The organism is Lactobacillus sp. 23-2 (assembly GCF_044902225.1).
GTDB lineage: Bacteria > Bacillota > Bacilli > Lactobacillales > Lactobacillaceae > Lactobacillus > Lactobacillus absianus.
In genome coordinates, this window is record NZ_JAOQBX010000002.1 from 57672 (window position 1) to 114974 (window position 57303).

52 protein-coding genes (2 of these 52 running past the window's edge) are annotated in these 57303 nt (G+C 53.2%); 18 read left to right on the top strand and 34 right to left on the bottom strand.

Annotated features, from left to right (window positions below; translation table 11 throughout):
* On the bottom strand, positions 1-805 hold the 5' portion of the coding sequence (gene nagA / locus OCH80_RS01210; RefSeq protein WP_404537246.1) for an N-acetylglucosamine-6-phosphate deacetylase. It extends 344 nt beyond the left edge of the window; the window shows 805 of its 1149 coding nt (coding positions 1-805); its start codon is at positions 803-805; the stop codon falls past the left edge of the window.
* A 360-nt stretch (positions 806-1165) separates the two neighbouring features.
* On the opposite strand from nagA, the gene OCH80_RS01215 reads away from it, so the two are divergent.
* The gene (locus OCH80_RS01215) at positions 1166-4180 is read left to right on the top strand and encodes a TIM-barrel domain-containing protein (protein WP_404537248.1); all 3015 of its coding nucleotides are present in this window, start codon (positions 1166-1168) and stop codon (positions 4178-4180) included.
* A 77-nt stretch (positions 4181-4257) separates the two neighbouring features.
* On the opposite strand, the gene OCH80_RS01220 is transcribed toward OCH80_RS01215, so the two are convergent.
* From OCH80_RS01220 to OCH80_RS01235, 4 genes are all read right to left on the bottom strand, one after another.
* On the bottom strand, positions 4258-4623 hold the full coding sequence (locus OCH80_RS01220) for a hypothetical protein (protein WP_404537250.1): 366 nt from the start codon (positions 4621-4623) through the stop codon (positions 4258-4260).
* 229 nt (positions 4624-4852) lie between these two features.
* Positions 4853-5710 (bottom strand): sugar ABC transporter permease, encoded by an 858-nt coding sequence (locus tag OCH80_RS01225; protein WP_154548302.1) that lies wholly within the window; start codon positions 5708-5710, stop codon positions 4853-4855.
* Positions 5711-5712: 2 nt separating this feature from the next.
* The gene (locus tag OCH80_RS01230) at positions 5713-7071 is read right to left on the bottom strand and encodes a carbohydrate ABC transporter permease (protein WP_404537252.1); all 1359 of its coding nucleotides are present in this window, start codon (positions 7069-7071) and stop codon (positions 5713-5715) included.
* Between the two features lie 86 nt (positions 7072-7157).
* Positions 7158-8333 (bottom strand): extracellular solute-binding protein, encoded by a 1176-nt coding sequence (locus tag OCH80_RS01235; protein WP_404537393.1) that lies wholly within the window; start codon positions 8331-8333, stop codon positions 7158-7160.
* Between OCH80_RS01235 and OCH80_RS01240 the strand changes: the two genes are divergently transcribed.
* Positions 8269-8403: a hypothetical protein gene (locus OCH80_RS01240; RefSeq protein ID WP_404537397.1), complete on the top strand. Its 135-nt coding sequence runs from the start codon at positions 8269-8271 to the stop codon at positions 8401-8403. The two genes, OCH80_RS01235 and OCH80_RS01240, sit on opposite strands and share 65 nt — an antisense overlap.
* Positions 8404-8484: 81 nt before the next feature.
* On the opposite strand, the gene OCH80_RS01245 is transcribed toward OCH80_RS01240, so the two are convergent.
* From OCH80_RS01245 to OCH80_RS01300, 12 genes are all read right to left on the bottom strand, one after another.
* Positions 8485-9591: an ABC transporter ATP-binding protein gene (locus OCH80_RS01245; protein WP_404537254.1), complete on the bottom strand. Its 1107-nt coding sequence runs from the start codon at positions 9589-9591 to the stop codon at positions 8485-8487.
* A gap of 26 nt (positions 9592-9617) precedes the next feature.
* A complete protein-coding gene (gene pgmB / locus OCH80_RS01250) occupies positions 9618-10286 on the bottom strand; it encodes a beta-phosphoglucomutase (protein ID WP_206987991.1) in 669 nt (222 codons plus the stop codon).
* Positions 10271-12541: a glycoside hydrolase family 65 protein gene (locus OCH80_RS01255; protein ID WP_404537256.1), complete on the bottom strand. Its 2271-nt coding sequence runs from the start codon at positions 12539-12541 to the stop codon at positions 10271-10273. The genes pgmB and OCH80_RS01255 overlap by 16 nt, the downstream gene beginning before the upstream one ends.
* A gap of 96 nt (positions 12542-12637) precedes the next feature.
* Entirely contained in the window at positions 12638-14341 is a 1704-nt protein-coding gene (locus OCH80_RS01260) for a glycoside hydrolase family 13 protein (RefSeq protein WP_404537258.1), read from the bottom strand.
* A 67-nt stretch (positions 14342-14408) separates the two neighbouring features.
* Complete coding sequence (locus OCH80_RS01265; RefSeq protein ID WP_404537260.1) at positions 14409-16073, bottom strand: alpha-glucosidase; 1665 nt, start codon at positions 16071-16073, stop codon at positions 14409-14411.
* A gap of 203 nt (positions 16074-16276) precedes the next feature.
* Complete coding sequence (locus OCH80_RS01270) at positions 16277-17236, bottom strand: LacI family DNA-binding transcriptional regulator (RefSeq protein ID WP_404537262.1); 960 nt, start codon at positions 17234-17236, stop codon at positions 16277-16279.
* Positions 17237-17263: 27 nt separating this feature from the next.
* A complete protein-coding gene (locus tag OCH80_RS01275; RefSeq protein WP_404537264.1) occupies positions 17264-18892 on the bottom strand; it encodes an alpha-glucosidase in 1629 nt (542 codons plus the stop codon).
* 170 nt (positions 18893-19062) lie between these two features.
* On the bottom strand, positions 19063-19968 hold the full coding sequence (locus OCH80_RS01280; RefSeq protein ID WP_404537266.1) for an alpha/beta hydrolase: 906 nt from the start codon (positions 19966-19968) through the stop codon (positions 19063-19065).
* Positions 19934-20737, bottom strand: a complete 804-nt coding sequence (locus OCH80_RS01285) for a YibE/F family protein (RefSeq protein ID WP_404537268.1) — start codon at positions 20735-20737, stop codon at positions 19934-19936. Before OCH80_RS01285 ends, OCH80_RS01280 begins: the two co-directional genes overlap by 35 nt.
* Positions 20734-21873, bottom strand: a complete 1140-nt coding sequence (locus OCH80_RS01290) for a YibE/F family protein (protein WP_404537270.1) — start codon at positions 21871-21873, stop codon at positions 20734-20736. Before OCH80_RS01290 ends, OCH80_RS01285 begins: the two co-directional genes overlap by 4 nt.
* Positions 21874-22006: 133 nt before the next feature.
* Complete coding sequence (locus tag OCH80_RS01295; protein ID WP_404537272.1) at positions 22007-22645, bottom strand: MerR family transcriptional regulator; 639 nt, start codon at positions 22643-22645, stop codon at positions 22007-22009.
* A 30-nt stretch (positions 22646-22675) separates the two neighbouring features.
* On the bottom strand, positions 22676-23764 hold the full coding sequence (locus OCH80_RS01300) for a D-alanine--D-alanine ligase family protein (protein ID WP_302187834.1): 1089 nt from the start codon (positions 23762-23764) through the stop codon (positions 22676-22678).
* A gap of 164 nt (positions 23765-23928) precedes the next feature.
* Between OCH80_RS01300 and OCH80_RS01305 the strand changes: the two genes are divergently transcribed.
* Together OCH80_RS01305 and OCH80_RS01310 are read left to right on the top strand one after the other, a co-directional pair.
* Positions 23929-25260, top strand: a complete 1332-nt coding sequence (locus OCH80_RS01305) for a CAP domain-containing protein (protein WP_404537274.1) — start codon at positions 23929-23931, stop codon at positions 25258-25260.
* A 38-nt stretch (positions 25261-25298) separates the two neighbouring features.
* Positions 25299-25952, top strand: coding sequence for a Crp/Fnr family transcriptional regulator (locus OCH80_RS01310; RefSeq protein ID WP_154548271.1), 654 nt, complete (start codon positions 25299-25301; stop codon positions 25950-25952).
* 146 nt (positions 25953-26098) lie between these two features.
* On the opposite strand, the gene OCH80_RS01315 is transcribed toward OCH80_RS01310, so the two are convergent.
* From OCH80_RS01315 to OCH80_RS01335, 5 genes are all read right to left on the bottom strand, one after another.
* On the bottom strand, positions 26099-26941 hold the full coding sequence (locus OCH80_RS01315) for a hypothetical protein (protein ID WP_404537276.1): 843 nt from the start codon (positions 26939-26941) through the stop codon (positions 26099-26101).
* 12 nt (positions 26942-26953) lie between these two features.
* A complete protein-coding gene (locus OCH80_RS01320) occupies positions 26954-27634 on the bottom strand; it encodes a TetR/AcrR family transcriptional regulator (protein WP_404537278.1) in 681 nt (226 codons plus the stop codon).
* A 153-nt stretch (positions 27635-27787) separates the two neighbouring features.
* Positions 27788-28789 (bottom strand): ribose-phosphate pyrophosphokinase, encoded by a 1002-nt coding sequence (locus tag OCH80_RS01325; protein ID WP_154548265.1) that lies wholly within the window; start codon positions 28787-28789, stop codon positions 27788-27790.
* 95 nt (positions 28790-28884) lie between these two features.
* Positions 28885-29544, bottom strand: a complete 660-nt coding sequence (locus OCH80_RS01330) for an alpha/beta fold hydrolase (RefSeq protein WP_154548263.1) — start codon at positions 29542-29544, stop codon at positions 28885-28887.
* Entirely contained in the window at positions 29528-30382 is an 855-nt protein-coding gene (locus OCH80_RS01335; protein ID WP_404537281.1) for a glycosyltransferase family 2 protein, read from the bottom strand. The genes OCH80_RS01330 and OCH80_RS01335 overlap by 17 nt, the downstream gene beginning before the upstream one ends.
* A gap of 208 nt (positions 30383-30590) precedes the next feature.
* Here OCH80_RS01335 and OCH80_RS01340 point away from each other — a divergent pair, with 208 nt between their 5' ends.
* Positions 30591-31547, top strand: coding sequence for a DUF1002 domain-containing protein (locus OCH80_RS01340; RefSeq protein ID WP_404537283.1), 957 nt, complete (start codon positions 30591-30593; stop codon positions 31545-31547).
* 184 nt (positions 31548-31731) lie between these two features.
* Here OCH80_RS01340 and OCH80_RS01345 read toward each other — a convergent pair whose 3' ends face one another.
* Positions 31732-32532, bottom strand: a complete 801-nt coding sequence (locus OCH80_RS01345; protein ID WP_404537285.1) for a ribonuclease H family protein — start codon at positions 32530-32532, stop codon at positions 31732-31734.
* 111 nt (positions 32533-32643) lie between these two features.
* Between OCH80_RS01345 and OCH80_RS01350 the strand changes: the two genes are divergently transcribed.
* The 4 genes from OCH80_RS01350 (at position 32644) to OCH80_RS01365 (ending at position 37870) form a co-directional block, all read left to right on the top strand.
* Positions 32644-33573: an alpha/beta hydrolase gene (locus OCH80_RS01350; protein ID WP_404537287.1), complete on the top strand. Its 930-nt coding sequence runs from the start codon at positions 32644-32646 to the stop codon at positions 33571-33573.
* A gap of 72 nt (positions 33574-33645) precedes the next feature.
* Complete coding sequence (gene cls / locus OCH80_RS01355; RefSeq protein ID WP_154548253.1) at positions 33646-35109, top strand: cardiolipin synthase; 1464 nt, start codon at positions 33646-33648, stop codon at positions 35107-35109.
* 236 nt (positions 35110-35345) lie between these two features.
* Positions 35346-36203: a GRP family sugar transporter gene (locus OCH80_RS01360; RefSeq protein WP_154548251.1), complete on the top strand. Its 858-nt coding sequence runs from the start codon at positions 35346-35348 to the stop codon at positions 36201-36203.
* A gap of 212 nt (positions 36204-36415) precedes the next feature.
* Complete coding sequence (locus tag OCH80_RS01365; protein WP_404537289.1) at positions 36416-37870, top strand: APC family permease; 1455 nt, start codon at positions 36416-36418, stop codon at positions 37868-37870.
* A 98-nt stretch (positions 37871-37968) separates the two neighbouring features.
* On the opposite strand, the gene OCH80_RS01370 is transcribed toward OCH80_RS01365, so the two are convergent.
* Positions 37969-38454 carry a hypothetical protein gene (locus tag OCH80_RS01370; RefSeq protein WP_154548838.1) on the bottom strand — a complete coding sequence of 162 codons (486 nt, stop codon included), beginning with the start codon at positions 38452-38454 and terminating at the stop codon, positions 37969-37971.
* Positions 38455-38552: 98 nt separating this feature from the next.
* Between OCH80_RS01370 and OCH80_RS01375 the strand changes: the two genes are divergently transcribed.
* Positions 38553-39251, top strand: a complete 699-nt coding sequence (locus OCH80_RS01375) for an NAD-dependent protein deacylase (protein WP_404537291.1) — start codon at positions 38553-38555, stop codon at positions 39249-39251.
* Here OCH80_RS01375 and OCH80_RS01380 read toward each other — a convergent pair.
* Positions 39248-39622, bottom strand: a complete 375-nt coding sequence (locus tag OCH80_RS01380) for a DUF488 domain-containing protein (RefSeq protein ID WP_404537293.1) — start codon at positions 39620-39622, stop codon at positions 39248-39250. The two genes, OCH80_RS01375 and OCH80_RS01380, sit on opposite strands and share 4 nt — an antisense overlap.
* A gap of 107 nt (positions 39623-39729) precedes the next feature.
* On the opposite strand from OCH80_RS01380, the gene OCH80_RS01385 reads away from it, so the two are divergent.
* The 3 genes from OCH80_RS01385 (at position 39730) to OCH80_RS01395 (ending at position 43097) form a co-directional block, all read left to right on the top strand.
* Positions 39730-40359 (top strand): DNA-3-methyladenine glycosylase, encoded by a 630-nt coding sequence (locus OCH80_RS01385; RefSeq protein ID WP_404537295.1) that lies wholly within the window; start codon positions 39730-39732, stop codon positions 40357-40359.
* A gap of 397 nt (positions 40360-40756) precedes the next feature.
* Positions 40757-42334: an ABC transporter substrate-binding protein/permease gene (locus OCH80_RS01390; protein WP_404537297.1), complete on the top strand. Its 1578-nt coding sequence runs from the start codon at positions 40757-40759 to the stop codon at positions 42332-42334.
* Between the two features lies 1 nt (position 42335).
* The gene (locus OCH80_RS01395; RefSeq protein ID WP_209007164.1) at positions 42336-43097 is read left to right on the top strand and encodes an ATP-binding cassette domain-containing protein; all 762 of its coding nucleotides are present in this window, start codon (positions 42336-42338) and stop codon (positions 43095-43097) included.
* A gap of 86 nt (positions 43098-43183) precedes the next feature.
* Here OCH80_RS01395 and OCH80_RS01400 read toward each other — a convergent pair whose 3' ends face one another.
* Positions 43184-46006, bottom strand: a complete 2823-nt coding sequence (locus OCH80_RS01400; RefSeq protein ID WP_404537299.1) for an EAL domain-containing protein — start codon at positions 46004-46006, stop codon at positions 43184-43186.
* Between the two features lie 208 nt (positions 46007-46214).
* Between OCH80_RS01400 and OCH80_RS01405 the strand changes: the two genes are divergently transcribed.
* Both OCH80_RS01405 and OCH80_RS01410 read left to right on the top strand, forming a co-directional pair.
* On the top strand, positions 46215-46694 hold the full coding sequence (locus tag OCH80_RS01405; protein ID WP_154548852.1) for an S-ribosylhomocysteine lyase: 480 nt from the start codon (positions 46215-46217) through the stop codon (positions 46692-46694).
* Positions 46695-46974: 280 nt separating this feature from the next.
* Positions 46975-47145 carry a hypothetical protein gene (locus OCH80_RS01410; protein ID WP_206988032.1) on the top strand — a complete coding sequence of 57 codons (171 nt, stop codon included), beginning with the start codon at positions 46975-46977 and terminating at the stop codon, positions 47143-47145.
* A 55-nt stretch (positions 47146-47200) separates the two neighbouring features.
* Here the strand turns inward: OCH80_RS01410 and OCH80_RS01415 are convergent, their stop codons facing one another.
* The 6 genes from OCH80_RS01415 to OCH80_RS01440 form a co-directional block, all read right to left on the bottom strand.
* Positions 47201-47464, bottom strand: a complete 264-nt coding sequence (locus OCH80_RS01415) for a hypothetical protein (RefSeq protein WP_154548856.1) — start codon at positions 47462-47464, stop codon at positions 47201-47203.
* Between the two features lie 164 nt (positions 47465-47628).
* Positions 47629-49233, bottom strand: a complete 1605-nt coding sequence (locus OCH80_RS01420) for a LysM peptidoglycan-binding domain-containing protein (RefSeq protein WP_404537302.1) — start codon at positions 49231-49233, stop codon at positions 47629-47631.
* Between the two features lie 337 nt (positions 49234-49570).
* Complete coding sequence (locus OCH80_RS01425) at positions 49571-50686, bottom strand: LysM peptidoglycan-binding domain-containing protein (protein ID WP_404537304.1); 1116 nt, start codon at positions 50684-50686, stop codon at positions 49571-49573.
* 249 nt (positions 50687-50935) lie between these two features.
* Positions 50936-51853, bottom strand: coding sequence for an HNH endonuclease (locus OCH80_RS01430; RefSeq protein WP_404537306.1), 918 nt, complete (start codon positions 51851-51853; stop codon positions 50936-50938).
* Positions 51854-51942: 89 nt separating this feature from the next.
* Positions 51943-52077 (bottom strand): hypothetical protein, encoded by a 135-nt coding sequence (locus OCH80_RS01435; protein WP_154548864.1) that lies wholly within the window; start codon positions 52075-52077, stop codon positions 51943-51945.
* A gap of 46 nt (positions 52078-52123) precedes the next feature.
* Positions 52124-52495 (bottom strand): hypothetical protein, encoded by a 372-nt coding sequence (locus OCH80_RS01440; protein ID WP_404537308.1) that lies wholly within the window; start codon positions 52493-52495, stop codon positions 52124-52126.
* Positions 52496-53007: 512 nt separating this feature from the next.
* Here OCH80_RS01440 and OCH80_RS01445 point away from each other — a divergent pair.
* From OCH80_RS01445 to htpX, 3 genes are all read left to right on the top strand, one after another.
* On the top strand, positions 53008-54153 hold the full coding sequence (locus tag OCH80_RS01445; RefSeq protein ID WP_404537310.1) for an SLC13 family permease: 1146 nt from the start codon (positions 53008-53010) through the stop codon (positions 54151-54153).
* A gap of 144 nt (positions 54154-54297) precedes the next feature.
* The gene (locus OCH80_RS01450; RefSeq protein WP_154548870.1) at positions 54298-54855 is read left to right on the top strand and encodes a LemA family protein; all 558 of its coding nucleotides are present in this window, start codon (positions 54298-54300) and stop codon (positions 54853-54855) included.
* A 33-nt stretch (positions 54856-54888) separates the two neighbouring features.
* Positions 54889-55791 (top strand): zinc metalloprotease HtpX, encoded by a 903-nt coding sequence (gene htpX, locus OCH80_RS01455; RefSeq protein ID WP_404537312.1) that lies wholly within the window; start codon positions 54889-54891, stop codon positions 55789-55791.
* 189 nt (positions 55792-55980) lie between these two features.
* Here the strand turns inward: htpX and OCH80_RS01460 are convergent, their stop codons facing one another.
* Positions 55981-56931, bottom strand: a complete 951-nt coding sequence (locus OCH80_RS01460; RefSeq protein ID WP_404537314.1) for a helix-turn-helix domain-containing protein — start codon at positions 56929-56931, stop codon at positions 55981-55983.
* Between the two features lie 64 nt (positions 56932-56995).
* A protein-coding gene (locus tag OCH80_RS01465; protein WP_404537316.1) for an MFS transporter crosses the window boundary here: on the bottom strand, positions 56996-57303 show its 3' portion. Its footprint extends 1171 nt past the window's final position; the window shows 308 of its 1479 coding nt (coding positions 1172-1479); the start codon falls outside the window, past its right edge — the gene reads right to left on this strand; it ends in the stop codon at positions 56996-56998.

The window sequence follows — 57303 nt, forward strand, 5'->3', positions numbered from 1 at the left end:
AAACGATATGGTCCTTGCCTTTAGCCGCCAGCAAGGCCTTGATGGCGCTAGGCGTGACGTGGTGACCATCAGCAATCAGTTCGTTGTCCATGTTCTCCAGAGCCATGGCCGCGTTGGCGATGTTTGGCCGGTTGTGGGAGAAGTCCGGCATCCCGTTAAAGGTGTGGGTAAAAATCGTTGCCCCAGCTTGAGCAGCCGCCTTAGTCTGGTCGTAGCTGGCACTAGAGTGGCCCAGGGCTACCTTGACTCCCCGGCTGACAGCATAGCTTACGAAGGCTGGCGTTCCTGGACGTTCTGGGGCAAGAGAAATTTTCTTCAGCATCCCCTTTGACGCTTCCAGCCACTTGTCCAGTTCTGCCGGGCTTGGGTCCATCATGTATTTTGGATTTTCCGCCCCCGCGTGTTCTTCCGTGAAAAATGGGCCTTCAAAATGGATCCCCTGAATCTTAGCTCCGCTTTCTTCTCCCTGGTGAGCAGCCAGCATTCGGCAAACCTCAGTCAATTGTTCACTGGACGCGGTCACCGTCGTTGGCAGCCAGCTGGTTACCCCGGCGCTCAACAGGGCTTCAGACAGGCGGTTGATCCCCTCCCAGTCGCTCTTCATCACGTCTTCTTTAACAGAGCCGTGGATGTGGGTGTCGACATAGCCCGGTGCCACGCTAAAGCCAGTGTAGTCCACCGCGTCCGGCACTTGGCTGCCTTCTGGCAGGTAGGCCCCGAATTTACCATCAACAATCTCTAAATAGCCACCTTTTTCCCGGCCATTTGGCAGGTAAAACTGATCAGCATGAATGTAATAGCGCATTTTTTCTCCTTAGTAAAACAATCTTTTCCTTCTATTATTCTTAACTCTGTAAGCCTTTTAGTCAATGCTTTGCTAAAAAATGAGCAAAAATAAAACTGCCCGTTTCAGGCAGTTAAAGATCAGCTATTGGATTCTTTGAAGAAAAAGCCCTGCGACCGGACCAGGTCTTCAGCAACTCTCTTCTGCTCATCCGTCAAATTGTAAAAGCATTAGCTTATATTAATTAAAAGAAACATATTTAAGTTTCCGTTCCAATCTGCTTGCTTTCGGCACCCAAACTGGCATTGGCTATTTTTTCCAATTTACCGCCTTTTTGGCTATAATTAGATTAGATATTTCATGATATAAAGGAAAAGAATTATGACTGCAGACCTGCAAAATTCAAGACATCAATTAGGGCGACTGGTTGGCGTCAATAAGCGCGAAAATTATTATGAGCTTCACTACGCGACCGGCGAAATTGCCCGCGTTTACCTGATCGCCAACGGCATCTTCCGCTACTGGTTGGATCCAAGTCAAGAATTTGCCGAGACTGACGACATGCTTGTCCACGGGATTCAGCCCGACCCGCAATGCTTTGCCCGGGCTACGGCCCACGCGACCAGCGACATGTTCATCATTAACGCTGGCAGCTGCAAGTTGATTTTCCAGCAGAAGACGTCTCTCTTCAGCATTTTTGACGAAACGGTCCACCGGACCCGGCTAGCCCAGGCGGCCCCGCTGGAACTGAGCGGCAAGCATGCCATCGAAGTGCTCAAGCAGAATCAAAATGAATATTATTACGGTGGCGGGGTACAAAATGGCCACTTCTGCCACAAGGGCGACAAGCTGCTGGTCAAGACCGATGGGATCACTGGAAAAGACGGCGTCTTAGCCGGCGTGCCTTTCTTCTGGACCAACGCGGGCTTTGGGGAATTGCGCAACACCAAGTCCAAGGGGATCTATGACTTCAGCGCCAGTCATGGGCAAGCTGCCCTCCTGCGCCACCGGTCGCCGGTCTTTGACGCTTTTTACATCATTGGCAATTCTCCGCAAGAAATTCTGAACAAGTACTATTCTTTGACGGGCAAGCCACTGATGCTGCCAAAATATGCCCTGGGACTTGGTCACCTCGGCAACTTCATCGACCCAGTCTGGACAGCTGCTAAAGGCAAGAAGCACGACGCGATCCGCTTTGAGGACAACAGCTACTACTCCCGCGGCGATGCTGATGGAAAAGAGCTGACCTACCACGCTTCCCTCAACGGGGAAGACAAGTACCAGTTCTCCGCCAGAGCCATGATCGACCGCTATCATCGCTGGGGTTTCCCACTGGACTGGCTGATTCCCAACTATGAAGCCAAGCAGAAGGCTGACCATGACAGCTATGCCACTTTTGCCAGCTATGCCAAGGAACAAGGCGTTCACCCTGGCTTTTGGACTGAAGACGACCTGACTCCGCCTAACCATAGCGAAAGCTTGGCCATCGACAATCCAGAAGCTGACCTGAATGAAGCCCGGGAAAACCTGGTCAAGGAAAACCCCAAGCAAAAGCCCCTGGTCCTGGTCAGAGACAGCCTGCGCCCCTTCCAAAGCGGGGCCGTGCTGGCTTACGGCGACATTGGCGGCGACTGGACGGCCATCAAGACCCAAGTAGCCACCCTTTTGGGGGCTGGCCTGTCTGGCCTGCCCTTCTTAGGCGCGGCCGTTAATGGCAAGATTGGCGGCGACAATGCCCAAATGGCCATCCGCGATCTGGAATGGAAGGTCTTTACCCCCCTGCTCTTCGTCATGGATGACCAAAGCCGCTTCAGCAAGACCCCATTTGCCTATAACAATAAGGTAAGCAAAATCATGCAGGCTTACCTGCGCCTGAGAAAGCGGCTCTTGCCTTACCTCTATAACCTGGCCAGACAAGCTCAGGACGGCGAAAGCCTGGTCCGGCCCCTCTTCATGGAATTCCCGCACGAGCAGATCTGCTATGGATCCAGCTTTGGCGATGAATTCATGCTGGGGCCGCAAATCCTGGTTGCCCCAATCGTCAGCGGCAAGGCTGACAGCCAAGGGGTCTCCGTCCGCGACCACATCTACCTGCCAGACAAGCAGACGATCTGGATCGACCTCTTCACGGGCGAACGCCTGATGGGCGGCCGGGTCTACAACCGGCGCAAGTACCCGCTCTGGCAGCTGCCGGTCTTCGTCCGCGGCGGATCCATTTTTAACCTGGGCGACCGCAACTTCGTCTTCTACCCGCAAGGCGACTCCACTTACGTCTCCTACAATGACGATGACCTGCAAGACTACCGCCACAACTGGGCCACGACGACCATCCGCACCCACTTGGCGGAAAGCAGCCTGAAGATCATCATTGAGCCAACTACCGGCTATTACCCAGACCTGGCCATCAAGCAGGGGGCCACGCTCAAGGTCTTCTGCGACCACCACCCGGAGGAAATCCGCCTCAGCGTTGACGGTGAAAGCAGCAAGCTGGAAGAATACGGCACCCTTGAAACTTTGGCCAGAGCCAAGGAAGGCTACTACTACGACAACAAGTTCTCTTGGATGCCGGAATTCACCGACCTTGGCGCTGGTCCGCGCAAGGCCCTGATCATCAAGCTGGCTGAACGCGACATCAAGCAGTCCAAGATCGAGCTCAGCATCAGCAACTTCCACTTTGCCAACGAGCAGCTGGTCCACCAGATCACTGACGCGGCCCTGCGCCTGCCCGGCCGCTTTGAGCTGGACTCCAGCAAGACCAGCGCCCATTCGCTGACGGTCAAGTGGAACCAAAGAACGCCAATGGTGCAGATCGAAGTAAACGGCCTGCTCTACACTGGCATCCCTGGCAACATCTTCACCTTCACTGACCTGGCCGCCAACAAGGACTACAAGTTGCGCCTGCGCTATGAGTCCGGCTACAAGGTTTCTGAGTGGTCCGACTTCATCCAGGCCAAGACCAAGCGGGACCCAAGCGACTACATCATTACTGGCGTGAAGGCCGCCGCCAGTGCTGCCAGCCGCCCGGGACACCCGGTCAAGTACCTCTTGGACAAGCGCGAGGCTACCGACTGGCAGACCGCCCAAACGCCGACGGCCGAAGAACCGGTCACCTTGACCTTCGCCTTCCCGCAGCAGGTGGAGCTGAGCAAGCTGATCTATGTTCCAAGAGCCTTGGACAAGGAGGGACGGCCGCTGAAGATGCGGGTTGAAGTCTCTACCGATGGCCTGACCTTCAATCCATACGGCGGCGACTATGAGTTCAACGCCGACTGCAAGAACAAGGTCATCGGCCTGCGCGGCGTCAGTGCCCAAGCCATCCGCCTGTCAGTCCTGGAAGCGACGGGGACGGGCCTTGGCGCAAGCAGCATCGACTTTTACCGGCCAATCCAAAATTAAGCCAAAAACCGGAAGCATCAGCACGATGCTTCCGGTTTTATTTTTCCAAAATTTGCATTTTCGGCTTGCATTTTATTTTACGCGGATGCTGACCGGTGCTTACAAACCAGCTTGTCATTCACGTGATCCGCGTACAAGGCCAAAAGCGGGTAGATCAGGTACCAAATAAACACTGCCCAAGCGTGCGGAGCCCAAATCCAGCCAATGATGACGGTGACTTCCAAAAGGCCAGCGCAGACCCAGGTAACCCGCTCATTGATCTTAGTGACTGGCAAAGTGCTTAAAGCCAGACACAGGATCAGCTTGCAGCTCATGTTGATCAAGGGGATGGCTACCAAGTCCGGCGGGCCGCCGGCCAGAAAAATAATTTGAATCAGCACCCTCATGGCCAAGCCAATCCCGGCCAGTAAATTGACGAAATGAATGATTTCCGCCTTTTTCATTTTTCTACCTCTATACTATTTCTTTCTCGATTTTTCTTTTACCAAACTTTTTTGACAAATATACACTATCTGTAATACTTAGATTTAGTATATTGCTTTTTCCGATTTCTGGCCAATCTTTTCTTTCCTTATTATTTATTTTCGTTTTTATGCTTTATGAGTACAGCAAAAATCGCTTTGGAAGAATCCAAAGCGATTTCTTTGTGCTGAGAAGGCGAATGATAAAAGTTTAACCCTTGTCCGCACCAGCGGTAATCCCACTGACGTAGAACTTCTGCATGATGATAAAGAGGATCGTGATTGGGATGGCAATGATGACACACCCAGCCACGAATTGTGCAAAGTAGGTCGTCGCGCTGCCTTTTGCTGAGGAAAGCATGTTGTACAAACCATAAGCAATGGTGTAGGTCTTGGCATTCCCGGAGGTAGAAAGGATAATCCCGGAGAAGATGAAGTCGACCCATGGAGCCATGAAAGTGGTCAAAGCCGTGTAAACGATCATTGGCTTGGAAAGTGGCAAACCAATCTGGGTGAAGACCTGCCATTTAGTCGCGCCGTCCAATTCAGCGGCTTCGTCAAGCGACCGGGGAATGGTGTCGAAGAAGCCCTTGGCAACGTAGAAGCCTAAGCCCGCGCCACCAACGTAAACCAGGATCAAGCCGCCCAGGTTCAGCATATTGAAGCCCTTCAGGATGTAGTAGAGGGCGATCATTGACATGAAGCCCGGGAACATCCCCAAGACCAAGGCGATTTGCAGGAATGGCTTCCGGAATTTGAAGCGAAGCCGTGAAAGCACGTAAGCTACGGAGATTTGAATAAAGGTTGACAAAGTTGCGGAAATAATCGCGACGATCAAGGTATTGATGATCCAGTTCAAATATGGATATTCAGGGTTGGTAAAGATCCCAATGTAGTTCGCGAAAGTCCATTTTTCAGGGAAGAAAGTTGAGATAAACCCAGTATCGTTATAGGAGAAACTGGCCAAAACGATCCACACGATTGGGATCAGCCACAGAATTGCCAAAATCGTCAGCAAGAGATATCTGAAGAAAAGCGATAGCTTTCTTTGATGTGCGTAAGATTTCAATTCTAACCCTCCTTAAAGGCAGTCGTGTGCCGGTAAGCGATCAAGGAGACTGTTGCACTCAAGATGAAGATCAAGATGCCCAGAACCGCTGATGCGTTGTAGCGCTGCTGCTGACCGAAGGTCAAGTTGTACAGCCAGTTGACCAGCAAGTCGGTTGAACCAGCACCGTTGTAGTTGTTGTTCATTGGCTTACCGCCAGTCAGCAGGAAGATAACGTTGAAGTTGTTGATGTTCCCGATAAACTGCTGGATCAGGGATGGACCCATCACGAACAGGATCTGCGGGAAAGTAATGTTGTGGAAGACCTGGAAGGCATTGGCCCCGTCGATCTTCGCCGCTTCAATTTGGTCTTGCGGCAGGTTCTGAATAATGGCCATGGAAACCAGCATGGAAACTGGAATCCCGATCCACATGTTGACGATGATGACCGTCAAGCGGGCCATCCATGGGGAAGCTTCGTTGTCGATGAAGTGAATTGGCGAACTGATCCAGCCCCAATGTTGGAGCAGGGTGTTCAGTGGGCCTTGCGCGTCCAGGAATTGGGCGATCAGCAGCAAGGAAACGAATTGTGGGATGGCGTAAGCGATAACGAAGATCGTCCGCCAAATCTTCTTGTGCTTGATCCCCTTGGATTCAATCAAGAGCGCCAAGAGAACGCCGCCCAGGAAGGTGGTTGCCGTCGCGGCAACGGCCCAGATCAGGGTCCAGCCCAGAACTGGGAAGAAAGTACCTGACAAGTCACCGCTCAAGACATTGCCAAAGGCCTTGAAGCCGATCCATGAGAAGCCGATTGGGTGCTGGCGGTCATAGTTGGTGAAGGCCAGCAGGGTCATGAAGACCGTTGGCAAAACCGTAAAGAGGATGATCCCCAGAATAGGAATGAACATCAAGGTCGCGTGCAGGCGCTGGTCAAGCAGGCTGTGCAGCTCTTCCTTGTTGCTTGCCAGCCGCTTGCCTTCCCGCTTGAGCACGTAGTTGTAGCGTACTGACCGCAAGTTGATGACATAGAGGTAGATAAAGCCGATCACCAGGAAGACGGCCAGGACCCCGAAAAGCAGGATCAAGACTGAGTTGTCTGGCTGCTTGGTGATATAAACCCCTTGACTGGAGTCAAAGACGACCTTCTTGGTCTTAACCGCGCCTAAGCTTGGCAATTGGCCCAGGGCATGCAGACCGCTGGTGAACAGCCATACAAAGAAGACGATTTCCGTTGCCAGCAGACTGATCCCCTTTGCCCATTGCTTGTGCTTGAGGGCACTAGCCCCCATCACGAAGAAGGACAGTTTGTCAGCAGCATCCCCCTTGGACCACACCTCTCGATACGTGGCTGCAGGAGGAATGTGTCCTTTTCTCTTAAACATTTTTTATACTCTCCTTCTCAACCATTGGATTGATGATTGCTGTAAAAATTGACTAAAAACGCTAACTAAAACTAATTCAAGCTAACTTACTTCTTAGAAATCTTCTTGTCAAACTTAGCAAGCTGAGCCTTGTATTGTGAAGCCTTGATCTTGCCGTCGTAAGCACCGCTGATCAAAGGAGCTGCACCATCCCAGAAGGTTGCCATTTGTGGCAGCTTTGGCTGCAGAACTGAGTTGCCGCTCTTAGACATTTCGATTACGGCTTCAGCAACTGGGTCGCTCTTAACCGCGCTTGAGGCAACCGCGCTCTTCAAAACTGGGATTTGACCAGCTTCCTTGTGGGCGATCAGTTGTGACTTCTTGTCGGTGATGTAGGCAGCCAATTCTGAAGCGGCCTTAGCGTCAGAGGTGTGTGAGTTGACAGCGAAGCCTTCGATCCCCAAGAATGCTTCGAGTTGGGCCTTCTTGCCACCGACAGTTACCATTGGGTACTTGGCAACGCCGAAGTTCTTGCCCAAGATCTTCTTGATGTTGGCAGCGTTCCAAGGACCATCCATGATAGCGTCAGCGTTGCCCTTCTTCAATTGGTTCAAAGCGTTGGAAGTCTGCATTACGCCCTTGTTGCTCTTTTGCTTGGCAATCCAGGTCAAAGCGTTGACACCATTTTGGCTGTTGAAGGTTGAGCCCTTAAGGTCTTCGCCGTTGTCGCCGTAAAGCTTGGTACCGGCTGAGAAGAAGATTGGCCACATGGTGTAGGCGTTGGTAAAGTCAGTGGCAACCACGCCCTTAGAGGTCAAAGTGTTCCAGTCCTTGACGTCATTAGCTGACAGCTTGGACTTGTTGTAGTAGATCGTGTCGGCTTGTTGAGCGTATGGGTAAGCGTAGACCTTGCCCTTCCAAGTTACGCCCTTGTAGGCTTGGGCAACGTAGTCGCTCTTGATCTTCTTGGTATCGCTTGGTGACAGTGGGTTGATGTAGCCCGCGTTGGCCATTTGCCCCAATTGGTCGTTAGGAACTTCGAAGACGTCCGCAGCCTTGGACGCGTCTTTGCCGACGTCAGTCTTGGCGTTGGCTGAGCCGTTAGGACTTTGGGTAACCTTAACGGAAATGTTTGGATACTTCTTGTGGAAGTCCTTCACGATTGACTTGTAGTAGCCGACTTGTTCGGTGTCAACCCACAAAGTCAATGAAGCCTTCTTGTTAGAATTATTTGATGAACTGCTGCTGCTGCTGCTCCCATTTGAGCAAGCTGATAAACTCAACGCAGCCAATACTGCGGCACTGCTCATGGCAGCTTTCTTCCATAAACTCATTTTTTTCCTCCTAAAATAACATCTGTTAGTTTTCATACCGCCTGCGGCCTTTGCCGCAAGTCTTGGTAAGCTTGATTAAATTAGTTTCCAGCAATTCTTCTTAATTGCTGATCGTTACGTGCGTGTCCTTGTCGAAGAAGTGGGCACTGTTCAGGTTGAAGCCCGCCTTGACGTTGTCGCCAGGGTGGTGGAAGTCGCGGGCGTTTACCACGCCGACGAATTCAGTTCCATCGACGTTCATGTAAAGCTGGCTTGTAGCCCCCAGCAATTCCGAAACGACGACTTCCGCGTCAACCGTTGATTCTGGCCAAGTGTCCAGGAAGGCTTGTTCCATGTGGATGTCTTCAGGACGCAAGCCCATCACCAGCTTCTTGTCCTTGTAGCCCTTCTCGTTCAATTCCTTGGCCCGGCCTTCTGGCAGATGCATCTTCACGCCCTTGCCATCGGAAATGTAGGTCCCGTCAAAGGAAATATCGAAGAAGTTCATTTGCGGTGACCCGATGAAGCCAGCCACGAATTGGTTGACAGGCTTGTTATAGACTTCCTTTGGCGTCCCGATCTGCTGGATCCGCCCGTTGTTCATGACGACGATCCGGCTGGCCAAAGTCATGGCTTCGGTTTGGTCGTGAGTAACGTAAATCGTGGTCGTCTTCAGCTTTTGGTGAATCTTGGCGATCTCCGCTCTCATGGAGACCCGCAGCTTGGCGTCCAAGTTGGACAGCGGTTCGTCCATCAGGAAGATTGGCGCGTCACGTACGATCGCTCTCCCTAAGGCAACCCGCTGTCTTTGACCACCAGACAGGTCGGCTGGCCGCCGTTCTAGCAGGTGGGCTAACCCCAGGGATTGGGCCGCGCTCTTGACCCGCTTGTCGATTTCGCCCTTGTCATAGTGACGCAACTTCAGGCTGAAGGCCATGTTGTCGTAAACGGACATGTGCGGGTACAGGGCGTAGTTCTGGAAGACCATGGCGATGTTCCGGTCACGTGGGCCAACATCGTTCATGACTTTGCCGTCGATGGCCAAGGTCCCCTTGGAAATGTCTTCCAAGCCAGCGATCATCCGCAGGGTCGTGGACTTGCCGCAGCCAGATGGCCCAACAAAGACGATGAATTCTTGATCGTCGATGTGGAGGTCAAAGTCAGACACGGAGTAGTCGGTGGCATTTGGGTATTTCTTATAGATGTGATTTAAGTCAATTTTTACCATTGCTCTTCTACCTAGTCCTCTTCTGTCTATTTTTCAGTCTTTTCAAACACTTTTTCGATTTCGCTCAATTCAAGGGCGCTCGTGGAGCCAACCACGTAGTCCGCTCCCTTGAGCACGACCGGATCCCCGATTCCGACCGCGAATTGGCCAGCAGCCTTGATTGACTGGATGCCAGCTGGCGCGTCTTCAAAGGAAATTACCTCGTCAGCCTTCAAGCCTAGCAGCTCTTGGGCCTTGACGTAGATTTCCGGGTCCGGCTTCCCATGCTTCAAGGTCGCTGGGTCAACCCGGGCTTCGAAGGCATCCTCCAAGCCCAGCTGATGCAGAATCAGCGGCGCGTTCTTGGAGGCTGAGGCCAGGGCCAGCTTCAAGCCTTGCTGCTTGGCTTCGGCAAGAAGCTTGTCCATGTTTGGCAAAATGTCTGCCCGGGTCATCTGCTTGACCGCGTTCACGTAAGCCGCGTTCTTCTTGGCGGCCAGGGCTTCCTTCTCTGCTTCCGTGTATTGGTCTTGCTTGTGGCCAAATTCCAGAATCAGCTCCAGGGAGTCCATTCTTGATCTGCCGCGGAGCTTATCGCCAAACTCTTCCGGAAGATCAATGCCAATGCTCTTGGCCAGGTCTTGCCAAGCTTTCAAGTGGTAGACGGCTGAGTCGGTGATTACCCCGTCCAGGTCAAAGATTAATCCTTTAAGCATTTAGTCTGTCCTTCTTTCAATGCAACTTCTTGATCCCAAACCTTGACCGTCAGGTCAGCACCTGACAGAAGGCTGATCTTGACCTCGTCGGCAACTTCCACGGCCAGGATGCGACCCCGGTAGTTGATCTTGAAGCTGTAGCGCGTCCAGCCCTTTGGCAGGAATGGCGCAAAGCTTACGCCGTCTTCGTTGTAGCGCATGCCGGCAAAGCCTTGCACGATGGCCAGCCAGCTGCCGGACATTGAAGTGATGTGCAGGCCGTCGCTGGTGTCGTTGTTGTAGTTGTCCAAGTCCAGGCGGGCTGTCCGCTTGTACAGGTCCATGGCCTTTTCCTGCTTGCCCAGTTCCGCGGCCAGGATGGCGTGGATTGAAGCACTCAGGGAGCTTTCGTGAACCGTCATTGGTTCGTAGAAGTCGAAGTTCTTTTCCTTTTGTTCCTTGGTGTAGCGGTCATTCAAGAAGTAGATCCCTTGCAAAACGTCGGCTTGCTTGATGAATGGGGAACGCAGGATCTTGTCCCATGACCAGTGCTGGTTCAACGGCAATTGGTCGGCAGGGATGCTGGAGACTGGACGCAGGTCCTTGTCCAGGTAGGTATCGTTTTGCACGAAGATGCCTAATTCCTTGTCTTCTGGGAGGTACATGCGGTCAACGATGTCTTGCCACTTGGCCAGTTCATCGTCGCTTACCTGCAGGCGCTTCTTAGCCGCTTCATCAGCCAGTGGCCAACGTTCCAGGGTGTAGCTGAGCAGCCATCTGGCCATCGTGTTGGTAAACCAGTTGTTGTTGACGTTGTTTTCGTACTCGTTAGGACCGGTTACACCGTGGATCATGTACTTGCCCTTGCGCTTGGAGAAGTGGACCCGGTCAGCCCAGAAGCGGGCGGTCGATACCAAGACGTCCATCCCTTCGTCCTTGACGTAGGAGTCATCGCCCGTGTAACGGGTGTATTGGTAGATGGCAAATGGAATGTCCGCGTTTCTGTGGATTTCTTCGAAGGTGATTTCCCATTCGTTGTGGCATTCAATCCCGTTGAAGGTCACCATTGGGAACAGGGCCCCCTTCAAGCCTTGCTGGCGGGCGTTGTGGAAGGCGCCTGGCAATTGCTCGTGCCGGTATTCCAGCAAAGCGTGGGTGACTTCCTTAGGCGCAACGGCCAAGTACATTGGGATAATGAAGGCTTCCGTGTCCCAGTAAGTGGCACCGCCGTACTTTTCACCGGTGAAGCCCTTTGGCCCGATGTTCAAGCGAGGGTCTTGGCCATAGTAGGTCATGAACAATTGCAAGATGTTGAAGCGGATCCCTTGTTGGGCATCTGGGTCGCCGTCAATGGCAACGTCACAGGATTCCCAGCGCTTGGTCCAAACTGCCTCGTGGTCAGCCAGGTTTTGGTCAAATGACTTAGCCTGCAGCTGGTCCATCAGCTTTTGCGCTTCGGCTGCCTGCTCCGCGTCAGCCACGTCCCGGCTGGTAACGACGATGACGTCCTTTTCCAGTTCGAAGCTTTCGCCTTCGCCCAAATTATAGGTGAAGCTTTCGCTCAATTGCCCTGCGGCCGTCTTGACCGTGCCTTCGACCTTTTCGTTGTTTTCCCGCATTGATTCCTTAAGGAGGACGGTGAATTGTGGGGTGCCGAAGTTGTTGGCCTTGGTCCGCAGCTGAATGCTTCTAGCGTCGGCGTCTTCGCCTAAGGCATCCCAGAAGCCTTCTTCATAGTTGGAGTCTTCATTGTAGACCCGGCCGTTCAAACCGCTAGCTACCGTAATTTTGGCGCTGCCGCTTAAAACGGTGGCCTTGACCTTGATCAAGGCTGCCTGGCGGATGACCACGCTCAAGAAGCGGGTAAACTCAAACTTGACGCGAACATCGCCGCCTTCATAGATGAAGGAGCGGGTCAGCAGGCCTTGGTGCATGTCCAGGGTAAGCTCGAAGTCGCTGATCTTGTTGACGGCCAGGTCCAGCTTGGTGCCGTTGATCGTGATGCCCAAGTCAATGAAGCTTGGCGCGTTCAAGGTCTTGCCGAAGTAGTCCGGGTAGCCGTTCTTCCACCAGCCGACCCGAGTCTTGTCTGGGAACCAGACGCCCGCGTAGTAGGTGCCTTTCAGGCTGTCGCCGCTGTAGCCTTCTTCAAAGTTGCCGCGCAAACCCATATATTCGTTGCCGATTGAGGTCATGCTTTCTTGCAGCCGCTTGTCTTCTTTATTGAAGGTGTGGCTGGTTAATTTCCAGGGATCGATTTCAAAAATGCGTTTCATGTTTCTTTTTTCCTCGCTCAATTGATTCTGACTCAATTATGCCGTTACTTGCAAACGCTAACAAGGACTGATTTGATGTTACCGTTAACAGCTTTTTTACATCATTTCAATCACGTAGCCTTTTGGCGCTAATTTCCCGTCAGCGTACTTTTGGCTCAAAGCCGCGTCAGCCTTGACTTCCACCGGCTGGTCAGTCGTGTTGAACCAAGCTTCGACTTTTTCAGCGCCGGCGCGCTTGACGTGGACCAAACCGTTTTCAGCGACTTCCAAAAGGGTCGTCCCCTGGCTCAGTGTCTTGGCGTGGGCCAAGCGGAACTTGATCAGGCGGCTGACGGCCTCCCAAACGGGGCTGCCTGCCTTGGACCAATCCATTGGCTTGCGGCAGTCCGGATCAGCACCGCCGCTCATCCCCATTTCGGTCCCATAGTAGATGCATGGAGTCCCGGTTTGGAGGAAGGTGAAGGCCAAAGCCTGCAGGGCCTTGTCTTCATCTTCGCCGGCAACGGTCTTGATTCTTGGCGTATCGTGCGAGTCCAGAACGTTCAGCATGACTGAATTGGTCTGGTCCCGGTACAAGAAGAGCTGGTCGGTCAGCAGCTCGGTCATGGTCTTGGCGTCTTGCGTCCCCTTCAGGAAGTGGTCGGAAATCAAGCCGGTGAACGGATAGTTCATGACCCCGGAGAATTCGCCGCCATTAAGCCAGGACTGGCTGGAGTGCCAAGATTCACCCAAGATGTAGAAGTCGGGCTTGATAGCTGCGACCGCATCATGGAAGGCTTTCCAGAAGTGGTGGTCCACTTCGTCCGCTACGTCCAGGCGCCAGGCATCGATATCGAATTCCTTGACCCAATAGGTCGCGATCGTCAGCAGGTAGTCCTGGACTTCCGGGTTGGCGGTGTTCAGTTTTGGCATGTGCTTTTCAAAGGCAAAAGTCTCGTAGCTTGGATCTTCCGGATCATATGGCTCAACCGGAAAGCGGTTGATGTGGAACCAGCCGGCGAAGCGGGACTTGGCCCCATTTTTGACTACGTCCTGCCATTGCAGGGAGTGGTCGCCCATGTGGTTGAAGACGGCGTCAAGCATGACGTGCATCCCCCGCTCATGCGCCGCGTTGACCAGCTGGGCAAACAGCTTCTTGTCGCCAAAGTCAGGGTCGATCTCCAAGTAGTCAATGGTGTCGTACTTGTGATTGGAGCTGGCCTTGAAGATCGGGCAGAAGTAGAGCCCGTTGACCCCCAGCTGCTTCAGGTAGTCCAAGTGGTCCAGCACCCCTTGCAGGTCACCGCCGTAGAAGTCTTCTCTAGTCGGGTGGTCTTCAGGATTCCAGGCCTTGGTGCCGGGGCGGTCGTTTTGCTTGTCCCCATTGGCGAAGCGCTCAGGGAAGATTTGGTACCAGACCGTGTGCTTGACCCAGTCTGGGGTCTTGACCATGTCGATTTCGTGGAAGTAAGGCAGCTTGAAGTAATTGTTTGGATCCTCGTAGGCTGCTTCTTCGTCTTCTCGCAGGCCGCGGTCGCCATAGACGCACTTGCTGCCGTCAAGGCCAATGACCTCAAACAGGTATTGGGCCCGGTGCAAAGGCAGGGTCAGGGTGCCTTCCCAGTAGTCCTGGACCTGGCCATGCCCGGCCAGGGTCAAAGACAATTCCCGCTTCTTTTCCAGCGGCTCATGCACGTCAGCGTAGTAGACGCGGACTTCCTTGATGTCTTTGCCCGTGTGGAGACGAACCTTCATTTGTTCTTTGTTGATCAGGAAGCAGTCTTCGCTTTCTGGTCTGTGTCTCAATGCTGCAGTTTGCATTTGCTTATGCTCCTTAGGTATTTTTTGCTACTGTTCGTTCTTTACTGTGTTTACCTTTTCGTCTAACTTATTCGGCTTTTAAAACGAGGCCGGCAAACGGCATCAGGGTCACTTCCTGGCCCGTGGCCGTCCAATTGCCGGCTTGTAGGACCGGCCGTGGCTTGGCAAATTCAGCCGGCAAGGTGACCTGCTGCTTCTTGGCGCTGAGGGAGACGATCACCAGAGCGTGCTCTTGGCCCAAGTCCCGCTGGTAGGCCACGATTTCCGGGGCCGTGTCAAGCAGGTAGTAGCTCCCGTCAGTAAAGAGGGCTTCCTGCTTGAGCTTCAGCAAGGCCTTGTAGAAGGCCAGCATGCTGTCTGGATCTGCTTCCTCGCTCTTGACGCTCACCTGGTCTTGGCTTTCGCCAGTCAGCCACGGGGTGACGGTGCTGAAGCCATTGAACTGGCTGTCATCCCAAGGCATGGGGCCTCTGGCTGGCAGCTTGTGGGTGGCATTGACCATTTCAAGAGCCGCGGCTGGTGACTTGCCGGCTTTTTTGGCGCTGGCCATGAAGGCGTCAACCGTCATGTCCTTGAAGTCGGCCGCTTTCTCAAAATGCAGGTTGTGCAGACCAAGTTCTTCACCGTAGTAGATGATCGGCAACCCGTGCTCCAGATACATCAGCATGGCCAAAGACTTCTGCTGAACCGCGGTCTTGGCAAACCTGGTGCCCAGGCGGGCCATGTCATGGTTGCTCCAGTACAGGGTCGGCAGGCCGTCCTTTAAAGTCTGCTGCCAAACCGCCTGCGTCTGCTTAAATGCCAGCCAGTCCATGCCCTTTGGCTGGTACTGGTCGCTGTAGGACTCGTCAACCGTGGACTGGTCTTCCGCAAAATATCTGAAAGTGACGACGGAGTCCATCAGGCCGCGATCCTTGGCCGTGTAGTCGTAAGCCAGGTTGACGTTGGCGCTGGCCGCCTCGCCAAGCAGCAGGGTGCCTGGGAAGTCCCGGCGGATGGCCGCGCAGAACGGCCGCAGTCTTTCCTGCACTTCCGGCAGGTTGGCGAAGAAGGGTTCGGCTACCACCGGCTCTTTGCTGGTTGATGGGTAGCTCTGGCGCAGGTCAGCCTTGGCAATGTGAATGAAGGCATCCACCCGCAGACCATCGACCCCCTTGGCCAGCCAGAATTCCGCGGCCTTGAGCATCTCTTGGGCAACCTTGGGATTTTCCCAGTTCAGGTCCGGCATCCGCTTGTCAAACAAGTGGAAGTAGGACTGGCCAGTCCCCGCTGGGTCAGGTTCCCAAACGCTGCCGCCAAAGAAGCTGCCCCAGTTGTTGGGCCGCTTGCCCTGCTTGCCGGCAAAAATATAGTAGTCCCGGTAAGGGCTGTGGGGGTCGCTGACGGCTTCCTTAAACCACGGGTGCTGGATGGACGTATGGTTGAGGACGAAGTCCATGATGACCTTGATCCCTGCTTGATGCAGGTCAGCCACCATGCCTTCAAAGTCAGCCATGCTTCCCAGCTTGCCGTCGATTTGGTAGTAGTCGCTGACATCATAGCCGTTGTCGACGCCCGGGGACTGGTAGATCGGATTCAGCCAAACGGCATTGATCCCCAAGTCCCGCAGGTAGGGAATGCGCTGGCGAATCCCGTTCAAGTCACCGATGCCATCCCCATTGCTGTCCTGGAAGGACTTGGGGTAGATCTGATAGATTATTGCATTTTTAAACCATTCGTCATGTTTGCTCATGTTCTGAATCCTCCGCCTCTAATTAAAGCAGACACTAGGGAGCGCTTACAACGAAGAGACGCATGTTAACGCTAACAAAAGAGCATTCCTGCTTCAGGAATGCTCTTTTAGGTTGACTTAACGCGCTTTCGCGTATTTTTCTCAAGTACTGGCGTTGTTACAAAATGTTACAAATTTAACACGCTTTTTTTAAATGATAAGTCCTACTTGGTCGACTCCGCCACGTCCAAGGTCGGCTCGATGAACATTTCCCCTTGCGGGGCACCGTCTTGGTGGATCTTGCGCAGGATCAGATAGGCCAGCTTCTCGCCGATCTCCCAGAGGGCCTGCTTGACGGTGGTAATCGTTGGCGAAGCGACCCGGTTCAACAGGACCCCGTCAAAGCCGATCACGCCAAAGTCAGCCGGAACGCTGGCCTCGCGGGCTTCCAGCCCCTGCAGCACGCCCATGGCGATCCGGTCGCTGGCACAGACGAAGCAGGTGTTCTTTGGGAATTCGTCCAGGTGCTCCTCGATGAACTGGCGTCCGTCATGGCTGCTGTTTGGCAGACGGAAGACCCGGGGGATCTTCTTGTTCTGCTGCATGGTATTGACGTAGCCGGCTTCTCTTGAGAATTCAAAAGCCTCCTTGACGTCGATCCCGATGAAGACGATGTTGCTGTAGCCGCGCTTTAAGGCGTACTCAGCCGCCATCGTCTCCCCTTGCAGGTTGTTGGTGTCCACGAAGTCGTAGCCGCCGCCGTTTTCGCCAAACAGGACAAAAGGCATCTTGATCTGGTTCAGCATTGGATACTCACCGGTTCTGGCCCCGGTGATGATTACCCCATCTGCCGCGCCCTGGTTGATCTGCTTGCCATCCAGCAGAAGCTGGAGCGTGTAGTTTTCCTTTTTCAGGCCGGTGGCCACGCCAAACAACACGTTGGTGAAGTAGGGGTCCGTGCCGTCAACGTCTTCCAAGATAACAAACTTGACGACATTGGTCTGGTTGGTTGCCAGGGCCCGGGCCGCACGGTTGGGGTGGTAGTTGAGCTTGTGCATGGCATCCTCGACTACCAGCTGCAATTCCGGGGCTACCAGTTCCGGATGATTGATAACCCGGGAAACGGTCATCTTGGAGACGTGGGCCTTGCGGGCAACGTCCTCAAGAGTTGTAGTTCTTTTCACGCCGTGATCCTCCTCTGATCTATCTGCTTACGCGATCCGCGCGACAAAGGCCTGGTACGGGCTTAAAACCGCCTTAGTCAAGGACTTGGGCACGGGAGCGTTGGCTACCAGGACTGACGCAATTTGGTCCGGCAGATCCAGGACCTGCTCCTGGTCTGTCAGGTTGCCGACGACTAAAAGCTGCTCATCGCCTAGGGTCCGCTTATAGGCCATCACGCCAGCGCTGGTGTCCAGCAGGCTGAAGTCACCGTCAACCAGGATTCGGTCGTGATGCCGCAAGGCGATCAGCTTTTGGTAGACATAGAAGATGGAGTCCGGGTCGGCCAGGGCGGCTTTGACGTTGATCGCGGCATAGTTGGGGTTGACCGCCAGCCAAGGCTTAGCGCTGCTGAAGCCGGCGTTCTGGCTGTCATCCCACTGCATCGGGGTCCGGGCATTGTCGCGGCCCTGAGAGTTGATGGACGCGATCACTTGCTTGGGATCGGCCCCAGCGGCCACCCGCTCATTGTACATGCGGACTGATTCAATGTCGGCAACCTCATCAATGGTATCCACGTGCCGGTTGGTCATGCCGATCTCTTCGCCTTCATAGATATAAGGCGTTCCGCGCAGGCAGTGCAGGATCATGGCCAGCATCTTGGCGCTTTCGACTCGGTATTTGCCGTCGTTGCCAAAGCGGGACACGATTCTTGGCAGGTCATGGTTGTCCCAGAAGAGGCTGTTCCAGGCATGCTTGAAGTCCAGGCGCTGCCACTTGGCCAAAACCTGCTTCAATTCGCCAGGATCGACTGGCCGGGTGTCCCATTTTTCCTTGCCCGCCTGCTTGTCCAGGTTGGTGAATTCAAATTGGAAGACCATGGACAGTTCCTTGCGGTCCGGGTCACTGTAAAGCGGCGCGTTGTCCAGCGTTGCCCCCCAGGTCTCGCCAACCGTCAGGAAGTCTTCTTCGCCAAAAGTCTCCCGGTGCATTTCCTGCAAGTAGTCGTGCAGCTTGGGACCGTTGGCCGTAACTCCCGCGTCCGGCTGCTTGCCGATCAGCTCGATAACGTCCATGCGGAAGCCTCCGATCCCCTTGGCGATCCAGAAATTCATCATTTTGTAGATCTTGTCCCGCAGGGCTGGGTTAGTCCAGTTCAGATCCGGCTGCTGCTTGGCAAAGAGGTGAAGGTAGTATTGCCCGACTTGCTCATCGTATTCCCAGGCACTGCCGGAAAAAGCGGACTTCAAGTCATTTGGCCGCTCACGCCAGACGTAGTAGTCGTGCTCTGGAGAATCAGGATGCTTTCTGGCTTCCACGAACCAAGGGTGCTGGTCAGACGTGTGGTTGACCACCAGGTCCATTACGATCCGGATTCCCCGCTTTTTGCCTTCCGCGATCAATTCTTCCATATCGGCCATGGTTCCGTACTTTGGGTCGATCTGCTCATAATCGGCGATATCGTAGCCATTGTCGATGCCTGGAGACTTGTAGACCGGGCAGAGCCAGATGGCGTCAACGCCAAGCTGCTGCAGGTAGTCCAGGCGGCTGATGATCCCTTGCAGGTCGCCAACCCCATCCCCGTTGCTGTCTTGGAAAGACTTTGGGTAGATTTGGTAAATGACCGCGTCCTTCCACCACGGCTCCTTTACTTTAGAAACGCTGTTTCTTTCATTCATGTTAATTGCACCTAATCATATTAAATAACTTTTTCCTACACAATATTCACGCTTTTCTAAAGCGCTCACATATTAAGGCTAGTATAACCAAGCACAAGCCCGAATTCAAGCGGCGCCAAGCTTCACTGTTTTTTAATCTTCAAAAAAGCCGCAGCGGCTTAAAGTAATGATCAATAGTCTTCTTCGTCAGCGTCTTTGCCATAGCCTTCCGGCTCGTACTTGGCAGCCAGTTCCTTCAGGTTCTTGTCAAAGTTCTTGCCTGAGAAGCGGTGGGCCAGCCATTCCAGACTGAGTTCAAGCCACTTTGCCGTATGCCGGCTGCCCTGCCAGCTGTTGTCCTCGGTGGCCAGTTCCGGCGTGGCCAAAGAGTAGCCGTGCAGGCCAATGTCAAACATGTGGGCCTCGCACTGGACATGGTTGGCATACAGGGCGGACTCGTAGGCCATGGTGTTGGTTGGCAGAACGATCGGGTCATTCCATGACTGGAAGATAAAGGTGGCTGGCGTCTTCTCCGTCACGCCCAAAGAAGTGTCGATCAGCTTCTCGTCTTTAGGCAGGGCGCTTTCGGCCTGACTGCCCAGTTCAAAAGCCACCTTGTGGACGTCAGTCAAAGGATAGCCCAAAATCGTCGCGTTCGGCCGGACTTCGTCCCCTTGATAGCCATACTTTTCCTGGTACTTGGCCTCATCAGCCATGTAATTGGCGCCGGTCGCGATGTGGCCGCCGGCGGAAAAACCGATCGTCACGATCCGCTGCGGATCAATCTGGTATTCCGCGGCATGGTCCCGGTAGTACTTGATCGTTGACAGGACGTCAAGACCAGCATCTGGATAGATCTGCCCTTCATCTTGTAGCAGGTTGTAGTTGACGATGCAGGCATTGTAGCCGCGCGCCATGTAGGCCATCGCGATTGGCTCGCTTTCCCGGGCTGACAGGTGGGTAAAGCTGCCGCCGGGAATGACGACCATCAAAGGCCGCTTTTTGTCCAAAGGCGGCCGGTCCGACTTGATCGTGTAGGTTTCGACCGTATATACGCGGTCGTTAAAGTTCTTTAGTTGAATCTTCTTGGTTTCCATCGTTCTTTTTCGCCTCGTCTTTTTTCCTGGACATCCCCCTGGACAAGAGCAAAGTCGCCAAAGGGACGGTCATCAAGACGCCCATCAGGGAGTACATGATGATCAATGCCTCGTTTACGAAAAGTTTATCATTAATTACCTCGCCAAAAGAGTAATGAAGTCTGTAATACCAAAGAAAAAGCGACAAAAAGCTGCCGAACATCCCGAAGATGATGGTGTTCATGGCTGTCCCCAGGACGTCGTAGCCAATGGCACTCCCGCTCTTGAGCAATTCTTCCTCAGTAATGCCCGGCTTGGCCTTCTTGATCTCCAAAATCCCGGAGCTCATGGAGACCGCCGCTTCCGCGACCGCCCCTAAGGCTGAGAAGACCGCGACGGTGATGGCGATCATTTCATAGCTGATCCCCGGCATCTGGGAGTGGCCCAGGAGAATTTCCCCCGCTTCCGGGCCTAAGCCGGCCGCCTGGGCCAGGTACTGGATGCCCGTGATAAAGAGACTGACCAGGGCCAAAACGCCGACAGAGGCGTAAAAAGAGTTCTTAGCCACCGTATAGTCGTGGGTTCCCAGGAAGATGATCGTCACCAGTTTTAAAGGCACGAAAATCAGGGTAATGATGGGAATATTCAAGCCCCAGGAAATCAGGAGGGCAACCAGGATCAGCAGCAGGGTATTGATCAGGACGCTGAAAAAGCTGCGGATCCCGGTTTCCCCGCCGATGATGGTCATCAAGACCGCCAATAATAAAATCAAGGCTCCTAAGCTGCTCATGACGCTTTCCCTCCTTTCCGGCTAAAGCCCAGCTTGATGCGCGCGCGCTGCTCCTTATTCAGGAACAAGAGGCAGCAGGCCGTCGCGATTGGCACCGTCAAGACGATCCCGATCGCTGAGACCGCGCTCTGGGTAGCCCCCAGGTTCATCGTAAAGCTGAACATGGTGCTGATCGTATTGTTGTCCCGCAGGTAAAGGATGCTTTCCGGCAAAGCCTCAGAGATAAAAAGCAGGACCAGGACGTTGATCAAGGGCCCCATGATCTCCTGGCCCATGGTCCGGCCAGCAATCAGCAGCTCTTTCACCGTGATCTCTGGCTTGTGCTGGATCAGCTCGTGCAGACTCGACACGATGTCCGTGGCTTCGTCCATAACGGCCCCCAGCACCCCTAAAAGGGTCTGGGCCATAAAGATTCCCCGCACGTCCTGGGTGGCATAGTCGCCCATTTCATAGTTGAGGTAGCTTTCGCCCGTCAGCTTAATGATCAAGTAGCAGAGGCCAAAGGAGACAAAGACTCCCAAAAGCGTCGCCAGCCAGGTCACCAGCATTTTTTTGCCAAAACCCTGCACCAGCCACAGGCTGAAGAAGGAGAAGACGATATCAGCCAGGGAGAACATCAAGACGATATAGGCCCCGTTGACTTGGACGTCCCACAGAATCAGCAGGTAGAACAGGATCCAGCTGACCGCCATCGACAGGATCAAATGCCAGCTCTTGACCCCCACGACCAGGATCATCAAGGTCAAGGTGACGGTCAAAGTCAGCATTAAGGTCCAGTCCCGCTTAGGCGAGATGATCGCCAAAGTTCCCTTGTGGATCTGGACAAAAATCCGCTGCCGCGGTCGGTACTTCTGGGTGACCAGCTGGGAGGGATAATAGGTATTGACCGTTTTGAAGACCTGTCCCCGGTGCTTGCCCGAGAGGAGCTTGGCGTGCAGGTACTGGCGCCGCTCCTCGTCTTTGTTGTTGTAAATGTCGGTTTCCTTCTTGAGCAGCTTGTCCTTGATCTGGCGGTCCGTAATCATGGCCACGTCGTTGGCATAGCCGACAGTCTTGAAGTAGGTGATCCCCGTTGCCAGCAAGCCCGCCAGCAGGACCAAGGCAGCCCAAAGCAGGCGCCGCTTCTTTAAGCTCATGCTTTCATCCTTTCCAGTTTTCTTTTTGCGCTTTCATTGTAAAACAAACAGGCGGCCGCGTGCGGTCGCCTGTGTTTTTTTAGGAATTAGTTAAGCAATTCCTTAGCTTGAGCAAAAAACTCAATCAGCCTGATTAAAAAATTCGCTTCCACCAAGGACGCTTCTTGGATTTAAGCTGCATATCCGCCAGAGTCCGGTGGGTTGGCGCGGCCTTTTGGGCATGTTCTTGAACCTTGTCCATCAAGGCCCGGTGCACCTCTTCATCCGACCGGTGCATGTCCGCGACCACCCGCTCGCGCTTTTGCTCAGGGGTCAGGGGCAGGTCCAGGTCGGCCTCTTCATCCGCGTCATCAACCGGCAGGTCGGGAATGTCATCCCAGCCAAGCACGTCGTCAGCTGGCGCGGCTGGCTTCTGGGCTTCTTTTAAAGACGACAGCTCCTCTTTCAAGGAGTCGATCACCTGGTTTTGGCTTTCGATGGTCTTTTGCAAAGACGCCACCACCTGAGCTATTTTCTCAGGATTCTCCTTGGCAAAAATCCCCGCGGCCGCCTGCAGCAGGGTCTGGCCAGGCTCTTTTGACTTGGCCACCAGCTGGCGCAGCTTCTCCAGATCCTCTGGACTGTAGAGACGGGCGTTTTTCTGGTGAGCAAAGTAAGCCGAGTTGCCAGTCACTTCTTCCACGATCTTGGAATACTTGCGCAGGGTGTTTTCACTGATGCCAAGCTCCTTCGCCGCTTCACTGGTCTTTTTCCGCTCACTGGTCTCACTCATTTTTATTTCCCGTTTCCCAAAAAATCAATCCTAATCGTGCTTGTGCAACAAGGTCTTCTTGTGCGCGTAGCGTTCTTCAGCATAGTCGATCAAGCGCGTAATCAAGTCCCCGTACGCGATGCCGGCTTCTTCGAACAATTTTGGATACATGCTGATGCTGGTAAAGCCTGGCAGCGAGTTCAGCTCGTTGAAGATGACTTCCCCGTCGCTTTCGCGCAGCATGGAGTCGATCCGGGCCATGCCGCTGCATTCAGTGACTTGGTAGATCTTCAAGGCGTTTTGCCGGACCTTTTCTGCCGTTTCTGCCGGAATCTTGGCTGGAATCTGCAGGGTCGTGGTTGAGTCGTCGCTGTACTTGTTTTCGTAGCTGTACCAAGTGTTCTTGGCGTTGATGATTTGGCCGACGCCAGAAACGATTGGGTGGTCGTTGCCCAAAACGGCCGTTTCCACTTCAGTCCCGACGATGCCTTCTTCAACTAAGACCTTGTCGTCGTACTTGAAGGCTTCCGCCAAAGCATCAGCGTAGTTGGAGTCGTCAACCACGTGGGTAATGCCGACTGATGAGCCTTGGTTTGATGGCTTAACGAAGAGGTTGGTCGTGCCCAGCTTCTTTGCTACCCAGTCGTAGCTCAGCTTTTCATTGTCTGGATCATCATATTCGTAGCGCTTGATGGATACCCACTTAGCGACTGGCACGCCGGCCGTTTCCGCCAGAATCTTAGTGAATTCCTTGTCCATCGTCACGGCAGCCGCCAAGACGTCCACGCCGACGAATGGCTTGTCGATCAAGCGGAAAAGCCCTTGCAAAACGCCGTCCTCACCCAAGTTCCCGTGAACGATTGGAAACAGGACGTCCAATTCCGGACGGTTGGCCAATTCAGCAATGTTGGCCAGGTTGGCTGGCTTGTCGCCCTTGGCGACCGTGTAGCCGTGGTCTTCCAGAACCTTGAATGAGTCTTCTTCACTGGTCAGGTACCCTTCATTGGTGATCCAAATTGGGTGCACGTCGAACTTGTCTTTGTCAATTGCCTTGTAAATGTTGCTTGCCGAGATGATTGAGACTTCATATTCTGAAGAACTACCACCAAAAATCAAGCCAACTTGTTTCTTGTTTGTCATGTTTGATTGTCTCCTTTTTGTCAACTCTATATTATACGTAAAACTAGCCTATTGTGGGCAAGAAAATGGACAATTCTTACCATTATTTAAGAGTTTCGTCATTGAAAGCGCTTAGTGGCAAAAAAGGCTCATAATCGGCTATAATATAAGCTAGAAGGGGGTTGATGATTATGCGCCGCAAGCCAATTTTGCTTACCATTCCGCTCTTGCTGGGCTTCGCCTTGGCCACGCCGGTCAAGGCGGCTGCTTTCACGCCCCAGGAGCTGGCCGAAGTCAGACGCTTCCAGACCGAATACGCGGCTCTGGACAAGACTGCCTACTCCGCGCAGAACCTTTACGCCGTTAAACCATCGCTCAAACAGAACTTCAAGGCTGGGACCCTAAATCAAGCTTACGTTGCCTCCCAGCTGGCTTATATCAACTACTACCGCGACCTGTTTGGCCTGAAGGCCGTCAAGGCCACGGCCTCCGGCAACAAGAACGCGCAGACGACCGCGGCGGTCATGGCCGCCATCAATGCCAACCCGTTCGTCAACCAGCACGGCTTGCCAACGGACAAGCGGCCGGCCTTCATCAGCAAGAAGACCTGGCTGCTGGCCCAGGACGTCTCCAGCGCCGCCAACTTGAACTTCAACGCGTCAAACCAAAGCGCCGGCGACGTGATCACGGACCTATTGACCGACCGCTACAACCTTTCCGGTTCTGACACCGGCCACCGGGCCTGGCTCCTGTCCACCCGCCTGAGCAAGATCTCAGTCGGGGCGGCTTACGGGACCAACGGCTACCGCTACTCGGTCAACCAGGTCCTGAACCTGGGCGACGCCTACGCCAGCCCCAGCCGGGAAATGGTGGCCTACCCTAACGCCGGGGTCTTTCCAATTGAGCTTTTGAACGGGAAGAACATCGCCTGGTCCCTGTACTTCTCCACCAAGTTCTGCAGCAAGACTCCAAAGATCACGGTGACTGACGATGACACCCACAAGACCTACGCGGCCAAGACGGTTGCCAACTACAGCAGCTATGGCTTCGGGAACTTCCAAACGGTGCTCACCTACTACCCGGCCAACTTAAAATTGACGGACGGCCACCAATACACCGTCCGGGCCGGCAATCTGGCCACTTACAGCTTCAAGCTCTTCAAGCAAAGCGACGCCACCCGGTCCTACGCCACTTCCGGGAAGGTTGCCTCCTCAAGCACCAGCAAGTCCAAGAAGGTCTCCCAGAAGGTCTTGAACGACAAGGGCCTGGCCAAGTACCTCTACAAGGTTGGCAAGAACATCTCCACGATCAAGTCCAGCAAGATCACGACGACCAAGTCCGTGACCAAGAAGGCCGCCAAGAAGACCAGCGCCAAGAAAAAGGCCAAGAAAAGCAAGAAGACAGCTGCCAAGAAAAAGACCAAGAGCAGCAAGAAAAAGGCTTCCAGCAAGAAGAAAGCCAAGGCCAGCAAAAAAGCCAAGAAAAGCAAGAAGACCAGCAAGAAAGCGAAAAAATAGCCATTGCCGCTATTGCAGACAGAAAAGAAAGAAAGTTCATGACTCACGATAAGCTAAATTGCATCAGCCACGTGCCGATTTTTAAGAACCTCCCCCTGGACCTGCGCCAGGAGCTGGTCAAGATTTCCACCCACCAGGAGCGCTTCAAGAAGGGCAGCCTGCTCCACTACCCGGGCGACGGGCGCCTGTCAGTCATGTCCCTGGATTCGGGCAAGGCCAAGATCTACAGCCTTAACGCCGACGGCGATGAGCAAATCATCGACGTCATGCAGAAGGGCGACATCAAAGGCGAGGAAAGCCTTTTTGACAGCCACGGCGATGACTTTTTCATTGAGGCCCTGGAAGACAGCACGGCCTGCTCAATCAACAGCCGGGACTTCCAGAACCTGCTCAAGCGATCTCCGGAAATGTCCCTGCATATGCTTAATGAATTTGGCAAGCGACTGGTCACTGCCCAAAGAAATGCCGTCCGCCGCAATTCCCTGGAAGCCGGCCCCCGTCTCTTCGCGACCCTGTGCGACTACGCGGACGAAGCTGGCAGCGCCACCTTCACCCTGCCCCTGAAGAAGAAGGACCTGGCCAGCCTCTTAGGCATCACCCCTGAAACCTTGAGCCGGGAATTCGCCAAGCTCAAGCACGAAGGCATCATCGACCTGCGCGGCAAGGTCGTGACGATCCTGAAACAGGACTAACCCCCCTTCAATCAGCGGTCAAGCAAAAGTGCACGAAAATAGTTACATATATAAAACCAGCTCTCTGCTGTGGCAGGGAGCTGGTTTTTATTTTCTTTATTTCCGTCTTGCTTCTTTGTTTCTGCCTTTTTGACCGCTGGCTCCCCTTAGCTATCGCGCGATGAAGCCTGCCATGGAATGGCGCTGATCACGAAGATGATGGCGCCGGCGATAACGAAGTCCAAGAAGACCCCGCTGGCAATTTCCAGCCAGTAGCCAAAGTCCGCGAAAGCAATCACGGAGGTATCCATCAAAATCGGAATCATGGCCAAAAGTCCATAGACCAGCATCATGAAGAAACCAGCCCACATCAAGCCGGCCATTGCCTCGTGCAGGGCCGACTTAAAGATGATCCGCCCGAAGGCATCGCTCAAAAGCGACTGCAGGGCGATCAAGCAGACCGCGATGGCCAGCAGGTTGATGATGCGGACGATCGTGACGATATTGGCTTCAAGCATGACGCCCGCCAGGTCAAAAGCATTGGCCACAATGTAGGTGGCGGAAGACTTCTGCTTGCCCAGCTTCTTTCTGACGCTGGCCACTTGCGAGGAGTCGGTCTTTTCACTGACCAGGATCACCTTCTTGATGCTGTTGGCCAGGCGCATATCATCCGTATGCAAAAAGTGCCAGCCATACTTGTAGTCGATAATCAGGTCTTCGACCGCTCTGGCCTGCTCATCAGAGATCAGGTTCTCGTCATCGCTGCTGCCGCCAACGATCGTGGCCAGGCGGTTGAAATGGCTGTTGACCATCTTGCTGACGACGACCGTGTTGCTCTCAGACTTGATTGCCCCCTTCATAAAGGCCGGATTGAGAAAAGTCCCCATCGCCATGGCCAGGCTGACCAGCAGGAAGACCAAGAAGGCCATGGGCCGCTTGTACGGTGCCCAGTCGTCTTTATATCGCTGGCTGCTTTCCCTGCGTCTGATCATTCTGGAACTTTCTGCCATCTAAACTACCCCTTAACTGTAAATGGTTTTTCCTTCGTCAAACATGGTGTCGATGGCATGGTGCACATCTTCCGTGCTTGCGTCGTTGATGATGCCATGGCCTTCGGCCAGGACTTCGTCAATCGTGTCCTTGTCAGCGTGCACGAAGCTGAACATCAAAGAGCTAGTCGCGTAGTCCGCCATCTGCTCCGCGTTCAGGTGGTGCTTGCCGCGGTCACGGTAAAGGCGGCCAACTCCGGTAACGATAAACGCGATGCCAGTCCGGATTTCCTGGTAGTTGCTGTATTCCGTGAAGGCATCATGCGACTTCATCCATTCGTCCAGCATTTTGCTCCAGTTGTCCAAAGAAGACTGGTTGGTGAAGGCCTCGGAAATCACACGGTCCAGCCCCTTATCTTCCATCCCCAATGAGGCAATGGTGTAGATCAAAGCCTTGACCCGGGCAAAAGGGTTCTTGGTGGTCGCGTGATAGTTGACGTCGACCTGGTCCCACATCGTGTTGAACAGGTTTCTGACGATATCGCTCATCAAGCGGGCCTTATGTGGATAATAAGACTGCAACAATGATTTGGAAATGCCTGACTTTTCCGCGATCATCTGCAATGATACGTGATCAAAGCCTTGAATTCTGATTAAGCGGAAGGTGTTGTCTAAAATTTCACGCCGCCGTTGCATATTTTTTCTTCTAGCCATCTAAAATTGTCCTTCCTTCAAAAGTTATTTAAAATTATAGCAATCTTTCCGGCCGATAATACATATACTTTAACCTTATTTAAGGAAATAGACAAAGGAAAAGCAAAAAGGGGAATGCCCTGACAAGCCTCCCCTTTTGTTGCTAAATTTGCTTTAGTCTTTGGTGAATCTGTTTTGTTCGTCAAAGATTTCGTGGATTGAACGGTCGTTGTAGATGTGGTCAATCCCCTTGGCCAGCAAGCGGTCAACTGACAGACGGACGATCCGGTCCGGGTACTTGCTGTGCTTGATGGTGTCGGTTACCACGATCTGTTCCAGCGGCAAGCCGTTCAGAACCTTAGTCGCGTCTTGAGACAGCAAGGCGTGGGTGGCAGCGGCATAGACCTTAGTCGCGCCGGCCGCGAAGACGGATCTGGTTGATGAAGCCAGACGGGTGCCAGTATCGATCAAGTCATCGATAATAATGCACTTCTTGCCTTGAACGTCGCCGATCATGTCGTGGACGCTGTCGTCGTATCTTGCCCCGCGCTGGTCAACGATCGCGATTGGCGCGTTGAAGTACTGGGCGAAGTTCCGGGCCAGCTTGGTGCCGCTGTGGTCTGGTGAAACGACAACGACGTCTTCTTCATCCTTGGAAACGATCCCGTTGTCCAGGAAGTATTGGGCCAAAATTGGAATGGCGTGCAGGTCGTCGACTGGCAGGTCGTAGAAGCCTTGGATTTGGGACGCGTGCAAGTCGATGGTCAGCAGGCGGTCAATGCCGGTCAATTGCAACAGGTTGGCAATCAGCTTGGCCGTGATTGGCTCACGCGAGCGGGTCTTGGTGTCGGACCGGGAGTAGGCCAGGTAAGGAACGACACAGTTGACTGAGTGGGCTGAAGCCCGGTGCAGGGCGTCCAGCACGATTTCCAATTCCATGAAGTTTTCGTTGACTGGGTCTTGGACTGATTGAATGACGAAGACGTCGCAGCCACGGACGGTTTCAGCAATGTTGACTTGGATTTCCCCGTCACTGAAGTGGTGAACGGAAGTTTCCAGCAACGGCACGCCCAAAATGTTGGCGACCTTTTCATTCAGTTGCGGGTTGCCGCCCAGGCCGATCAGCTTCATTGGGTGCAGCAAACTATGGATTTCTTCTTTTGATAATGATGTCATCATGAGCCCCTTAGAATCATTCACTAAACTCGTGCTAATTTTATGTCTACGTAAGTATTATATCAAAGGTTCGCCTTTAAGCAGTATTTCTTTGACTAATCCTTGCAAAAATCTTTTATCAGGTCCAAAATCTTCAGGCTGCCAACCGCGTAAGAATCGTGCGTCTGCCGCGGCATCAAGACCAGGCGGCCATTTGGCACCAGGCTGCTGTACCAGCGGACATGTTCGACTTTTACCCAGTCGTTCTCCCCAACCACGCATAAGAGCGGGATCGTGATCTTTTCCAGGGATTCCGGCGTCATGTAGGATTCGGTCAGCTCCACCCGGCTGTCGCGGTCAAACTTGAGAAAGCGTCTGACCCCTTCCGTCAGGTAGTGGTACTTGTGGATCCCATGCCCGTCGATAAAGACCCCGGCCACGATCGCCTTGCCCAACAGGTCGGGCTCCTGGCTGGCCAGCATCATGGTGACCAGACCGCCGGAGTCGTAGCCAAAGACGTAAGGCTTCTCCAGGCCCAGCTGCTTGATGAAGGCCGCCAGGTCTTCCACTTCCGTCTGGTAGTGCTCGGCGATTTCCCCGCTGCTCAAGCCATGTCCCCGCATGTCCAGGGCATAGACCGTGTAGTACAGGGACAGCGGCGCCATGACCTTGCTGTACATCCCCCCGTCCAGGTGGTGGCCATGCAGCAGGATTAGCGGGCGGCCTTGGCCCAGCTTTTGATAGTAGAGGTCAACTCCATTAACTTTGATGATCATCTTTGATTCCCTCGCTTAAAAATTCGCGCGAATACTCGCGCTTTGGGTGGATCTGGCGGATTTCGTGGCTCTTTCTCCAGTTGTGCCAGCTGTTCTTGACCACGATGGAGAGCATCAGGCAGTTGGCCCGGACGATGCTCATTGAGTGCGACCAGCTGACCGTGTGGACGGCGCTGTCCGGCCTTTGCCAGTAGTGGTAGAGCGGGATGGTATTAAAGTAGAAGTTCCGCACCTTGGTCAAATAGTCCACGTTGAAGACCTGGTCCTCCATCAAGTCCAGCTCCTCGTTGAAACGGATATCGTACTGGCGCACCAGGCTGGTCTTGTAGCACTTGTTCCAGGAGTAGCCGCGCACGGAGGAAGTGATGGTTCCCAGGATCTTGCGCAGCCCCTGCAGCTTGGTCAGCATCCCCGCGGCCGCTTTTGGCGCGATCGGCTTGGCCGTGATCTTCTCAGAATCCAGGTAGTAGCCGCAAGCGATATAGTCCCATTCCGGGTGCTCGCTGAACTGCTTGATAAAGTAGTCGGTATAGGCCGGATCAGCCCAGTCATCGCCATCATGAAAGATAAAGTAAGGCGTGTCGACCAGGTCCAGGCCCAGGTTGCGGGCCGCGGCCACCCCTTTGTTCTCCTTGACCACCAGCTTAAAGCAGCAAAAGCGGGCCGCGTACTTTTGGGCAATGGCCACGGTTTGGTCCGTGGAGCCGTCGTCGATGATCAGGAGCTTAAAATTCCGGTTGCTCTGTGCCAGCAGGTGATCCAAGGCTCTGGCAATGTATTTTTCCTGGTTGTAGACCGTCATGATCACGGTCAATTCAGGTTCACCAGTTTGGCTCAAGCGTCTCCCTCCTTCTTGTTCAGCTCATTCATACAATTAAATCAGATCTTCAGCAATTGAATCCATTATAACATCTATGACAGAATTTTTTCGCCAGCCAGGGCAAACATGACAAAGGTCACGGCGGGCGCGACTGTTAATTTTTTCTAAACGTCAGGGCAAAAATAGCCGGATCTAGTATAATAATTGGCGTAAAGGAGAACCAATCATGAAAAAACTAATTACGGCCTTGACTGCCGTCTTGGCCAGCTTCAGCCTTATTGGCTTTGCTGCCGGCCACGCCAGCGCCGCTGCTGACGATGCCGCGCCGGTAATTACCTTAGGGACGTCATTGACTTCTTCACAAGAGAAAGGGACTTTAAACGTATTAAAGGGCGCCTTGAGCGACTCTTCCAGCTATAACACGCTGACCGTCACCGGCAGCGACCTGGTGACCTACCTGAACCCGTCCGGCTCCAGCTTCACCAGCGCTTCCGGCGTCTGGTCCAGCGCGGCCATTGAAAAGACCAGCTCCGGCTCTGGGATCAACGTCAAGATCCTGGATTACAATGGAAGCAATAATATTACGACTATCACTGCTGACCAGTACAAGAACGCGGCCGTGACTGCCGGGATCACCGACGCCAACATTTATGTTACTTCCGCCGTGCCGATCGACGGGTCTGGTGCCTTGGCCGGAATCTACAAGGCCTATGCCAAGGCCGGCAACAAGCTGAACCAAAGCCAGATCAACGCCGCTCAGAACGAAATGGACACCCTGAGCGGGATCACCAAGGAAAACAAGGGCAAGGATGGCTATTCCGACGCGCAATTAAACAATGCCGTTGCCGGAGCCAAGAAGGAAATGGCCGAAAAGGGCTCTGACCTTTCCAAGCAGGACATCATCAATATCGTCAACAACGAAATTAAAGACAACAACCTGGGCAATGTCATCACCAATGAACAGAAGAACCAGATCGTCAATATCTTGATCCAAATCCGCGACTCAGGCGCCCTGAAGTCCGGTTCCTTTAAGCAGCAGGCCGCCAAGGCTATGGATTCCATCCAGAAAAACGCCCAAGGCATCTTTTCTAAATTGAATACTCAAGAGAACCGCAATGCTTTGCAAAAGCTTTGGGATGCCATCGTGGAATTCTTCACCAGCCTGTTTAACTCGAATAAGTAATTACCAATCCCGCCAGCTTTACTTGGCGGAAAACAAAGAGTCTGGTAAAAAATCTAACGAATATAAAAGGCTTCTAGAAGTGTAAAACTTCTGGAAGCCTTTTTAAAATTGGATGAGCGTCCTAAAGCCTTGCCCAAAGTCAATGTCTTAACATAATGACATTGACTTTTTCCCAGACTCTTTATTATTTTTGCTCAGCTTCCATCTTGTCCATGGTGCGGTTGAGCAGGTGGTCAACATAGATGTTGCCGGCATTAACGTCATGCCCCTTAACCCATTTATAATGCAAGTTTGAGAATTTGGCCACTTCGGCATCAATTGCCTTCCACAGGTCCAGATTGGCAATCTCCCCCTTGGCCTTGCGCCAGCCTTTAGCCTTCCAGCCAGCCATCCAGTGCTGAACGCCGTTCAAGACGTATTGCGAATCCAGAGAATAAAGGACTGCCTGCTCCTGCAGCCCTAATTCCTCCAATTTCCGCAGGCTTTCCAAAAAAGCCGTCATTTCCATCTTATTGTTGGTCGCCTGAAATTCGCCATCTGTCCCATCGAACTTCTGCCCGTCCGGCAAGACGATCAGGTAGCCCCAAGCCCCTGGGTCGGTTTCCTTGACGTGGCCGCCTTTATGAACCCCATGGTTGCGGCAGCCGCCATCGGTATAGACGTAAGCCGCGTATGGACCGTCCACCGGCACCGTGACTGCCGGATCACCTGGGTTGACCCTGATTTGGGCCGACCCGGCAGGATTTTTGGCTAATTGGGCCGATTTGCGCTGGATCTTGGCCATGGCATTTTCAAAGGTATTTTCAGCCTTTTTCAGCCCATCCATGGCTTCATCCGCGCTAAAATCCATGAATTCAATGGCATCCATGGGATTGGCAAAGGATTTGAACTCTGCCCCCGGAAAGCCATCAACCTGGGCCTTGGCCTCCTCCCATGAGTGGTAGATGCCCGGCTCGCGGCCCTTGCGTACTGCGTAAAATTTCATGATAAAAATCCTTTCTCTGCTGCTTTTCGATCAATCTGTCTTGCTGGTCTTGTTCGAGAACATGTTATCATAGTTAGGTATCAAGATGGCATTATTGGTTTAGGAGGGAACATGCTTTTTTTCAATTCCAGAAAGTACGCTGAAGAAACTGAAAAGAAACGGCGCAAGAGCCAGGCCGGCCACTCCGTCAACCAAATGATTGCCCTGGGCCTGCTGGCCACCTTTCCGCCCTGCCGGATCTTCCTCAAGCTGCACCGTCCCAAGATTGCCGACCAGGCCGCGGTTGAAGGGCGGCCTGCCGCGGCCGGCGAGCAGGTGCCCATCATCTACATCCATGGCTTCCGCGGCGGGGACTACACGACCAACGTCATGGTCCAGGCAGCCGGTCAAGCCAAGGGGGACAGTCGCTTTTTAAAGGTAGAGGCTGACCTTTTGGGCAACATCCGCTTGACCGGGACCTATACCGGTGACTCTCAGCCAATCATCCAGCTGGCCATGAAGGACCGCTTCGTTGGCTACCAGGGCATCAACTACTATCTCAGCTTCGTGCTGCCTTTTTTAGCCCACAAATACGGCTTCAGCCACTACAGCGCCGTCGCCCACTCCCTGGGCTCGCCCTGCGTGGTCGCCACGGAGATGCGCTTTGCCCAAAAGCCTGGCTTCCCGCGCCTGGCCAGCTGCGCCTTGATTGCCGGCCCCTTCAACGGGGTCATGTACCTGGGCGACATCCCCAACGTCAACCAGCTGACCGAAAGCGGGCGGCCATCAATGATGACGCCCCACTACTCCTACATGCTCCGCCACCGCAAGGACTTCAGTCCCAGCATCCGCGTCCTGAACATCTACGGGAACGTCCTGGACGCGACTAATTCCGACCGCTTCATCTCGGTCGTTTCCGCCAAGAGCATCCGCTACGTCTTGGCCCCCAATGCCCGCTTCTACCAGGAAGTCGAGGTCCGGGGCGAGACGGCCGAACACTCGCAGATGCATGATGAGCCCTTCGTCATCGGCATCCTGGATAAGTTTTTAGGCTTGCAATAATTCACAGGCAAGCGCAAAAATAGAAAGGCCATAGCAAGACCAAAATCACGCGAAATATAGAAAGGAGCAGATATGACAGCTTTCTCTTGGATCGACGTCTGGCACATCATTTTCTTCGCCAACGCGATTCTAGCCCTCTGGACCGTCTTCCACCGCAAGCGGTCGGTTGCTACCTCCTGGGCTTGGCTGATCGTTCTCCTGATCTTCCCCATCGGCGGCTTCATTGCCTACGGCTTCCTCGGCCGGGGAATTTCCCAGGAAAACCTTTTTGCCATCAACCGCCAGAAGCACATTGGCCTCTCCAATGTCCAGAAGATGATCACCAAGGCCCCAGCCAAGATCGACCGGGCCGACAGCTCCCCCAGCGCCAAGATCCTGATCAAGTACCTGGACAAGGACGGGGAGTCGCCCATCACCAAGAACAACAAGCTCAAGCTCTATACGGACGGTCACGACAAGTTCCGCGACTTGTTCAAGGACATCAAGGCCGCCAAGTCTTCCATCAACGTCGAGTACTACACCATCTATAACGACCAGATCGGCAATGACTTTTTGCACCTGCTGATCCAAAAGGCCAAAGAAGGGGTCCAGGTCCGCGTTCTTTACGACGCCTGGGGCTCCTTTGGGGCTTCCAAGGCCTGGTTCAACCAGCTGACCGAGGCTGGCGGGGACGTCCTGCAGTTCATCACCTCCAGGAACATGATCTCCAGAAACCGGATGAACTACCACCTGCACCGGAAGATCGTCGTCATCGACGGGGTCACCGCCTGGACCGGCGGCTTCAACGTCGGCGACCAGTACCTGGGCCGCAAGAAGAAGTTTGGCTACTGGCGCGACACCCACCTGCGCCTGGTCGGCTCAGCCTCCCTCCTGCTGCAGGAGCGCTTCGTCATGGACTGGAATGCCTCGGCCGCGAGAGAAGCGGAGCTGATCTCTTTTGACGAGAAGCTGTTCCCGGATCTGGATGAGCAGGATATCGATGAAGACGACATGGCCGTCCAGGTCGTCTCCGACGGGCCGGACAACGACGAGCCATATATGCGCAACGGCCTGGTCCGCCTGATGATGCTGGCCCGCAAGCGGGTCTGGATCCAGACTCCCTACCTGATTCCGGATGAGGCCATGGTGGCCGCCTGGCAGATCCTGACCGCCTCGGGCGTTGACCTGCGGATCATGATCCCCTGCATGCCGGACCACCCCTTCATCTACCGGGCAACCCAGTGGTACGCCCGCCAGCTGTCCAAGATCGGGGTCAAGATCTATACCTACAACAACGGCTTTTTGCACGCCAAGACGATCATCGTCGATGACAAATACGCCACGGTTGGCAGCGTCAACCAAGACTACCGCTCCTACGACCTGAACTTTGAGGACAACGTCTTCGTCTACGACCGCGGCTTCAATAAAGAGATGGCCGACCAGTTCGAAAAGGACCTGGAAGCCTGCACCCACATGACGCCAGAGATGTTCGACCAGCAGTCCCACTTCATGCATGCCCTGCAGAGCTTCTCCCGCCTCCTGTCGCCAATTTTGTGAAAAAATATGAAAATATGAAACTACTTTCATAGTGTTTTGAAAAAGTGACCATTTTTTGATCCGTTTTCAAGAAAACACTTTCTTTTTACCAGGTCCTTATGATAGAATTGACAAATCAGCATTTTAGCCGCAATGCGCGCCAAGCAATAGCACCCCACGGTTAAAATGTTTTTTTATGTGTTTGTCGTGTTTTTATTGATGTCAATTCACAAGATTATAAGGAGCAAATAGTAAATATGGGTATTTTTGTCGGACTGGTCCCAGCCTTTGCCTGGGGCGTCCAATCAATCGTAATGCAGAAAATCGGCGGCAAGTTCACCAACAAGGTCGTGGGCATGACCATGGGGACCTTCCTTTTCGCGGTAGTCGTCAGCTTGATCAAGACCCCGCAGCACCTGACGGGCAACCTGCTTCTGGGTTCCGTGCTTTGCGGGATCTCCTGGACTATCGGCCAGCTGCTGCAGGTCAAGTCCTTCGACATCTTTGACGTGTCCCAGGCCATGCCGATCAGCACCGGCCAGCAGCTGGTAGGGACGGCCCTCTTCGCCGTCTTCTACTTCCATGAATGGACCAAGACCTGGCAGCTGGTCCTGGGCGCGGCCGCGATCGCTTTGATCATCTTTGGGATCATCTCCCTGTCCTACTCTGAAAATAAGGACGCGGCTGGCAGCAGCCTGCAAGGCTTGATCTTGCTGACTATTTCTTCTGTTGGCTTCGTGGGCTACGCCGTCTTGCCGCGGATCTTCAACCTGAACGGGTGGGAGATGCTGCTGCCGCAAAGTCTGGCCATGTTCCTCTGCAGCCTGATCTACTCCCTGACCGTTGACCGCAAGGACACCTTCAACAAGGAATCCTTCGCCAACATCCTGACCGGGCTCTGCTTCGCGGTAGCCAACCTGGCCCTCCTGTTCTCCAACCAGTTCAACGGGGTGGCTGTCGGCTTTACCCTGTCCCAGCTGAACGTGGTCATTGCCACCCTTGGCGGCATGTGGATTCTGCATGAAATGAAGACCCACAAGGAAATGCGCCACACCCTGCTCGGCCTCTTGCTGGTCGTGGCTGGGGCCATCATGATCGGCCTGACCAAATTCTAAGAAAAAAGCGCCTTCCAAAGTTGTTCTTTGGGAGGCGTTTTCATATTCCATAAGTTTATCTTTTATATTAAAATTATCATTATCTTTAGACAATCTTAACCATTTGCAAGGAGACGGTTGCCATGCCCCACAACAAGGCCCCATGTGCTTTGGCCAATTTTTGGAATCAGCAATGCATTTGATTTAACTATTTTGGAGAAAAAGCACAAACAATGATCGAAGAAAAAGATAAAAACTACATGGGCTGGGTTACCCTGTCGATGTTCGTCTACCTGACGGTCATCAGCTTTGAAGACCCCTTCTACCCATACCAGGAATACGGGCTCTTCGTCCTGGTCCTCTGGCTTTTCATGCTGGTCTTCTACCAGCTGCCTTACACCCTGATCGCCACCCAGCTGGGCATGGCCTATGACGGAGAAGAAGAAGGGGGGATGTCCTCCTGGATCCGCCGCGGGACCGGCAGCGACCTGCTTGGCTACGCCACCGCCTGGATGTATTGGGCCCAGACCATCCCTTACCTGATCGACTGCGCCAGCTCCGTAGTCGTTTCCGTTTCCTGGGTCGTCCTGGGGAACAAGTCCCTGGGCGACAAGATGTCGCCTTTGGTCTTCAGCCTTTTGACCTTTGCCATCGTCTTGGTCTTTATTATTTTTGACAACGTGGTCAAAAATGCCCTGGACGCGACCTCATTATGGGGCGGGATCGCCATGGTAGTCATGACCCTGGTCTTCTTTGTCATGATCATCTGGTCCTTGACCCACGGCGGCCATATCGCCACCAAGCTGACCTGGGACAACATCAAGCCCCACCTCAGCGTTCACTACTTCTCATCCGCCAGCATGCTGATCTTTGCCATGTCTGGGGCGGAACTGGCCTCACCGTATATTTCCCGCTTGAAGAAGCCAAGCCGTGACTACCCGAAGGCCATGTGGCTTCTGTTCATCGTGACGGCCGGCATGGTCATCCTGGAAACTTTGGGCCTGGCCGTCCTGTTTGACGCCAAGCACATTCCAAACGACTTCAAGATGAACGGGGACTACTACGCCTTCCAGCTCTTAGGCCAAGAAGCCGGCATGGGCAACTCCTTGATGTACATGTACTCCATCGTCTGCCTGGTAACCCTGCTGGCCCAGATTGCCGCCTTGATCGACGCGGCCAGCCGCTTCCTGGCGTCTGACACGACTGTCCAGTTCATGCCGCGCTGGTTCTTGAAGAAGACCAAGACTGGCCGGCCAATCAACAGCTACATCTTCACGGCCGCCACGACCTTGATCCTGGTCCTGCTTGGGGGCACCCTGCCGGAGATCAACGACTTCGTCAACTGGCTGCTGAACCTGAACACCATCGTTTCCCCATACAAGACCTCCGTGGTCTTCGTCTGCTTCTTGATCCTGCGCTACAAGCACAAGACCTTCCCGAAAGGCCAGTACGTCTTCATCAAGAACCGCAAGCTGGCCCTTGGGGTCGGCTGGTGGTGCTTCCTTTTGACCTTCATCTGCGCGACCATGGCCTTCCTGCCGCAAAACGGGGTGGTCGGGTCCGCCAACTGGTTCAAGCAGCTGTGGATGAACATCGTGGTCGTCATCTTCCTCTTTGGGACCGGCCTGGTCCTGCCGCTCTTGCGGAAGCTGGAAGTGGCCCGCGACAAGCGCAAGGCTGAACAATAAGCAGCAATATTTTAATCAACAGTAAATGTGCCAAAAAGGACATGACCTACGCGAAAGCGTTCTGGGTCATGTCCTTTTCTTCTGTATTGCTTTTTTGTCTAGCCTATCTGGCGGAGGTCGATGCTGACGCCGCTGTTCAAGTGGCGGAGCAGGAACTCGTGTACCTCGCTGGCCTGCTTGTCAAAGCGCATGTAGTAGATCTGGTGCTTGGCCGTTTCCAAGGCCGCCAGGGAAATGTCGCCCACGCCGGCCGGCGGCGCGGTCAAGACCACGTGAATGATCTCATTGTAGCGCAGGGTTCGGCGGAAGTAGCCGCTGAGCACTACCCGCTTGCTTCCCAGGCCCGAAACGGCATCAACCAGGCAGGTCAGGATGAACAGGGCCAAGAAGACGTTGAAGCCCGGCTCCCCAATGTCCAGGTAGTCCCAAGCATAGCCAATCCAGATCAGCAGCACTGGAAAAACAATCGCGGACCAGCGGTAGCGGGCTTTCAATTCCAGCGTTGCCTGCCAGTACCAGCTGTAGCCAGCGTAGGCAGCCAAAAGGACGTCTATCACTATGTAAAACATCGAATCAACTGTCATTTTTGCCACCTCTTTTGCTTTTGTTAAGCACATTATAGCAAACTCGGGGTTTATAATTGAGTTAACCGCTCAGTAACTAGTTTAAGAAAGGATAAAACATGGACCAACAACTTTTGCAAGAATTCAAAGCAGACTTAAGTGCCGCCCGCCATCCAGTCTTCCTGACCGGTGCCGGCGTCTCAACCCACTCCGGCATCCCTGACTACCGGTCCAAGACCGGGATCTATAACGGCGTCAGCGAGCCGCCGGAAACGATTTTGAGCGAAGATACCCTCTTCAACCGGCCGGAGCTCTTCTACAGCTTCGTCATGCAGAACATGTACTTCCCAGAAGCTAAGCCCAACCTGATTCATGAAAAAATAGCCGCGATCTGCAACGAAAAGGGCTACCTGGTCACCCAGAACATCGACACCCTGGACGCCAAGGCCGGCAACCGCCACGTCACCGAATTCCACGGCAACCTCTACGACATCTACTGCAGCAAGTGCCACAAGCAGCTGACCTACGAGGATTATGCCAAGGGCTACCGGCATGAATGCGGCGGGATCATCCGGCCAGGCATCGTCCTTTACGGGGAAGGGATCAACCCTGACAACATCAGCAATTCCGTCAACCACATTGCCAACAGCGACATGGTGATCATCGTCGGCACCAGCTTCGTGGTCTACCCCTTCGCCGGCCTGCTCAACTACGCGCCAGCCAGCGCCAAGCTATGGGCCCTTAACCTGACCGAGATTCCGGCCACCGGCATCAAGCAGCTCACCGGCGACGCCTTGGACGTTTTCAAGCAGCTTTAGCTTTTCTGCCTGCCGTTTTCAGCTTCAAGATATTCCTTCAGGGCGACGGCCTGGTTGTGGTCAAGATTCTTGGCCGCGAACAGGAACAAGACGTCGCCCTGTTTCAATTGCTCTTTGAGCAAGTCCCTGAAGTCAGCCATGGCCGGATTCTGGTCCAGCTCCTCGAAGTACTTCCGCTTGAATTCCGGGTACTTCGCGTCTTCATGGCCAAACCACTTGCGCAGGTCATTGCTTGGCCCCAGCTCCTTGGCCCACAGGTCCAGCTTGGCCCGCTCCTTGCTCATGCCCCTGGGCCACAGGCGGTCAACGAGGATCCGGAAGCCCGCTGGCTGCTCTGAATCATAGATTCTGACTAATTTGATTTCTCCCATCTTGTTACCTTCTTTGCTTTGGATTCTAGACTCTTTATTTACTTTTTTACCAATTTGGTCAAAAATAATATCGACTAAAATAAATTATATTCCTAATGGAGTCTAACATGAACTACCAAGACTATTTTTCCAGCATGCCCACGGCGAACCTGGCCAAAGACCTGCTCGGCCGCCCTTTCAGCTACTTTGACGGACAAGAGCGCCTGGGCGGCTATATTGTGGAAGCTGAAGCCTACCTGGGCAAGCAAGACCGGGCGGCCCACTCTTATGCCGGCCGCCGCAGCCAGGCCAACGAAGGCCTTTATGGACCGCCAGGCACCATCTATATCTACTCCCAGCGCCAGTACTTCTTCTTTGACGTGGCTGCCCAAGCCAAAGATGAGCCCCAGGGCATCTTGATCCGGGCAATCGAGCCAGCCTTTGGCCTGGAGCGGATGATCCAGAACCGAGGCAAGGACGGCGTCCTCCTGACCAATGGCCCGGCTAAGCTGATGCTGGCCTTGGGGGTCAATTCCCGGGCCTGGGACTGCCAGCCCTTGAGCCAGTCGCCCTTTGCCATTGACCTGGACCCGCGTAAGCGCAAGGCCGCCAAGCAACTCATTGCCGCGCCCCGGATCGGGATCAACCAGTCGGACCCCTTCTGGGCTAGCCAGCCCCTGCGCTTTTTCGTCGCCGGCAATCCTTACGTTTCCGACATGAAAAAGCGCGACTATGATCCAAACCGCGGCTGGCTGTGAAGAATATGGCTTTCTGTTATCCACTTATCACTTTTTGTCAAAGTAAGCGTTATCTTGGCTTGACAGATTATTAAAAATATGTTAGCCTTTTCTTAGTTAGAAATTATTATCCAATACAATAGAGGTTGCGATTGTTCACGAACACGGGCTGAATCCACGAATCGATGCAGAAGCCTGGCAGTAAGGGATATCGCCGAAACCAACGGCTTGGTCGTGCAAGACGCTGGTTGGGCTGCGGGAGAAGATCCCGTAGACTGTCCTGGCCCTGCCAGGGAGTGCTATGATTTTTGGTATTAAATACTGAATTTTACCACCCTCATTGTTCAAGCAGTGAGGGTGTTTTGCTTTCGCTTTTATTGTATTTCATATCTGTGTATATTATGGAGGTTTTATACAGATGAAGTTAAAGAGAAGCTGGATCAGCGCGGTCCTGGCCTTGGTCCTGACCCTGGCCACGGGCATCGCCCTTTCACGGCCAGCCAAGGCCGACAGCGACACGCTGAAGATCGGTATGGAAGCCAACTATGCTCCATACAACTGGACCCAAACGACCAAGGCCAACGGCGCCGTTAAGATCGACGGGACCAGCTCATATGCCAACGGCTACGACGTCAAGATCGCCAAGATCATCGGCAAGAAGCTGGGCAAGAAGGTCATCGTGGAAAAGACCCAATGGGACGGGCTTTTGCCAGCCCTGACCAGTGGCAAGATCGACCTGATCATCGCCGGGATGAGCCCAACGGCAGAACGCCGCAAGGCCATCAACTTTACCAGCCCTTACCGGACGACCAACTTCGTGGTCATCATGAACAAGAACAGCAAGTACGCTGACGCCAAGTACCTGACTGACTTCAAGGGGGCCAAGCTGACCGCCCAGCAAGGGACCTTGCACTATGACCTGATCAAGCAGCTGCCAGGCGCCAAGCGCGAGCCAGCTTCCAAGGACTTCTCCGCCATGCGCGAATCTCTGGAAGCCGGGACCATCGACGGCTACGTGGCTGAAGACACGGAACTGACTTCCTTCAAGATGGTCGACCCCAACATCATCGGGGTCAACCTGTCCAAGATGAAGGGGCTGAAGGTTTCCGTCAGCGACGCTGAAGTTTCCATCGGGGTCAAGAAGGGCAACGACAAGCTTTTGAATGACGTCAACAAGATTCTGGCCAGCATCCCTGAAAGCAAGCGCCAGGCCTTGATGAAGGACGCCGTGCACCAGCAGCCGCAGACCAACACCAAGAAGGAAAACTGGCTGGTTTCCATGATCAAGAACTACGGGAACATGATCCTCGAAGGGATTGGCATGACCCTGCTGATCTCCCTGGTCGGCACCATCGTCGGCTTCTTCATCGGTCTTTTGGTCGGGATCGTCCGGACCATTCCAGAACCGAAGAAGAAATTCAAGCGCGGCCTGCTGGCCTTCTGCAAGTGGCTGCTGTCAGTCTACGTTGAAGTCTTCCGGGGCACGCCAATGATGGTACAGGCCGCGGTTATCTACTACGGGGTAGCCCAATTCTGGCACTTGAACATGAACAGAACCTTCGCGGCCTTGGTCATCGTCTCCATCAACACTGGGGCCTACCTGGCCGAAGTCATCCGCGGGGGGATCATCTCTACCCCAGAAGGCCAGTTCGAAGCCGCCAGTGCCTTGGGGATGACCCACAACCAGAGAATGTGGCACATCATCCTGCCGCAAGCGATCAGAAACTGCCTGCCATCAATCACCAACGAGTTCATCGTCAACATCAAGGATACTTCCGTCCTGAGCATCATCTCAGTTTCAGAACTGTTCTTTGTTGGGTCAACCATCGCCAGTCAAAGCTTCCAATTCTTCCAGACTTACCTGGTCATCTCAGCAATCTACCTGTTCCTGACCTTTACGATCACCCGCATCTTCAACCTGATCGAAAAGCACATCGAAGGTCCGGAAAACTACAACATGATGGCAAACCAAGTGCAAGTAGGAGGAGACAAGTAACATGGCTGACTACGAAAACAATGAAATTATCTTGAGCGTCCAGCACTTAAAGAAGAGCTACGGCCAGCATGAAGTCCTGCGCGACATTTCTTTTGACGTCCACAAGGGCGAAGTCATGACCATCATCGGCCCTTCCGGCGGCGGCAAGTCCACCATGCTGCGCTGCATCAACCTGCTGGAAGATCCAACCGGCGGGAAGATCCTCTTCCACAAGGACAACATCCTGGACGAAGACTACAACATTCCAAAGTACCGCTCCAAGGTTGGCATGGTCTTCCAGCAGTTCGAGCTGTTCAACAATAAGAACGTCCTGCAAAACTGCATGGTCGGCCAGGAGCTGGTCTTGAAGCGGTCCAAGGAGGAAGCCCGGAAGATCGCCATGGAGAACCTGAAGCGCGTCGGCATGGACCCTTACATTGACGCTAAGCCAAGACAACTGTCTGGTGGCCAGCAGCAGCGGGTTGCCATTGCCCGGGCCGTCTCCATGAACCCGGAGATCCTGCTCTTCGACGAACCGACTTCAGCCCTTGACCCGGAAATGGTCGGGGAAGTCCTGGACACGATGAAGAAGCTGGCTAAGACTGGCTTGACCATGATCGTGGTCACCCACGAAATGGCCTTTGCCAAGGAAGTCTCTGACCAAGTCATCTTCATGAGCGACGGCCTGGTTACCGAAAAGGGGACGCCAGATCAGATCTTCAACCATCCGCAAAACGACAAGACCCAGAAGTTCCTGGCCAACTTCCGTGGTCCGCAAATCTAAGGCATGCAAAAAGCGTCTTGGAAAAACTTTAACGAATAAAAAGGCTTCTAGAAGTGAAAAAACTTCTAGAAGCCTTTTTTATCTGCTTAAAGCTTTTCGAAGGTGTAGACATAGGCCTGTTTCTGCTTCAGCTGGTCGGTGGCCAAATAGCGGATCTCCAAGAGGTAGCTGATCCCATTAAAGACGTAAACCTGGGACGCTTCAGCCCCATTGGCCGCTTTGCTTTCATCCATCAGCTTCAGCATGACTGACTGAAAGAGGCGGTCGCTCCCAGCTTCCTGGCTCCACTGGTCAGGGTGGTAGCCACTGTCCACCAGCACCTGTTGGTAGCTGTGGTTCATGAAGACAAAGTCCAGCTCATCGCCCTCCCGCTCGATCAAGCCGATCGGCAGCTTGATGCCTGGGTCCTGCTTTTGGCCACTGTCAATCATCGGATCAAACAGAACATTGACGTGGCTCAAACAGTCATAGTAGTCATTTTCAGCCGGGTCTTCCACATCGGTTTGGGCATAGTGGATCAGCTGGCTTTCAAACTCTTCCTGGGGAACTGGCTTTGACAAAAGGTAGCCCTGCAGCCGCTCGCAGCCAATCTCCCGGAGGAAGTCGGCCTGCTCTTGGGTCTCCACCCCTTCACAAACCGTGTGCATCCCCATCTTTTTGGCCATATCAACGATCATGGACAGAATGGTCTTGATATGCGGCCGGACGTCAAAGCTGCGCAAGAAGACCATGTCGATCTTCAGCAAGTCAAAATTGTATTCATCCAGGTTGTTGAAGTTGGAGTAGCCAGAACCGAAGTCGTCCATCCAGACCTCATAGCCGGCCTCATGGAACTTGCCGATAGCCCGCTTCAGCTCCTTCGGGTTGGTGGCAATCGTGGATTCCAGGATCTCGATCTTCAGCATCTTGGCCTCCAAGCCATAGTGCCGGCGCAATTGGTCCACTTCGGCAAAAATGTCGCAGACCTGGAAGTCGACCCGGGACAGGTTGACGGAAATCGGCACCACCGTTTGCCCCTCCTTGAGGCGTCTGGCCAGCATCTCGCAGACCTGGCGGATGATCTCCAGGTCCAGCTTGTGGACCAGGTGGGCGGCTTCCAGAGTCTCCACGAAGAAGAAGGGGGTCAAGACCCCGTACTTCGGGTCATCCCAGCGGGCCAAGGCTTCAGCTGAGCAGACGGCACCCGTCAGGCTGCGGACGTCAATCTGGTAGTAAGGCCGGATCCAGCCTGAGTCCAAGGCTTCTTGGAAGTGCTCCAGGACATAGGCCTGGCGCTCGAAGCTTTTGCTGACTTCCTGGTCATAGACCTGGTAGACGACGCTGCGGTCGTCCTTGATATAGCGCATGGCCAGCTTGGCCTTGTCGACCGCGATGGCCACTGAGTCCTGGTCACTTTCGCAGTAGTAGATCCCGGCCCGCAGGCCAACGGCCTCCTTATGGTTGATTTCAGCGGCTGCTTCGGTCAACAGCCGCTCCACGTCAGGATCAGCCGTCACGATCACAAAATTGTCTTCCGCGAAGCGGACCAGGATCCCCTTGGCAAAGCGCTTGTGCAATTCCTGGGCGATCCGCTTCAAGAGCGCGTCCCCCTGCTCATAGCCATAATGGTTGTTATAGGCCTGCATCCCCCGGATGTTGACCAAGACCACGGCCGGCTTATCGTAGATATGGTCTCTGACGTAGTTGCCGGCAAAGCTGTTGAAGTAATTGGCGTTAGGCAATCCAGTCACCTTATCGACGAAGAAGTTGTCTTCCTGGCTGCCCTTCTTGAACTCACGCTTTTGCTCATAGATCTGCGATTCCGCGATCCGCAGCTGCATCTTCAAGTCTCCGTCAGCCGTGTTCGCCCGAACGAAGCCAACCACGACCTGCGGAATGGTGGCCAGTTTTTCCGCCAGGGCCGACTGCTTGATCGCGCTTTTCAGATTGTCAATAGTCAGGGCAACCGCGTTCTCATCTGCCAAGCGCAGGACAGCTAAAAATTCATCCCCGCCATAGTGGCAGCTAGCCCCAAGAGCCGACTCCTCCAGAGCTTCGACTTTTTCGCCGACCAGGTAGACCGCCCGGTCGCCTTCCTCCCGGCCATAGATGTCATTGATGGACTTCAAGCCGTCCATGTCGATCAAAAGGATGTAGTATTCGCCCGTCTCACCTTTTTTCTGAATATCTTCCAAGAAGCTCTTGAAGCGCTCGCGCCCCTTCAAATTGCTGAGGCTGCTCAAGGACAAGGTGTCGACGAAAACGCCAAACTGGTAAAGGTAGAGGAAGATCAAGCAAAGCGTTGCCGCGAAGGCATAGAAGGGAATCTCGCCAAAGAAAATGTCGAGAGCGCCAAAAAAGACCATGACCAGCGGATAGGTCCCTGTGACCAAGTAGAAGTTCCTGACCGTCTTGGTTGGGCTCTGACTGGCCCCGTGAACGGCCAAGGCAACCGTCGCCAAGGCATAAAGGGCTGGCACGCCAACCAACAGGCAGTCCAACAGGCTGGTCAGCTTCATGTTCACCGACATAAACAAGGTTGGACTGGCAATGGAGACGAGGACCTCAACGACAGCGGCTAAAATTGCCGGCAGGCAGACCAGCCAGCGCTTCTTCTTCGTGTCCGACATAGTCAGCTGCCCGCAACTGTCGATATAAAAGAAAACCGCCACGCTGACGACGTCCAGCATCAAGGCCTTGTAAAGGTTTAGCAGGATCATCAGCGGCCCCGCGACCGGCACGTAATGCCAAGGAATTACGGTGCTCAGCCCATCGCCAAGCAAATACATCCCTTGGGTAATAAAGACCCGGGAGAGCCATTTTTCGCGTTTTCCATAGTTGGTGACCGCCTTCAGCGATGCATTCAGGCCAAACATGATGATGGCACAGAAGAATTCACTGATCGCGTATACTACCGTCGCTTTGATCATAAAAATTACCTATTCCTTAAAAATACCTAGGATAATTGTACTCTATTTTAAGCAAGCTTAATAACAATTATCTTATATTTCAAAGAAAGCGACGCCCTTTTGACAAGGCGGTGCAAAACATTATACTAAAGGTGACAAGAGCCAGTCCCTGAACTTTTCGGGGACTTTTCAAAGGCAAAAGAAACACAAAATAAGGAGACTACACATTATGGCTAAAGTTGAAAGCTTTGAATTGGATCATACTAAGGTTAAGGCACCTTACGTCCGCTTGATTACCGTTGAGGAAGGTCCTAAGGGCGACAAGATCTCCAACTTCGATCTGCGTCTGGTGCAACCAAACAAGAACGCCATCCCAACCGGCGGCCTGCACACCATTGAGCACCTCTTGGCCAGCCTGCTGCGCGACCGCATGGATGGGGTCATTGACTGCTCCCCATTTGGCTGCCGGACTGGCTTCCACTTGATTATGTGGGGCGAGCACTCAACGACCGAAGTTGCCCGGGCTCTGCGCGACTCGCTTAAAGAGATCCGCGACGACATCACCTGGGACGACGTGCCAGGCACGACTATCAAGACCTGCGGCAACTACCGCGACCACTCCCTCTTCACTGCCAAGGAATGGTGCCGGGACATTTTGGCTGAAGGCATCAGCGATGACCCATTCGAACGCCACGTGGTTGCAGACTAACAGAAAACAGTTTTAAAGCGCATAAAAGATCCCGGATTTTCCGGGATCTTTTCATGACCGTTACGATTCTTTTACAAGTGCCGAAAAGGCCCATTTTGCCCTTGATTTTTATTATAATCGGACTAAAGTAGACTCAGAAATGAAAAAGTCAGCGTCGAGTGTTGTAAAAGAAAAAATGAGAATCAGAGATCTAGGTCCAAAAACGATTAGTAAGAATCTTTTGTCATTTATTATGTGGGGAGTTATTTTAACGGCCATTCTTTGCTTCGTGCAGCGAAGCATGAACCGGCCAAATGACTGGCTCAACTTTATTCCAGTCTATATTTCCGGCTGTGGCACGGCAGAAGCGGTCGTGTGCGACTTGCGGAATTCATCCAAGCTGATCATGGCCGCGGCGGCCACGATCGTTGGCATCATTTTGGCGGTTGTTTTTGCTACTTTGGCCGCTTAATTCAGATATAACGTTAAAAGCCCTGGGCAACGATGCCCAGGGCTTTTAACGTGTCCTATTCAGCGACGAAGACCACGTCCATTTTTTCCAATTCAGCATTGATATCTGGCTTGTTCAGGTAGTTGAGCAGGTCCTTGGCCCCATCAGAGAGCTCTTGGTTCATTCTCAAAGCAGTCAAGGCAAAAGCGAGCCCGTGCAAGACCTTGAACTTGTTTTCCCCGCGGTTGATGGCACTAACCGCGTCGATCACCAGCGCTTTTTCCTCGCTGTCAGTCAGATTGTACTTTTCCAAAAGGTTTAACTTTGCTTTTTCTTCCATAGCTTTGCCATAGCCTCCTTAAATTTCTGACTCCAATTATAGCCCTATTTGCCAAAAAAGCACAAAGTGGCCCCTCCTGGGACTTGGCTGCGGCGTTTTATTGCCAAAAAAACTCATCTAAGTTAGGTGAGTCTTTTTAGGCGTTCTACATTTAATGATGCTTTTTACAGGACGCGAACGGCAAAGCTTGGAGTGTATGAGCTGACGCTGCCGACCATGACGCTTTGGCCTGGGGCTGGCGCCATGACGTATTGACCGCCACCAAGGGCGATGGCTACGTGGTAAGCTGAGCCGTATGAACCCCAGAAGTAGAGGTCACCCGCTTGAGCGTCAGCCATGTTGATCTTGGTGCCAGCGTATTGCTGGGTGTAGGTCGTCCGGCCAAGGTTGACGCCAAAGTGGCTGTAAACATATTGCACAAAGCCTGAGCAGTCAAAGCCTGCTGGAGTAGTACCGCCCCAAACATATGGCACGCCAAGGTAGTTCATCGCGTATGAAGTGATGCTGCCGGCAGTAGCGGAAGCAGTGGTGCTTGCAGCGGCCTTTGGAGTGGCCGTCTTCTTGGCCGTCTTCTTAACCGCGGACTGCACGCTCGTGGTCTTGCTGCTTTGGCTGGCAGTGCTGGTTGGCGCTTGGCTTACGGCTGCTTGACTGCTTGCATTAGTTGTAGCGCTGGTCGTGTTGGATGCAGTTGACGTATTTGCCCCGTTAGCGTTCGTTGACACACTAGTCGTGTTGGCTGCAGTTGACGTGCTTGCAGCGTTTGAGTTAGTTGCAGTGCTGGTCGTGTTTGCCGTGTTTGAGCTAGTTGCAGTGTTAGCAGCGTTTGCACTGTAATCAGTCGTAGTGTTGGCATTAGTTGACTTGCTTGCAGTGTTTGAGCTAGTTGCAGTACTGGTCGTATTGGCTGCAGTTGAAGTATTTGCAGCGTTAGCAGCGCTTGCACTGTAATCAGTCGTTGCATTAGCGTTGGCTGACGTATCAGCAGTATTTGCGCTGTAGTCAGTCGTTGCACTAGTGTTAGCTGACGTGTCAGCAGTATTTGCGCTGTAGTCAGTCGTTGCACTAGTGTTAGCTGACGTATCAGCAGTGTTTGCACTGTAGTCAGTCGTAGCGTTGGCGCTAGTTGAGGCATCAGTCTTAGTGCTGTCCGTACTTTCAGCATTCTTCTTTGCACTGGTATCAGTGTCTGCACTAGCCTTTGCCTTTGGTTCAGCCTTCTTGGCTGGCGCTGGCTTAGCTGACTTTTCAGGTTGCTTTGTCGTCACTGACGCGGTAGTCGTGCTTGATACGGCGCCGTAGCCGGCATTATCGTTAGCGGCCTTGCTGCTGTTGCTGCTGATCGTCGCGCCGCCAACCCCGTAGGTGTTCAGGTTGGCATGCAGGATCAGGGTCTGGCCAATATAGATGGTGTCGCTGGTCAGGTTGTTGAGCTTCTTCAAAGCGCTGACCGTAGTGCCATACTTCTTAGCAAGTGACCATAAGGTATCGCCCTTAACTACTCGGTGGGTCTTGGCGGTAGCCAGCGCGGCTTCTGCCTTGGTTGGCACCTTCAAGGTGTCGCCAACGTAGATGGTGTCACTAGACAGCTTGTTGTACTTCTTCAAGGCATCAATCGTCACATTGTACTTCTTTGACAGGCCCCACAGGGTGTCGTTAAGCACGATCTTGTGATCCATTGCCGCATTCGCGTTCGCGCTGGTTGCAAAAAGGGCTCCAGAGGCAGAAATCGTTGCCAGAGTAGCCATAAACAGACTTTTCTTCTTCATTTAACGCAATTTCTCCTTAAACTCTTAATTAATTGTTATACTTTCTCACATCCTAAAGTATAACTTTGAGATGTTACAAATGGGTATTGCTAATGTTACAAAATGAAAAGTAGCCTAGAACCCAACAGTTGAACCTATTTTACTACATTTTTTAATGGCGTGTGTTACAAAATTTACAAGTCAATTGCAAATCGATAACTTTTTGTTTACTTTTCAAAAAAGTTCCTGCCTGCCGCGGGAGATCCAGCCACATTTTTTCACAAACGCCAAAAAGGACCCATCTGGGTCCTTTTGGTCTTGCCGCGTGCTGGAAAGAAAAAATATTAGAGTCTCAAAATTAAAGAACACGAACGGCAAAGCTTGGCGCGTAGTAGCTTACGCTGCCTACGGATACGTTTTGACCTGGGGCAGGTGCCTGAATGTACTGACCATTGCCAAGGGCAATCGCCACGTGGTAGGCTGAGCCGTATGAGCCCCAGAAATAAAGGTCACCTGGCTGGGCTTGGGATACGCTGATCTTGGTGCCGGCGTTTTCTTGGGCATAAGTCGTGCGGCCCAAGCTGATGCCAAAGTGGCTGTATACGTACTGCACAAGGCCTGAGCAGTCAAAGCCGGCTGGCGTGCTGCCGCCCCAGACGTAAGGCACGCCGATGAAGCTCATCGCGTACGAAGCGATTGCGCTTGCACTGGCGCTGGTTGAGGCAGAACTTGCAGAGCCGCTTGGCGCTTGACTGACGACTGCCTGGCTGGCAGCGCTAGCTGAGCTGCTGCCGCTGGTACTGCTGGTGGTTGAATTAGTTGTTGCGGAAGCCGCTGGCTTGTTGGAGTCGTTATTCGTTCGCGCGGCTTGACTTGTACCAGCGGCAGTCGTTTGACTGCTCGTCGCATTAGAGTCGGTAGTCTTGCTTGTATTGTTGTCATTGCCAGCAGCATTAGTCGGACTGGTCGAATTGTTGGCAGTGCTGCTTGACGCGCCCGAAGCGCTGTTAGCCGCAGCAGAAGTGCTGGTGCTTGACGCGTTTGCGGTATCCGCGCTAGCAGTGACAGTATTTGCGGCAGAAGCATAAAGACGCAGCTTTTGACCAACGTCGATCGCGTCGCTGGTCAAGTTATTGGCCTTCTTCAAGCTGGCAACGGTGACGCCGTACTTCTTGGCGATTGACCACAACGTGTCGCCCTTGACCACCTTGTGGGTAGTGGCCGTGGCCAACTTGGCTTCCGCCTTGCTTGGAACCTTCAGGGTCTGGCCCGCGATGATCAGGTCGCTGGACAGCTTGTTGACCTTCTTCAAGGCCTTCACTGACACGCCATATTTTTGTGATAATGACCACAAAGTGTCATTTTGCGCGATTTCATGCGTCGTCGCGGCCATTGCCGTGGATGATGCCGCAAAAAGCGCGCCGCTGGCACTCAAAGTCGCCATGGTCGTCATTAACAGATTTCTTTTCTTCATGTAGATCGCTTATCTCCTTAAACTATTTTTTATCGTGGTTTGCCTGTGAGCATTTACAAGTATAACTTTAGGATGTTACAAACCGGTATACTTAAGGTTACAATTATAAAAACAGCGCTCAGGCTAGTCCTGGCGCTGTTTTTCACATGCTTTGCGTTTTCACTTTGTTACATTCGGTTACAAAGCATTCTTTCATTGTTACATAATTTACAAGTCAATAGCAAAGAGATAACTTTTTGTTTACCATTTTTAAATGATGTCTGTTTTTTTGCTAGCAATGGCCAGCTTCCAGCCGTTGGCAAAGTGTTCCTCCCTTGCCAGGCACAAGGCATCGTAGTCGGCTTCCAGGCTGTCGATGGCATCCTGCAGGCGCTTGTTGCTCTTGCGGATGGCATTGAGCTCAGGATCATTGACGACGCCCTTTAAGTGGACCTTGGCCGCCAGCATCCTCCGCCGCTGCTGGAATTCCTCTTTTAAGGGACCCAGGGCGTTTTCATACTTGACCAGCTGCTGGTTGATGGCGGGAATCTCGTCGTTGAGCTTGACAAAAAGGTCATAAGGCATGTTTGACTTGATCCGGTTGCATTCCTGGCAGGACAGGATCAAGTTGTCCAGGCGGTTGTTCTGGGACAGGGACACGGGATCCTTGTGGTCCACGCTCCTCCCCCGGCGGCCGCAGTACTGGCAGCGGTACTTGTACTTGGCGCGGATCCGCTCGCGGTCGATATAGTCGACCTCATTGAGCTGGAAGTTGACCTTGAGCCCCATTTTTTCCAAATTCATGGCAAAAGTCAGGCCCGGGTCGGGCACGAAGCCGCTCACGCCCGTTTCACAGGCCACCAGCGCCCGGTTGACCTCTTCCCGGCTGATCTGCTGCTGAACCAGCGAATTGCCGTCAAAGTCCTGCAAAAAGCCCTCATAGCGCTTGCGCAGCTTGGCTGACCCCAGCAGAAAATTTTGTTCGTCCACTTCCTGCCCAGTCCCCACGTAAGTAAAGAGCAGGTTGGCGGCAAAGACCTTGACCACCGGATTGCCATAGTCTTCCGCGGCCAGCCCCCGCTGGCGGCAGATGTCACAGATGCTGGTCAGCTTTGGGTTCATCAGGCCCTTTTGCTTAAAGTGCAGGGAATCGACCCTGAGCCCGCAGGCACTGCATTGAAATTTCATAAATATACCTCCCGCGCGTGCAAAAGTCAGCACAAACAGAAAAAGACCAAGGCAGAGCCCTGGTCTTTTATCATCTGAGTCAAAAACAATTACTTGTTTTCGTCCTTAGCAGCTTGGTTCAAGTATGAAACAACAGCAGCTGCGTGAGCAACGCGCTTCTTAGCGTTAGAAGCGTTGCGTGGACGACGGTGTGGGTTGATGCCCGTGTGGATATTTCTTGACATGTCTCTTCATCCTTTCATCGATTTTCGAAAATCAGTAGTTATTATACTACTCTTTCTTGCTCTTGTGCAAGTCTTCATCCAACTTACTATAGCGGAAGACAAAGGCCACTGCAACCGCGTATAAGAGGTAAAGGCAGCCAGCGATCCACAGCTGGGGCACCTTGTTCCAGAAAAAGACGGCCACTACTGCCTGGGCAAAAGGAAAAGCCCAGAAGTATTTGGCGGAAATCCTGGTCAGGGGCAGAACCGCCAGCAGCAGGGATAAAATGCCCAGGCCGATCATCAGCTTGATCGCGGTAATGTAGCGGGCGCTGTTGGCGTCCAAAGCCCGGTAGGCCTGGCTGCCCATAAACGCGGCCAGCAGCAGGCCCAGCAGCAGGTTGGCAATTTTGATGACTTTGCTCAGTGTTTGCTTCATTTTGACAAAATTCTCTCTTTAATATTTGGACTTGGCGCGGCGCTTTGGGCCGCATGTCAAATTATAGCCTTTTTCCAGCTCATTGGCTTTATTAATAATTCTTAACAAAGCTCCCACTCAATGTAAGCGCTATTTCTTTTCAGAAAGTGGTCCACGCTTTGGAACCAATTTTTGGTCGTTGGTAAAAGTCGGTCACTTTTGTTCAGTTAAAAAAGGTAGCAATTGCCCATTTTTGCTGATCGGCGTAAAAAGGCTATATACCGGCATTCACAGCTGTTTTTATTAGTTATTCATTTGCGAATGTTCGGATTTTTATTGGGACTTTTTGCCTTTTGCGATTCGTCAAACTCTTTTCAATAACATCTGTTCGTTAATTTTGAACTATTGAGAATTTTAGAAAAATAGCACACAATAGAAATATTGAAAGTAAAGTAATAGTTTCAGTTTCGTTAATTTTGCGTTAAGCATCAAAGCCAATGCTTTTAGCAAGTTCTAGAAATTAGGAGTTTAATATGGACGCTGCCAAAAAAGACAATTCAACAAACTTCTTAGCCTTTTTCAAGAAGATGTTCGGGGACCGCATCTTGCAGATCACCATCATCATCACCATCATCAGCCTCTTCTTCGCGCGGCCTAGAAGCGGCGACATGAACTGGCACACGATCGAGTCCGTGGCCACGATGCTGATCTTGATCCAAATCTACAGCTACCTGCACGTTTTGGACATCATTGCCTACAAGCTGACGGCGATTGCTGACTCCACCCGCAAGCTGAACCTCCTGTTCACCCTGCTGGCCATCCTGTCCGGTATGTTCCTGGGCAACGACATTACCTGCCTGACCCTGATTCCGCTCTACTTGAACATTGCCAAGAAGTACAAGCTGCCGCAGATCCTTCCAACCACCTTGATCGGGATGGGAGCCAACATCGGGGCGGCCTTCACGCCATGGGGGAACCCGCACAACATCTTCGTGGTCTCCAACTACCACCTGATGCCAGCCACCTTCTTCAAGTGGACCCTGCCTTACCTGATCGCGGCCATGGCCGTCTTCTTGTGCATCTTCTTCTTCGTTCCGAAGGATGCGGTGCCAACCCAAGAAGTCGTGGAAATTGAGATCTCCTGGCCAATGACTATCGTCACGACCGTGATCTTCCTCTTCTTCTTCGTCGGCGTCTTCAAGTTCGTGCCGATCTGGATGCCATTAGTCGCTTCCATCATCTGGGCCCTGATCTTAAACTGGAAGATCCTGGTCAATATCGACTACGCCTTGCTCTTGACTTTTACCCTGTTCTTCGTCTTCATCAGCGACATCCAGCAGATTCCGTTCGTTGTCACCCTGATTCACGGCTTCGTTGGGACTGAGATGAGCACCTACTGGACGGCGATCATCTCCAGCCAGTTCATGAGCAACGTTCCTTCAACCATCTTGATCGGGAAGTTCTCCAAGTACGCCGAAGCCCTGACTTTGGGCTCCAACATCGGCGGCTTCGGGTCACCAATCGGCTCCATGGCAAACATGCTGGTCATGCGGACCTTCTATGCCCACGCTTCCAAGGACCAGAAGCAGCAGTTCTTCCCTAAGTGGTTCACTTACCAAATGATTGGCCTGGTCATCCTGTCCGCGATCGGCTGGGTGATCGTCAAACTGGCCCTGTAAATCAGCAAAATTCCGGAAAACGTCCAAAGGCTTTTGGGCGTTTTCATTTTGCCAGAAATATGCCATAAGCTATAATTAAATGAAGAGCGCGTTTAATGAAACAAAAACGTGAAAATGCAATATGCAGATAAGGAGGCATGAACTATGACCCTTTGGATCGTGCTCCTGATCCTCGTCATCTTGATCGCGATTTTTTACATCTCTGCCTACAACGGCATGCAAAAAGCCAAGATCAACACCGAAGAGGCCTGGAGTCAAATCACCGTACAATTGAAGCGGCGCAATGACCTGATCCCCAACCTGGTGGAAACGGTCAAGGGCTACGCCAAGCACGAAAAGGAAACCCTGTCCGCTGTCGTTGCCCTGCGCAACCAGCTGGTGCAAGTGCCAGCCGATGACCACGAACAGGCCATGCAGCTGTCCAACCAGATCACTGACAGCCTGAAGAGCATTTTTGCCCTGGCTGAAAGCTACCCGGACCTGAAGGCCAACCAGAACTTCGGCCAGCTGCAGGAAGAACTGACCAACACGGAAAACAAGATCGCCTACTCCCGCCAGCTGTACAACTCCTGCGCGGCCAGCTACAACAAGCTGCTGGTGACCTTCCCGTCCAACATCGTGGCCAACATCCACCACTTCAGCAAGGTTGACTACCTGTCAATTCCTGAAGAAGAGACCAAGGCTCCGAAAGTTTCATTTTAAGCAATTCATTTGGCACAATATTAAGGAGGATCAATGCTTTACGAGCAAATTGCGCGCAATAAGCGCAAAACCTTCTTGGTCATGTTCCTCTTTGCCGTGATTTTTGCCCTGGTTGGAGCAGGCCTGGGGCAGCTGCTCTGGGACAAGCCCCTGCCGGGCATCCTGACCGCCCTGGTCGTGGCCTTGGTCTACAGTTTCCTGGTCTTCCAGGACCCAGTCAATGTCGTCATGTCCATGAACCATGGACAAGAATTGCGCGAGGAAGACAATCCCCAGCTCTTTCATATCGTTGAAGACATGGCCATGGTGGGCCAGATCCCCATGCCCAAGGTCTACCTGATCCCTGACCAAAGCCCCAATGCCTTCGCGACAGGCCTGTCGCCGGACAAGTCGGCCGTAGCCGTGACCCAGGGGCTTTTGGACATGATGGACCGCGAAGAACTGGAAGGCGTCCTGGGCCATGAAATCTCCCACATCCGCAACTACGACATCCGCTTGTCCATGGTTGCCCTGGTTCTGGTTTCAGCCATCAGCTTCATCTCCCAGTTTGCCCAGCGCTGGATCTGGTATGGCTTCGGCGGGGGAGACCGCGATGACGATGACCGCGACAGCGGCGACGCGCTCGGGGTGATCATCGGCGTGATCGGCGTCGTTTTCGTCCTGATCCTGGGCCCATTAGCCGCGGCCCTGGCCCAGATGGCCCTGTCCCGAAACCGGGAATACCTGGCCGACGCGGGTTCCGTGGAGCTGACCCGGAATCCCCAAGGACTGATCAGCGCCCTGACCAAGATCGAAAACAGCCAGCCCATGAAGGCGGCCAACTCCGCCAGCGCCTCGCTCTATATTGAAGACCCGATCCGCCGGCCCAGCCTGAGCCACTTATTTGACACCCACCCGCCAACCAGCGAGCGGATCAAACGGCTGCAAGAAATGTAAAACTCTAGCTAATAAAAAAGGCTTCTAGAAGTGAAAAAACTTCTAGAAGCCTTTTTATGTATCTCAAATCACAGCAGAGCGCTGCTGAAGCTCAAAGGTACCCAACTGAGTTGCTTTTTCGAAAACTGGTTCCCGAAAAATACTCAACTGAACCGTTTTTTCCCAGACTCTTTTTCGCGTCCAGCAGGCTTATTTCAAATTGATCTTTTGCTGCCGGAACAGCTCATCGCGCTTTTCATTGGGGGACACCCCATAGACTTCCTTGAACTTCTTGTAGAAGAAGGACTTGCCGTTGTAGCCCAGCTGGTGGATGATCTGCATGATCGACAGGTCCGTCCTGGCCAAAAGGACGCAGGCCTCATCCATCTTCCGCTCATTGACCAGGTCGATAAAGCTCTTGCCGGTACGCTTCTTGACCAGGTTGGAGAAGTAGTTGGCATTTAAGCCAAAAGCCTGGGCCGCCGTCTTCAGGCTGGTGTCCATGTAGTTGGCGTCAATATAGCGGTTGATCTCCCGGGCGCCCAAGTGGCCGGGCTCCTTTTTGGCAGCCCTAACCTGGCTGCCAAAGCGCTCTGAGCGCAGGCTCAAAGCCGCGGCCTTGGCCAGGTTGGCCTTGATCAAGGTCGCCGCGAAGACATCCCCGTCCAGATACTCATCCACCGCGTTTAGCAGGCATCTGGAGGCTGGCATCAGCGGAATGTTCCTGACCCACAAGAAGCCATCCTGCTTGAGCCGTTTGAGCCAGGCCGTGCAGACTTGGGCGTCTTTATCCGTCTTGGCGAATTCCTGCTCAAAAAGGGGTTGCAGGCCCAGGCTTGGCCGGAACTTGAACTTCAAGAGCAGGGCCCCGCGGCTGGGGTCCAAGAGCTCATAAGCTGCCCCCTTGTCCAAGAGGACAAAGTTGCCCGCGCCAAAGTCCAGCTCCTTTTTTTCAAGGCGCAAGGTCTCATGCCCTGCCGCCAAAAAGAGCAAAGTCACCACATCAGTCAAGTACCTGTGAATCCCCAGGTTGGTATTTTCCAAATAAATGGTGCAGAGGTCAAGATCGCTGCTCCCCGCGGGCAGGGTCAATTCATTATGATCGCGCCCCTGCTTGCGCAGCAGCGTCTGCAAGTATTCATCTAAAGCTACGGTTGCCAAGCCAGATCCCCCCTATCGTTTAAACTATTTATATTTTACAACAATTGGAACCTGTCAACGGGCTTTAGCGCTTTTGGCCCCGTTTTTCCTGCCTTCTGGCCCAAATCGCGATCAATAATGCCGCGGCAACAAGGATGAAGCCGGCCCAGAAAATCGCGTGAATCGCCCCATAGAGGATCTGCTCCATCTCCGGCAGCAGCTGGCGCGGCAGGCGGGCTCTGGTTTCAAAGTCGGACAGGTGGTTCAGCATCTTGATCGTGATCCGGCCGTGGCTTTGGGCCACGCCCTTGGCCAGGTGCTGGTTCAGGATCACGCCAAAAATTGAGGACGAGATGGCCATGGCCAGCATTCTGATCAGGTAGGAGAAAGAAG

Coding starts and splice junctions, on each gene's coding strand:
- OCH80_RS01450 (WP_154548870.1), top strand. CDS start 54,298: ATGACCCTTTGGATCGTGCTCCTGATCCTCGTCATCTTGATCGCGATT.
- OCH80_RS01280 (WP_404537266.1), bottom strand. CDS start 19,968: ATGGAAACCAAGAAGATTCAACTAAAGAACTTTAACGACCGCGTATAT.
- OCH80_RS01385 (WP_404537295.1), top strand. CDS start 39,730: ATGAACTACCAAGACTATTTTTCCAGCATGCCCACGGCGAACCTGGCC.
- OCH80_RS01390 (WP_404537297.1), top strand. CDS start 40,757: ATGAAGTTAAAGAGAAGCTGGATCAGCGCGGTCCTGGCCTTGGTCCTG.
- OCH80_RS01370 (WP_154548838.1), bottom strand. CDS start 38,454: ATGACAGTTGATTCGATGTTTTACATAGTGATAGACGTCCTTTTGGCT.
- htpX (WP_404537312.1), top strand. CDS start 54,889: ATGCTTTACGAGCAAATTGCGCGCAATAAGCGCAAAACCTTCTTGGTC.
- OCH80_RS01375 (WP_404537291.1), top strand. CDS start 38,553: ATGGACCAACAACTTTTGCAAGAATTCAAAGCAGACTTAAGTGCCGCC.
- OCH80_RS01220 (WP_404537250.1), bottom strand. CDS start 4,623: ATGAAAAAGGCGGAAATCATTCATTTCGTCAATTTACTGGCCGGGATT.
- OCH80_RS01295 (WP_404537272.1), bottom strand. CDS start 22,645: ATGAGTGAGACCAGTGAGCGGAAAAAGACCAGTGAAGCGGCGAAGGAG.
- OCH80_RS01350 (WP_404537287.1), top strand. CDS start 32,644: ATGCTTTTTTTCAATTCCAGAAAGTACGCTGAAGAAACTGAAAAGAAA.
- OCH80_RS01255 (WP_404537256.1), bottom strand. CDS start 12,541: ATGAAACGCATTTTTGAAATCGATCCCTGGAAATTAACCAGCCACACC.
- OCH80_RS01320 (WP_404537278.1), bottom strand. CDS start 27,634: ATGGCTAGAAGAAAAAATATGCAACGGCGGCGTGAAATTTTAGACAAC.
- OCH80_RS01300 (WP_302187834.1), bottom strand. CDS start 23,764: ATGACAAACAAGAAACAAGTTGGCTTGATTTTTGGTGGTAGTTCTTCA.
- OCH80_RS01310 (WP_154548271.1), top strand. CDS start 25,299: ATGACTCACGATAAGCTAAATTGCATCAGCCACGTGCCGATTTTTAAG.
- OCH80_RS01405 (WP_154548852.1), top strand. CDS start 46,215: ATGGCTAAAGTTGAAAGCTTTGAATTGGATCATACTAAGGTTAAGGCA.
- OCH80_RS01285 (WP_404537268.1), bottom strand. CDS start 20,737: ATGAGCAGCTTAGGAGCCTTGATTTTATTATTGGCGGTCTTGATGACC.
- OCH80_RS01360 (WP_154548251.1), top strand. CDS start 35,346: ATGGGTATTTTTGTCGGACTGGTCCCAGCCTTTGCCTGGGGCGTCCAA.
- OCH80_RS01425 (WP_404537304.1), bottom strand. CDS start 50,686: ATGAAGAAAAGAAATCTGTTAATGACGACCATGGCGACTTTGAGTGCC.
- OCH80_RS01395 (WP_209007164.1), top strand. CDS start 42,336: ATGGCTGACTACGAAAACAATGAAATTATCTTGAGCGTCCAGCACTTA.
- OCH80_RS01345 (WP_404537285.1), bottom strand. CDS start 32,532: ATGAAATTTTACGCAGTACGCAAGGGCCGCGAGCCGGGCATCTACCAC.
- OCH80_RS01275 (WP_404537264.1), bottom strand. CDS start 18,892: ATGAATGAAAGAAACAGCGTTTCTAAAGTAAAGGAGCCGTGGTGGAAG.
- pgmB (WP_206987991.1), bottom strand. CDS start 10,286: ATGCTTAAAGGATTAATCTTTGACCTGGACGGGGTAATCACCGACTCA.
- OCH80_RS01435 (WP_154548864.1), bottom strand. CDS start 52,077: ATGTCAAGAAATATCCACACGGGCATCAACCCACACCGTCGTCCACGC.
- OCH80_RS01415 (WP_154548856.1), bottom strand. CDS start 47,464: ATGGAAGAAAAAGCAAAGTTAAACCTTTTGGAAAAGTACAATCTGACT.
- OCH80_RS01260 (WP_404537258.1), bottom strand. CDS start 14,341: ATGCAAACTGCAGCATTGAGACACAGACCAGAAAGCGAAGACTGCTTC.
- OCH80_RS01215 (WP_404537248.1), top strand. CDS start 1,166: ATGACTGCAGACCTGCAAAATTCAAGACATCAATTAGGGCGACTGGTT.
- OCH80_RS01265 (WP_404537260.1), bottom strand. CDS start 16,073: ATGAGCAAACATGACGAATGGTTTAAAAATGCAATAATCTATCAGATC.
- OCH80_RS01365 (WP_404537289.1), top strand. CDS start 36,416: ATGATCGAAGAAAAAGATAAAAACTACATGGGCTGGGTTACCCTGTCG.
- OCH80_RS01245 (WP_404537254.1), bottom strand. CDS start 9,591: ATGGTAAAAATTGACTTAAATCACATCTATAAGAAATACCCAAATGCC.
- OCH80_RS01305 (WP_404537274.1), top strand. CDS start 23,929: ATGATTATGCGCCGCAAGCCAATTTTGCTTACCATTCCGCTCTTGCTG.
- OCH80_RS01380 (WP_404537293.1), bottom strand. CDS start 39,622: ATGGGAGAAATCAAATTAGTCAGAATCTATGATTCAGAGCAGCCAGCG.
- OCH80_RS01410 (WP_206988032.1), top strand. CDS start 46,975: ATGAACCGGCCAAATGACTGGCTCAACTTTATTCCAGTCTATATTTCC.
- OCH80_RS01445 (WP_404537310.1), top strand. CDS start 53,008: ATGGACGCTGCCAAAAAAGACAATTCAACAAACTTCTTAGCCTTTTTC.
- OCH80_RS01230 (WP_404537252.1), bottom strand. CDS start 7,071: ATGTTTAAGAGAAAAGGACACATTCCTCCTGCAGCCACGTATCGAGAG.
- OCH80_RS01420 (WP_404537302.1), bottom strand. CDS start 49,233: ATGAAGAAGAAAAGTCTGTTTATGGCTACTCTGGCAACGATTTCTGCC.
- OCH80_RS01400 (WP_404537299.1), bottom strand. CDS start 46,006: ATGATCAAAGCGACGGTAGTATACGCGATCAGTGAATTCTTCTGTGCC.
- OCH80_RS01330 (WP_154548263.1), bottom strand. CDS start 29,544: ATGATCATCAAAGTTAATGGAGTTGACCTCTACTATCAAAAGCTGGGC.
- OCH80_RS01315 (WP_404537276.1), bottom strand. CDS start 26,941: ATGGCAGAAAGTTCCAGAATGATCAGACGCAGGGAAAGCAGCCAGCGA.
- OCH80_RS01340 (WP_404537283.1), top strand. CDS start 30,591: ATGAAAAAACTAATTACGGCCTTGACTGCCGTCTTGGCCAGCTTCAGC.
- OCH80_RS01325 (WP_154548265.1), bottom strand. CDS start 28,789: ATGACATCATTATCAAAAGAAGAAATCCATAGTTTGCTGCACCCAATG.
- OCH80_RS01440 (WP_404537308.1), bottom strand. CDS start 52,495: ATGAAGCAAACACTGAGCAAAGTCATCAAAATTGCCAACCTGCTGCTG.
- OCH80_RS01430 (WP_404537306.1), bottom strand. CDS start 51,853: ATGAAATTTCAATGCAGTGCCTGCGGGCTCAGGGTCGATTCCCTGCAC.
- cls (WP_154548253.1), top strand. CDS start 33,646: ATGACAGCTTTCTCTTGGATCGACGTCTGGCACATCATTTTCTTCGCC.
- OCH80_RS01290 (WP_404537270.1), bottom strand. CDS start 21,873: ATGAGCTTAAAGAAGCGGCGCCTGCTTTGGGCTGCCTTGGTCCTGCTG.